The 52,817-nt window shown below is 67.8% G+C and carries 51 protein-coding genes (1 of these 51 only partly in view); 24 read left to right on the top strand and 27 right to left on the bottom strand.

The window, feature by feature from the left end; translation table 11 throughout:
• From G3N98_RS04650 to G3N98_RS04635, 4 genes are all read right to left on the bottom strand, one after another.
• The coding region (locus G3N98_RS04650; RefSeq protein ID WP_206147397.1) for a transglycosylase domain-containing protein at positions 1–2,453 on the bottom strand (2,453 nt) is incomplete at its 3' end.
• A 175-nt stretch (positions 2,454–2,628) separates the two neighbouring features.
• On the bottom strand, positions 2,629–3,636 hold the full coding sequence (gene lhpH, locus G3N98_RS04645; protein WP_089474827.1) for a trans-3-hydroxy-L-proline dehydratase: 1,008 nt from the start codon (positions 3,634–3,636) through the stop codon (positions 2,629–2,631).
• Positions 3,637–3,701: 65 nt separating this feature from the next.
• Positions 3,702–4,823: a branched-chain amino acid ABC transporter substrate-binding protein gene (locus G3N98_RS04640; RefSeq protein ID WP_089427529.1), complete on the bottom strand. Its 1,122-nt coding sequence runs from the start codon at positions 4,821–4,823 to the stop codon at positions 3,702–3,704.
• 121 nt (positions 4,824–4,944) lie between these two features.
• On the bottom strand, positions 4,945–5,682 hold the full coding sequence (locus tag G3N98_RS04635; RefSeq protein ID WP_175238701.1) for a GntR family transcriptional regulator: 738 nt from the start codon (positions 5,680–5,682) through the stop codon (positions 4,945–4,947).
• Between the two features lie 262 nt (positions 5,683–5,944).
• Between G3N98_RS04635 and lhpI the strand changes: the two genes are divergently transcribed.
• The 3 genes from lhpI (at position 5,945) to G3N98_RS04620 (ending at position 8,249) form a co-directional block, all read left to right on the top strand.
• A complete protein-coding gene (gene lhpI / locus G3N98_RS04630) occupies positions 5,945–6,880 on the top strand; it encodes a bifunctional Delta(1)-pyrroline-2-carboxylate/Delta(1)-piperideine-2-carboxylate reductase (protein WP_089474825.1) in 936 nt (311 codons plus the stop codon).
• A 168-nt stretch (positions 6,881–7,048) separates the two neighbouring features.
• Positions 7,049–7,453, top strand: a complete 405-nt coding sequence (locus G3N98_RS04625; protein WP_089474824.1) for a response regulator transcription factor — start codon at positions 7,049–7,051, stop codon at positions 7,451–7,453.
• A 16-nt stretch (positions 7,454–7,469) separates the two neighbouring features.
• On the top strand, positions 7,470–8,249 hold the full coding sequence (locus G3N98_RS04620; protein ID WP_089427533.1) for a helix-turn-helix domain-containing protein: 780 nt from the start codon (positions 7,470–7,472) through the stop codon (positions 8,247–8,249).
• A 45-nt stretch (positions 8,250–8,294) separates the two neighbouring features.
• Here the strand turns inward: G3N98_RS04620 and G3N98_RS04615 are convergent, their stop codons facing one another.
• The 6 genes from G3N98_RS04615 to G3N98_RS04590 form a co-directional block, all read right to left on the bottom strand.
• Positions 8,295–8,645, bottom strand: a complete 351-nt coding sequence (locus G3N98_RS04615) for a metal ABC transporter ATPase (protein ID WP_206147389.1) — start codon at positions 8,643–8,645, stop codon at positions 8,295–8,297.
• Between the two features lie 155 nt (positions 8,646–8,800).
• Entirely contained in the window at positions 8,801–9,040 is a 240-nt protein-coding gene (locus tag G3N98_RS04610; protein ID WP_039367346.1) for a hypothetical protein, read from the bottom strand.
• Between the two features lie 16 nt (positions 9,041–9,056).
• Entirely contained in the window at positions 9,057–9,347 is a 291-nt protein-coding gene (locus G3N98_RS04605) for a DUF1488 domain-containing protein (RefSeq protein WP_089427535.1), read from the bottom strand.
• Between the two features lie 138 nt (positions 9,348–9,485).
• Positions 9,486–9,884 carry a DUF488 family protein gene (locus G3N98_RS04600; RefSeq protein WP_011355271.1) on the bottom strand — a complete coding sequence of 133 codons (399 nt, stop codon included), beginning with the start codon at positions 9,882–9,884 and terminating at the stop codon, positions 9,486–9,488.
• Positions 9,885–10,046: 162 nt separating this feature from the next.
• Positions 10,047–11,249, bottom strand: a complete 1,203-nt coding sequence (locus G3N98_RS04595) for an amino acid aminotransferase (RefSeq protein ID WP_089474821.1) — start codon at positions 11,247–11,249, stop codon at positions 10,047–10,049.
• 46 nt (positions 11,250–11,295) lie between these two features.
• On the bottom strand, positions 11,296–12,681 hold the full coding sequence (locus G3N98_RS04590; protein ID WP_069251526.1) for an amino acid permease: 1,386 nt from the start codon (positions 12,679–12,681) through the stop codon (positions 11,296–11,298).
• A 319-nt stretch (positions 12,682–13,000) separates the two neighbouring features.
• Here G3N98_RS04590 and G3N98_RS04585 point away from each other — a divergent pair, with 319 nt between their 5' ends.
• Entirely contained in the window at positions 13,001–13,474 is a 474-nt protein-coding gene (locus G3N98_RS04585) for an Lrp/AsnC family transcriptional regulator (protein WP_039367332.1), read from the top strand.
• Between the two features lie 30 nt (positions 13,475–13,504).
• On the opposite strand, the gene G3N98_RS04580 is transcribed toward G3N98_RS04585, so the two are convergent.
• Positions 13,505–14,416 carry an EamA family transporter gene (locus G3N98_RS04580; protein WP_206147388.1) on the bottom strand — a complete coding sequence of 304 codons (912 nt, stop codon included), beginning with the start codon at positions 14,414–14,416 and terminating at the stop codon, positions 13,505–13,507.
• A gap of 349 nt (positions 14,417–14,765) precedes the next feature.
• On the opposite strand from G3N98_RS04580, the gene G3N98_RS04575 reads away from it, so the two are divergent.
• Together G3N98_RS04575 and G3N98_RS04570 are read left to right on the top strand one after the other, a co-directional pair.
• Positions 14,766–16,439, top strand: a complete 1,674-nt coding sequence (locus tag G3N98_RS04575) for an alkaline phosphatase family protein (RefSeq protein ID WP_206147387.1) — start codon at positions 14,766–14,768, stop codon at positions 16,437–16,439.
• A 94-nt stretch (positions 16,440–16,533) separates the two neighbouring features.
• Complete coding sequence (locus tag G3N98_RS04570) at positions 16,534–17,955, top strand: cytochrome c peroxidase (protein ID WP_206147386.1); 1,422 nt, start codon at positions 16,534–16,536, stop codon at positions 17,953–17,955.
• Positions 17,956–17,984: 29 nt separating this feature from the next.
• Here G3N98_RS04570 and G3N98_RS04565 read toward each other — a convergent pair whose 3' ends face one another.
• The 5 genes from G3N98_RS04565 to G3N98_RS04545 all read right to left on the bottom strand — a co-directional run bounded on the left by G3N98_RS04565 (position 17,985) and on the right by G3N98_RS04545 (position 22,376).
• Positions 17,985–18,716 carry a class I SAM-dependent methyltransferase gene (locus G3N98_RS04565; protein ID WP_206147385.1) on the bottom strand — a complete coding sequence of 244 codons (732 nt, stop codon included), beginning with the start codon at positions 18,714–18,716 and terminating at the stop codon, positions 17,985–17,987.
• 79 nt (positions 18,717–18,795) lie between these two features.
• The gene (locus G3N98_RS04560; protein WP_206147384.1) at positions 18,796–20,106 is read right to left on the bottom strand and encodes an FAD-binding oxidoreductase; all 1,311 of its coding nucleotides are present in this window, start codon (positions 20,104–20,106) and stop codon (positions 18,796–18,798) included.
• Entirely contained in the window at positions 20,103–20,858 is a 756-nt protein-coding gene (locus tag G3N98_RS04555) for an amino acid ABC transporter ATP-binding protein (protein ID WP_206147383.1), read from the bottom strand. The genes G3N98_RS04560 and G3N98_RS04555 overlap by 4 nt, the downstream gene beginning before the upstream one ends.
• Positions 20,855–21,511, bottom strand: a complete 657-nt coding sequence (locus G3N98_RS04550; protein ID WP_046547751.1) for an amino acid ABC transporter permease — start codon at positions 21,509–21,511, stop codon at positions 20,855–20,857. The genes G3N98_RS04555 and G3N98_RS04550 overlap by 4 nt, the downstream gene beginning before the upstream one ends.
• An 88-nt stretch (positions 21,512–21,599) precedes the next feature.
• Entirely contained in the window at positions 21,600–22,376 is a 777-nt protein-coding gene (locus G3N98_RS04545; RefSeq protein ID WP_089432648.1) for an ABC transporter substrate-binding protein, read from the bottom strand.
• Between the two features lie 161 nt (positions 22,377–22,537).
• Between G3N98_RS04545 and G3N98_RS04540 the strand changes: the two genes are divergently transcribed.
• The gene (locus G3N98_RS04540) at positions 22,538–23,329 is read left to right on the top strand and encodes an IclR family transcriptional regulator (protein ID WP_089474814.1); all 792 of its coding nucleotides are present in this window, start codon (positions 22,538–22,540) and stop codon (positions 23,327–23,329) included.
• Positions 23,330–23,383: 54 nt separating this feature from the next.
• Here the strand turns inward: G3N98_RS04540 and G3N98_RS04535 are convergent, their stop codons facing one another.
• Both G3N98_RS04535 and G3N98_RS04530 read right to left on the bottom strand, forming a co-directional pair.
• Positions 23,384–23,836, bottom strand: coding sequence for a type VI secretion system amidase immunity protein Tai4 (locus G3N98_RS04535; protein ID WP_206147382.1), 453 nt, complete (start codon positions 23,834–23,836; stop codon positions 23,384–23,386).
• Entirely contained in the window at positions 23,833–24,162 is a 330-nt protein-coding gene (locus tag G3N98_RS04530; protein ID WP_346779062.1) for a T6SS effector amidase Tae4 family protein, read from the bottom strand. Before G3N98_RS04530 ends, G3N98_RS04535 begins: the two co-directional genes overlap by 4 nt.
• Before the next feature lie 119 nt (positions 24,163–24,281).
• Here G3N98_RS04530 and G3N98_RS04525 point away from each other — a divergent pair, with 119 nt between their 5' ends.
• The 5 genes from G3N98_RS04525 to G3N98_RS04505 all read left to right on the top strand — a co-directional run bounded on the left by G3N98_RS04525 (position 24,282) and on the right by G3N98_RS04505 (position 29,563).
• Entirely contained in the window at positions 24,282–24,992 is a 711-nt protein-coding gene (locus tag G3N98_RS04525) for a GntR family transcriptional regulator (protein WP_089474813.1), read from the top strand.
• 72 nt (positions 24,993–25,064) lie between these two features.
• The gene (locus G3N98_RS04520) at positions 25,065–25,871 is read left to right on the top strand and encodes an SDR family oxidoreductase (RefSeq protein WP_206147381.1); all 807 of its coding nucleotides are present in this window, start codon (positions 25,065–25,067) and stop codon (positions 25,869–25,871) included.
• Positions 25,872–25,906: 35 nt separating this feature from the next.
• The gene (locus tag G3N98_RS04515; RefSeq protein WP_206147380.1) at positions 25,907–26,839 is read left to right on the top strand and encodes a 3-keto-5-aminohexanoate cleavage protein; all 933 of its coding nucleotides are present in this window, start codon (positions 25,907–25,909) and stop codon (positions 26,837–26,839) included.
• Positions 26,840–27,061: 222 nt separating this feature from the next.
• Positions 27,062–28,390 carry an MFS transporter gene (locus G3N98_RS04510; RefSeq protein WP_206147379.1) on the top strand — a complete coding sequence of 443 codons (1,329 nt, stop codon included), beginning with the start codon at positions 27,062–27,064 and terminating at the stop codon, positions 28,388–28,390.
• 120 nt (positions 28,391–28,510) lie between these two features.
• Complete coding sequence (locus G3N98_RS04505; RefSeq protein ID WP_206147378.1) at positions 28,511–29,563, top strand: RNA-guided endonuclease TnpB family protein; 1,053 nt, start codon at positions 28,511–28,513, stop codon at positions 29,561–29,563.
• Between the two features lie 144 nt (positions 29,564–29,707).
• On the opposite strand, the gene G3N98_RS04500 is transcribed toward G3N98_RS04505, so the two are convergent.
• Entirely contained in the window at positions 29,708–31,045 is a 1,338-nt protein-coding gene (locus G3N98_RS04500; protein WP_206147376.1) for a chloride channel protein, read from the bottom strand.
• Between the two features lie 507 nt (positions 31,046–31,552).
• Here G3N98_RS04500 and G3N98_RS04495 point away from each other — a divergent pair.
• Positions 31,553–32,695, top strand: coding sequence for a porin (locus G3N98_RS04495; RefSeq protein ID WP_089474809.1), 1,143 nt, complete (start codon positions 31,553–31,555; stop codon positions 32,693–32,695).
• Positions 32,696–32,911: 216 nt separating this feature from the next.
• The gene (locus tag G3N98_RS04490; RefSeq protein WP_206147375.1) at positions 32,912–33,214 is read left to right on the top strand and encodes a DUF4148 domain-containing protein; all 303 of its coding nucleotides are present in this window, start codon (positions 32,912–32,914) and stop codon (positions 33,212–33,214) included.
• Between the two features lie 124 nt (positions 33,215–33,338).
• Here the strand turns inward: G3N98_RS04490 and G3N98_RS04485 are convergent, their stop codons facing one another.
• Complete coding sequence (locus tag G3N98_RS04485; protein ID WP_089427555.1) at positions 33,339–34,286, bottom strand: LysR family transcriptional regulator; 948 nt, start codon at positions 34,284–34,286, stop codon at positions 33,339–33,341.
• Positions 34,287–34,486: 200 nt separating this feature from the next.
• Between G3N98_RS04485 and G3N98_RS04480 the strand changes: the two genes are divergently transcribed.
• Both G3N98_RS04480 and G3N98_RS04475 read left to right on the top strand, forming a co-directional pair.
• On the top strand, positions 34,487–36,670 hold the full coding sequence (locus G3N98_RS04480; RefSeq protein ID WP_206147373.1) for an FUSC family protein: 2,184 nt from the start codon (positions 34,487–34,489) through the stop codon (positions 36,668–36,670).
• A gap of 143 nt (positions 36,671–36,813) precedes the next feature.
• Positions 36,814–37,026, top strand: a complete 213-nt coding sequence (locus G3N98_RS04475; protein WP_166952807.1) for a hypothetical protein — start codon at positions 36,814–36,816, stop codon at positions 37,024–37,026.
• Between the two features lie 129 nt (positions 37,027–37,155).
• Here G3N98_RS04475 and G3N98_RS04470 read toward each other — a convergent pair whose 3' ends face one another.
• A complete protein-coding gene (locus G3N98_RS04470; RefSeq protein ID WP_206147371.1) occupies positions 37,156–38,265 on the bottom strand; it encodes a P1 family peptidase in 1,110 nt (369 codons plus the stop codon).
• Positions 38,266–38,337: 72 nt separating this feature from the next.
• Positions 38,338–39,744: an APC family permease gene (locus G3N98_RS04465; RefSeq protein ID WP_206147369.1), complete on the bottom strand. Its 1,407-nt coding sequence runs from the start codon at positions 39,742–39,744 to the stop codon at positions 38,338–38,340.
• A gap of 141 nt (positions 39,745–39,885) precedes the next feature.
• On the opposite strand from G3N98_RS04465, the gene G3N98_RS04460 reads away from it, so the two are divergent.
• Both G3N98_RS04460 and G3N98_RS04455 read left to right on the top strand, forming a co-directional pair.
• Positions 39,886–40,686: a helix-turn-helix transcriptional regulator gene (locus G3N98_RS04460; protein WP_206147367.1), complete on the top strand. Its 801-nt coding sequence runs from the start codon at positions 39,886–39,888 to the stop codon at positions 40,684–40,686.
• A gap of 138 nt (positions 40,687–40,824) precedes the next feature.
• Positions 40,825–41,208 carry a hypothetical protein gene (locus G3N98_RS04455; RefSeq protein WP_089474806.1) on the top strand — a complete coding sequence of 128 codons (384 nt, stop codon included), beginning with the start codon at positions 40,825–40,827 and terminating at the stop codon, positions 41,206–41,208.
• A gap of 87 nt (positions 41,209–41,295) precedes the next feature.
• Here G3N98_RS04455 and G3N98_RS04450 read toward each other — a convergent pair whose 3' ends face one another.
• Positions 41,296–41,607: a panthothenate synthetase gene (locus G3N98_RS04450; protein WP_089474805.1), complete on the bottom strand. Its 312-nt coding sequence runs from the start codon at positions 41,605–41,607 to the stop codon at positions 41,296–41,298.
• Positions 41,608–41,815: 208 nt separating this feature from the next.
• Positions 41,816–43,246: a cytochrome P450 gene (locus G3N98_RS04445; protein ID WP_206147365.1), complete on the bottom strand. Its 1,431-nt coding sequence runs from the start codon at positions 43,244–43,246 to the stop codon at positions 41,816–41,818.
• A gap of 87 nt (positions 43,247–43,333) precedes the next feature.
• Between G3N98_RS04445 and G3N98_RS04440 the strand changes: the two genes are divergently transcribed.
• The gene (locus G3N98_RS04440) at positions 43,334–44,269 is read left to right on the top strand and encodes a helix-turn-helix domain-containing protein (RefSeq protein WP_206147358.1); all 936 of its coding nucleotides are present in this window, start codon (positions 43,334–43,336) and stop codon (positions 44,267–44,269) included.
• Positions 44,270–44,406: 137 nt separating this feature from the next.
• On the top strand, positions 44,407–45,240 hold the full coding sequence (locus G3N98_RS04435) for a GntR family transcriptional regulator (protein WP_089474803.1): 834 nt from the start codon (positions 44,407–44,409) through the stop codon (positions 45,238–45,240).
• 13 nt (positions 45,241–45,253) lie between these two features.
• Here G3N98_RS04435 and G3N98_RS04430 read toward each other — a convergent pair whose 3' ends face one another.
• The gene (locus tag G3N98_RS04430) at positions 45,254–46,498 is read right to left on the bottom strand and encodes a serine hydrolase domain-containing protein (RefSeq protein WP_089474802.1); all 1,245 of its coding nucleotides are present in this window, start codon (positions 46,496–46,498) and stop codon (positions 45,254–45,256) included.
• A gap of 295 nt (positions 46,499–46,793) precedes the next feature.
• On the opposite strand from G3N98_RS04430, the gene G3N98_RS04425 reads away from it, so the two are divergent.
• The 4 genes from G3N98_RS04425 to G3N98_RS04410 all read left to right on the top strand — a co-directional run bounded on the left by G3N98_RS04425 (position 46,794) and on the right by G3N98_RS04410 (position 50,526).
• Positions 46,794–47,678, top strand: coding sequence for a LysR substrate-binding domain-containing protein (locus G3N98_RS04425; RefSeq protein ID WP_206147356.1), 885 nt, complete (start codon positions 46,794–46,796; stop codon positions 47,676–47,678).
• 191 nt (positions 47,679–47,869) lie between these two features.
• Positions 47,870–48,802 carry an AEC family transporter gene (locus G3N98_RS04420; protein WP_206147401.1) on the top strand — a complete coding sequence of 311 codons (933 nt, stop codon included), beginning with the start codon at positions 47,870–47,872 and terminating at the stop codon, positions 48,800–48,802.
• 126 nt (positions 48,803–48,928) lie between these two features.
• Positions 48,929–49,864 carry a DMT family transporter gene (locus tag G3N98_RS04415; protein WP_206147354.1) on the top strand — a complete coding sequence of 312 codons (936 nt, stop codon included), beginning with the start codon at positions 48,929–48,931 and terminating at the stop codon, positions 49,862–49,864.
• Between the two features lie 287 nt (positions 49,865–50,151).
• Complete coding sequence (locus G3N98_RS04410; RefSeq protein WP_089427567.1) at positions 50,152–50,526, top strand: hypothetical protein; 375 nt, start codon at positions 50,152–50,154, stop codon at positions 50,524–50,526.
• A gap of 155 nt (positions 50,527–50,681) precedes the next feature.
• On the opposite strand, the gene G3N98_RS04405 is transcribed toward G3N98_RS04410, so the two are convergent.
• Both G3N98_RS04405 and G3N98_RS04400 read right to left on the bottom strand, forming a co-directional pair.
• Positions 50,682–52,199, bottom strand: a complete 1,518-nt coding sequence (locus G3N98_RS04405) for a CoA-acylating methylmalonate-semialdehyde dehydrogenase (RefSeq protein WP_089474798.1) — start codon at positions 52,197–52,199, stop codon at positions 50,682–50,684.
• Between the two features lie 49 nt (positions 52,200–52,248).
• Positions 52,249–52,817: the end of an aspartate aminotransferase family protein gene (locus G3N98_RS04400; protein WP_089427569.1), read on the bottom strand. 787 nt of this gene lie beyond the right edge of the window; 569 of the gene's 1,356 nt are visible here — the last part of the coding sequence; its start codon lies beyond the right edge, outside the window; the stop codon is at positions 52,249–52,251.

Here is a 52,817-nt window from a genome sequence, read left to right as displayed (position 1 = left end):
GGCGGCTGCGCGGGTGGCGGCTGCGACGCGCCCGCCGACAGCGCGGCGGCCGACGCGGCCACTTCGGACGCCGGCACCCATTCCTCGACGATGCCCCCGGATGCCGCTTCGGGCGCCGAGGCAGCCGACGCCTCGTCGGTATCCGCCTCGGGCGCCGGCTCCACCCGCTGCGTCCTGACCGGTGCGGGCGCCTTCTTCGCGTCGGGCGGGAACCACGTGTCGAACAGGTCCGTCGCGCGTTCGCGCAGCGACGCGAACCAGCCCGGCGACGGCTCGGTATCGAATTTCGCCTTCGTATCGACGAGCCGGGCGCGCTGCGCACGCTGGAAGAAATCGCCGACGATCGGCAGCGCACTGTGCGCGCCCTGCCCCCAGTAGTCGCTGCGCAGCGTCACGCGGCCGTCGTCGAAACCGACCCACGCGCCGGCGACGAGGCCCGGCTGCATCAGGATGAACCAGCCGTCCGCGTTGTCCTGCGTCGTGCCCGTCTTGCCGGCCACGTCGCCACGGATCCCGAAGCGCGTGCGGATGCTGCCGCCCGTGCCGCGCGTCACGACGTCGCGCATCACGCTGAGCAGCGTCTTGTCGGTTTCGGCGTCGAGCGCGCGCTCGGGCGGCGCCGGCGCGTATTCGGCGAGCACGTCGCCCTGGCGGTTCTCGATCCGCGTCACCATCTGCGGCTCGACGTACAGCCCGCCGTTCGCGATCGTCGCGTACGACGCGACCATCTCCTTCAGCGTGACCGGGCTCGTGCCGAGCGCCAGCGACGGCACGCGTTCGAGCGGGCTTTCGCGCACGCCCATGTCGCGTGCGAGTCGGGCCACGGACGCCGGCCCGACCTTCTCCATCACCTGCGCGGTGATCCGGTTGCGCGACAGCGCGACCGCGTCGCGCAGCGTCATCGGCTTGCCGGTGGGCGGCACGTCGTCGTTCGGGCGCCAGATCTCGCCACCCTTCAACGGAATCTCGACCGGCTGGTCGATGAAGGTATCGTCGGGCTTCATCCCGTTCGCGAACGCGACGCCATAGACGAACGGCTTGAACGTCGAGCCCGGCTGGCGCCGCGCCTGCGCGACGTGGTCGAACGGCTCGCGGGTGAAGTCGCGGCTGCCGACCCACGCGCGGATCTGCCCGTCGCGCGGATCGATCGCGAGGAAGCCGGCCTGCACGTCGGTCTTCGTCTTGCACAGCGCGCGCAGGAAGCCGCGGTCGGCCGCGAGCAGCTTCATCGCGGCGGCGTCGTCCTTGCCGGCGTCCTGCGCGGCCTTGTACTCGGGCGACTCGCGCATGAAGGTGCGGAACACCTCGTTGTCGGTGCCGCAGCCGTCGCGGCCGCTCCACGCGTTGTTCGCGATCCCCTGCAGCTGGTTGCCCTGCAGCGTGAGCGCCTGCGTCGCCATCTGCTGCAGCCGCGCGTCGATCGTCGTGCGCACGATCAGCCCGTCCGAGTAGATGTTGTAGTCGTTGCGGTCGGCCCACGCGATCAGCCATTTGCGCAGCTGCTGCGCGAAGTGCGGTGCCGGCCCCGGCGGCTCCTTCTGGCGCTCGAAGTCGATCCGCAGCGGCCGGCGCTGCAGCTGCGCGAACTGTGCGGGCGACAGCTTGCCGTACTTCACCATCTGGCCGAGCACCGTGTTGCGCCGCTGCAGCGCGCGCTCGGGGTTCAGCACCGGGTTGTAGTAACTGTTGCCCTTCAGCATCCCGACCAGCGTTGCGCTGTCGAGCACGTCGAGCTCGTTGGCCGACTTGTCGAAATAGGTGCGCGCGGCCATCTCGACGCCGTACGCGTTGTACAGGAACGGCACCGTGTTCAGGTAGGTCTCGAGGATCTGGTCCTTGCTGTAGACCGCCTCGATCTTCAGCGCGGTGATCGCCTCCTTCACCTTGCGCGTGAGCGTCGGCGCACGCCCGATCTCGTCCGGATACAGGTTGCGCGCGAGCTGCTGCGTGATCGTCGAGCCGCCCTGGCGGCTGCCCGAGAACGTGTGGAGCGCGGCCGACGCCGTGCGCTTCCAGTCGAGGCCGTGATGCTCGTAGAAGCGGTGATCCTCGGTCGCGATCAGCGCATCGACCATGTGCGGCGAGATCTGCTTGAGCGGCACCCACTCGCGGTTCGACGGCTTGAATTCGGCCAGCAGCTTGCCGTCGGCGGACAGCACCTGCGCGGGCTGGTCGACGCGGGCCTTGCGGATGTCGCCGATGCCCGGCGTGAACGGGATGAGCACGACCACGTACACGACGAACAGCGCCGGCACGGCGGCGCCGGCGAGCAACGCGCCGCGGCGCGTCGGGTGACGGACATGGTGCCACGCGGTGGCGGCGAGAGGCTTGACCCGCGCGACGGCGGCAGCCGCGACGGGTTGGGCGCGCGCGACCCATCTGGCACAGAAGGCACGCACTGACGACACGTTTCGGCGATTCACTCGGGTGGAGCTCGGCTGAAAAGGGTGCATCGTACCAAACTCGCGCGGGCCGCCGGACGGCGATGGCCTGGCGGCGACCTACCCGGCGCGCCTGCGCGGGCGGTCCCCACGCAAAAAAGGCGCGCGCCCCGCAACGGGAACGACGCGCCAAGCCTGGTACGACAAACGGGTGGCCGCGCCGGGCGCGGCCGATCGGCGCGGCGATTCAGCGCACGAGAAAACCGTAGGTCAGCGGATCGCGCTCGTCGACGATCCAGTTCGCGAATCCGCAGACATGCGCGCTGCCTTCGACTTCCGGAATCACGGCCGGGATGTCGCCGACCGTCGTTTCGCGCAGCACGCGCCCCTTGAAGACCGTGCCGACGATCGATTCGTTGACGAGTGTGTCGCCGGCCGCGAGCAGCCCGCGCTGGTAGAGCTGCGCGACCCGGCCGCCGGTGCCGGAACCCGTCGGCGAACGGTCGACCTCGCGATCCGCGAACACGCAGCAGTTCGCCTGCGTCGAGCCCGGGTGGCGCGGCGCATTCGCGATGATCGTGCCGTAGATGTGGTTGATTTCCGGGATCTCCGGATGCACGACCGGGTACTTCGCGTTCGCGGCGGCCTTCACTTCCGCGCCGAAGCGGATCAGCCGTTCCACCGCCGCTTCGCGCACCGGCAGGTCGAACGGCGCACCGTCGACGTAGAAATAGAACGCGCCGCCGTACGCGATGTCGCCGGTCACGGTGCCGAACGACGGCGTCTCGACCGACACGTCGCGCTGCCAGATGAACGACGGCACGTTGACGAAGCGCACCGGCCCCGCGTGCTCGCCGTCCCATTTGACGAATGCCTCGATGAAGCCGCACGGCGCGTCGATGCCGACCCGCGTTTCCGGCACCGTGCGCTGCACCCAGCCGAGCTCGACCGCCGCGGTCGACAGCGCGATCACGCCGTGCCCGCAATGATCGCTGTAGCCCTCGTTGTGCACGAAGATCACGCCGAAATCCGCGTTCGGCGACACAGGCTCGGTCAGGTAGCCGCCGTACATGTCGGCGTGGCCGCGCGGTTCGAACATCAGCGCGCGACGGATCTCGTCGGCGTTGTCCTTGAGCCACGCGCGGCGCTGGACGATCGTGTCGCCGGGCGCGCGCGGCAGCCCGCTCGTGACGATGCGGAACGCTTCGCCGCCGGTATGGACTTCGACGGTGGAAAGGGATCGGGAAATTTTCATGGGGGAATCGAAAGCGTTGAAACGAAGAACGGCGGCCGCGCCGCCGTCCGATGGCAGGCTGGCCGTTACTTCGCGTACGGTTCCGGCAGGCCGTTGCGGATCACGTAGACGGTGGTCGGCGCGCCCTTCAGGTCGCCGTTCGCGTCGAACGAATAGGTGCCCGCGACGCCCGTGTAGTTCGACTTCGCGAGCTGCGCGATCAGCTTCGCCTTGTCGGTGGTCGTGCCGGCCTTGACCATCGCGTCGGCGAGCAGCTTCATCCCGTCGTAGTAGTTCACGCCGTAGACCTGCGTATCGGTGTGATACGTGTCGTGGTACTTCTTCAGGAATTCGCGCCCGGCCGCCGTCTTCTCGAGCGCGACGCCACCCTGCGCGCAGTAGACGATCGACGCCGCCTCGCCCGCGACCTTGCCCATGTCGGCCGAGCAGATGCCGTCGCCGCCGAGCAGCTTCGCGCGCAGGCCTCGCTGCTTCATCTGCTTGGCCATCGGCGCGCCCTGTGCCGCATAGCCGCCGAGGAAGATCACGTCGGGGTTGCTGGCCTTGATCTTGGTGAGAATGCCGAGGAAATCGGTGGCCGACGAACTCGTGAATTCCTGGTCGACGATCTTGATGCCGTTCGCCTTCGCGACATTCATGAACTGCTCGGCCACGCCCTGCCCGTACGCGGTGCGATCGTCGATCACGGCGGCGGTCTTCGCATTCAGCGTCTTCGCGGCGAAGGTCGCCATCGTGCCGCCGAGCTGCTCGTCGCTCGCGCCGATCCGGAAGATGTTCTTGAAGCCCTGCTTCGTCAGTGCCGGGTTCGACGCGACCGGCAGCATCGGCACGCCGGCGCTCGAGTACACGCGCGAGGCGGGAATCGCGACGCCCGAGTTGTACGGCCCGAGCACCGCGACGACGCCCTTGTCGACGAGGTTCTGCGCGACCTGCACGCCGGCCTTCGGGTCGGCCTGGTCGTCGTCGGAGACCAGTTTGAAGGTGACGGTCTTGCCGGCGACCTTGATGCCGGCCTTGTTGAGTTCGTCGACGGCCAGGCGCGCGCCGTTTTCATTGTCCTTGCCGTTCGCGGCCTGCGGGCCGGTCAGCGGCGCCGAGTGGCCGATCGTGACGACTTCCTGCGCCTGCGCGGAAGTCAGCGCGCCGGCGGCGATGGCCACCGAGAGCGCGGTAACGAGGTGTCGCATGATGTCTCCTGATTGGTTTTGTGTGAAACCAATGTAGGATACGCGTGGTCACCGCGCAAGCAATTTCAAAATAAGAACTGCGATTCTGGTCATTTTTCAGACCAGAACGAACCCGGCGCGGTCACTTCGGTGCGATGTCGCGCCGCACGCGGCGGATGTGCTGCTCGACATAGAACGCCGCCGCATCCGCGTCGCCGGACACGATCGCCTCGTAGATCAGCCGGTGTTCGGACACGTAGAGCCGGATCCGGCCCGCATCGTAGATGCCGTCGTCCTTCAGCCGCTTCCACAGCGGCTGGTCCATCGTCTTCGCGACTTCGTCCGCGATCTTCACCATCAGCGCGTCGCCGGTCATCAGCGCGAGTTGCCGGTGGAACAGCCGGTCGCTCTCGTTCCACAGCGCGCGCTGATGCGGATCGTCGACGTCGGTAATGGTTTCCATCTGGGCCAGATAGCGTTCGGCGCCCGGGTCGGCTCGGCCGTGCGCAGCCGCGAGGCGCGCGATCGCGGGCTCCAGGATCAGCCGCACGTCGAGCGTCGACGTCGGGCTGAAATCGGGCTCGGCCGCCCGGTGGCTGTCGCCGCGCTGCGCGAGCACGTCGAGCGGCGACGCGACGACGTAGGTGCCCGAATTGCGCTTCGTGAACACGAGCCCTTCGTTCTGCAGCGCGCCGAGCGCCTCGCGCACGGCCGGCCGGCCGACCTGGAACAGCCCCGCGAGCTCGCGCTCGGACGGCAGCCGCGACTCGGCGGCATAGCGCCCCGCGCGGATTTCGTCGCGGATCTTCTCGGCCACCTGCTCGTAAATCTGCAGCGGCCTGAAACCGCCTTCGAGTGTGTCGGGACGCGCGGACATCATCGTATGGCTCCTGCCCGCTCGCGGGCGTGAATCGGGAATGGGTTCGCACTATACCGGAGCGCGCCGGCATCGAGGCCATGGCGCCCCTTCTGGACAGATATTAGAACCAAAAACGGCGAGGCGCTTTATTTTCTGGGTTGCAGGTGGGCCAGCAAGTGGTATAGATTCGATCCACACTGCCCTGTGTCACGGTATCCGGCAGCTCTTGGCGGGCGCGGCATGCGCCCGTCGTCCACGCTCACCGACGCATGCGACGTACACGATGACCGCTCTTTCCCCGATTCCCGTTTTCGACGCGGCCGACACGGCCGCGCTGCTCGACTACCCGGCGCTGCTCGCCACGCTCAGGCAGGCCGTCGCCGACTATGCGGCGGGCGAGATCGTCAGCCCCGAACGCCTGGTCGTGCCGCTGCAGGCGGGCGGCGTGATGCTGTCGATGCCGTCGAGCGCGCGCGACCTCGCGACCCACAAGCTCGTGAACGTATGCCCGGGCAACGGCGCGCGCGGGCTGCCGACGATCCTCGGCCAGGTCACCGCCTACGACGCGACCACCGGCGAGATGCGCTTCGCGCTCGACGGCCCGACGGTCACCGGGCGCCGCACGGCGGCCATCACCGCGCTCGGCATCCAGGCGCTGCAGGGCGCCGCGCCGCGCGACATCCTGCTGATCGGCACCGGGAAACAGGCGGCCAATCACGCGGAAGCGCTCGCCGCGATCTTTCCCGAAGCGCGCCTTCACGTGCGCGGCACAAGCGCCGACAGCACAGCGGCATTCTGTGCCGCGCACCGCGCGCAGGCGCCGCGCCTCGTGCCGCTCGACGGCGACGCGATCCCCGATGCAATCGACGTGGTCGTCACGCTGACGACGAGCCGCACGCCCGTCTATCGCGAAGCCGCGCGCGAAGGCCGGCTCGTGGTCGGCGTCGGCGCGTTCACCGCGGACGCGGCCGAGATCGACGCGAACACGGTGCGCGCCAGCCGGCTGGTCGTCGACGATCCGGCCGGCGCGCGCCACGAAGCCGGCGACCTGATCGTCGCGCAGGTCGACTGGCAGCACGTCGCATCGCTCGCCGACGTGCTGGGCGGCGCATTCGACCGCAGCGGGCCGCTGCTGTTCAAGAGCGTCGGCTGTGCGGCGTGGGATCTCGCCGCGTGCCGCACGGCGCGCGATGCGCTGGCCGCGCGCCAGGCCGGCTGACCCGCCAACCTCCCCCTTCAGCCGCGCTCGCGGCATCGCCACCGCGGGGCCGCTCCGGCGATTTCCCGTACGCGTTGTAGGAATCGCCCTACAACGCGTCGCAGCGGCCTACATCAACTTCCAATTCGGCCGATTTCATTTTCGGCGGCGCAACACGATACTGCCGGCATGAATGCCAGCCAGTTACCCGCCGCGCTCCGGGTGTTTCTCGTCGATCACGCCGTCGCCGTCCGGCAGCGGATCGCGCTGCTCGTCGGCGCGATCCGCGGTGTCGCCGTCGTCGGCGAAGCGGAAGACGGCCAGGACGCGTGGACGCATATCCGCAGCAGCCAGGCGGACGTGGTGATCGTCGACCTGCGGCTGGCGGACGGCAGCGGCCTCGAGCTGATCGGGACGCTGTCGAAGGCCGCGCCGCGCGTCGTCACGATCGTGCTGACGAATCACTCGGCACCGGCATTCAGAGAGGCATGCGCGTTGGCCGGAGCCGACTACTTCTTCGACAAGACCGTCGAATTCGACGCCGCATGCCAGGTCATCGAATCCCTGGCGCACGCTCGCGTGCACCACCCCTGACGAGCCGGAGTGACTCATGTCCACAGCCACCCCCTGCGCCGCCGACGTATCCATCGCGCCTCGGCCGACGATTCCGCTTCGCGCGGTCACGCGCGCCGACGCCGCCAAGCATCCCGCCGCGCGCTGCTCGGTGTGCGCAATGCGCACGATGTGCCTGCCGCCGCACCTGACCGCAGCCGAATACGGCCGCCTCGACTCGATCATCTGCACGACCCGGCAGGTGCGCCAGGGCGACGCGCTGTTCCGCACCGACGATCCGTTCCAGAGCATCTATGCGGTGCGCGCGGGTTCGTTCAAGACGGTGATGATGCATCGCGACGGCCGCGAACACGTGACGGGCTTCCAGATTGCCGGTGAAACGCTCGGGATGGACGGCATCGGCGGCGGCCAGCATTGCTGCGACGCGATCGCGCTCGAGGACAGCGTCGTGTGCATCATCCCGTTCGGTGCGCTCGAAGCGGCGTGCCGCGAGATCAAGCCGATGCAGCACTTCCTCTACCAGATGCTGAGCAGCGAGATCGTCCGCGAATCGAGCCAGATGCTGCTGCTCGGCACGATGTCGGCCGAGCAACGCGTCGCGCATTTCCTGCTGAACCTGTCGTCGCGCTTCGAGGCGCGCGGCTATTCGGCGACGGAATTCAACCTGCGGATGACGCGCGAGGAAATCGGCTGCTATCTCGGGATGAAGCTCGAAACCGTGAGCCGGATGTTCTCGCGGTTCCATCGCGAAGCGCTGGTCGAAACGCGCGGCAAGCGCGTGCGCATCATCGACTCGCAAGCGCTCGCACGGGTCTGACAACCCGGAACCCAGGCTGCGCCTGACGGCACCGCGCGCGATGCATCATTGCACCGCGCCATCGGCCGCCGCGTTGCGCAGCCCCACCCTTGCACCGGCCGCCTGGCACGCGATCAGCGCCTGTTCGGCCTGCATGAACGCGCGGCGCAGCGCGTCGTCCAGGTTGCCGCCGACGCACGGCGGCAGCGGCCAGCGCGCCGTGTCGTGCATCACGAGGTCGAGTCGTACGTCGTACACGCGTGCGCCATCGGCGTCGGCGCTCGCTTCAATGGCGAGGTGACAGCCGCCGATCAGCGTGCGAAACCGTTCGAGCCGCACCAGCTGCGCGCCGGCTTCGGCTTCGACCGCGGCGCTCCCCGTGAATCCCAGGCAGGCGATCTGCATGCCCACGCCCATGTCGTGTCTCCTGACGGGGCCGCCCGCTCGTCGACCGCCTTGCATGTGCCGCCCGCACCGAAAGGCGGCGGCACGTGTTGCCCGTGGCACGGCGCGATTTCTGCGATCGCTGCCCGGCCGATAGTCTGCCCGCGCCGTCGCCGGCGCGGGTCCGTTCATACGTTGAAGGTCTGCGACGTCTTCATCTCGATCCACGTCATGCCGGCCCGCAGCCCTTCGATCATCGCCTCGCGCTCGGTCGGATACGCATGGCTGTGCTCGAACGTATGATGAAAACGCGCGGCGCCGGTGCCGTGCTCGACCGACACGCGGCAGCGGAATTCGCCCGATTCGCACGGGCGCGTCTCGACTTCGACGGACCAGTCGCGTTCGTGAATGTTGCCCTGCAGTGTCATGCGCCCTCCTGCGGTATCAGTCTCCGAGCCGGAAGTGGCCGCTGTGCAGCAGCACCGGCCGGCCGCCGATTTCCTCGAGCATGCGTCGTGCCATCGCCTCGATCGCCGACCGGTGCGCGTCGAATGCGGCCAGCAGGTCGCGTTCGAGCAGCGACGGCGCGCCGAAATGATCCTCCAGCGCCTCGGCCGTGACCGCGCACTGCACGCACCGTCCGTCGACCAGCGCCGAAAACGCCACGACCAGGTCGCGTGCGCAATATTCGGGGGGTTCCGGCGGGAAAACAATCTGCATCTGTCGGCCTGTCATCGTCGTGATGGCTCCATGACAAGAGCATAGTGGCGCGCGCGCCCGCACGCTTGACCCACGTCAACCGGTTCGCTGCACCGCACGATGACGGCGCGGCGGCGTGCCGGCGCGGCTGCGCGATGCCGCTACAAACGGCTGTCAGCCCGCGTCGGGCTCGATCGCCGCGCCGCGCTCCGCGAGCAGCTCGCGCAGCACGCTGCGGTGGCAATGGCGCTCGTCGTCGCAATAGCAGCCGATCGAAAACGCGGTGGTCGCCGACAGCGCCGCCAGCAGGTCGAGCACCTTCGGCGCATCGCCATGCGCCATCTCCGCACGGAAGTGACGCCGGAACGCGTTCCATTCGGCATCGGTTTCGGCGGCCTGCGCCTGCGCGACGAGTTCCGGGCTCGGCGACAGCGTCGGCAACCATACATCATAGTAGTTGCGCGACGCGAATTCCGCCTTCGGCACGCCGCGCGGCGGCCGCCGCACCGTGCCGATCCGCAGGCCCTCGCCGGCCGCGCGCGGCGTGCCGAGCTGGATGATCCGGATGCCCATGTGCTTCCTTCCGAGTTGCGTGGGATGCCGTGATCGTACCGCCGTGCCTGCCCCCGCGTCAGCCGGGTGGCGCACATTGCGGCCGCACAACGAAAAACCGGCTGCCCCCTTGCGGAGACAGCCGGTTCGGCCAGCCGCGTGGCGCGCCGGAGCGCGCCGCGCTCAGACGCCGCTCTTCAGTACCTTGCCGATGGCATCCGCGACGATGGCGACGTTCGAGTCGTTCAGGCCCGCGACGCACATCCGGCCGGAACGCAGGACGTACACGCCGTGCACTTCGCGCAGCGCGTCGACCTGCGATTCGGTCAGGCCCGTGTACGTGAACATCCCGCGCTGCTTCACGTAGCGCGTCAGTGCCTCGCCGCTGACGTGGTCGCGCAGGCCGTCATGGATCGACTGGCGCATCCGCGCGATGCGGCGGCACATCGCCGCCAGTTCCTCTTCCCACTGCTTGCGCAGCGCGGGCGTGCCGAGCACGGTTGCCACGACCTTCGCGCCGTAGGTTTGCGGGTTGCTGTAGTTCGAGCGCACCGCGCCGGCCAGCTGGCCGAGCACGCGGTCGGCCGCGGCGGCATCCTCGCAGACGACGCTCAGGCCGCCCACGCGCTCGCCGTACAGCGAGAAGTTCTTCGAGAACGAGTTCGCGACCAGCGCCGGCACGCCGCGGCGGGCCAGCTCGCGCACCGCGAACGCGTCCGCGTCGAGACCCGCGCCGAAGCCCTGGTACGCCATGTCGACGAACGGCAGCAGCCCGCGCGCCTCGATCACGTCGATCAGCTTCTCCCACTGGCCTTCGTCGAGGTCGACACCGGTCGGGTTGTGGCAGCACGCGTGCAGCAGCACGATGCTGCGCGCCGGCAGCGCGTCGATCGCCGCGAGCATCGCGTCGAACTTCAGGCCGCCCGTCGCCTCGTCGTAGTACGGATACGTGTTCACCGTGAAGCCGGCGCGCTCGAAGATGAAACGGTGGTTTTCCCAGCTCGGATCGCTGAGCCACACCTGCGATTCCGGGAAGTAGCGCTTCAGGAAATCGGCGCCGACCTTCAGTGCGCCGGAGCCGCCGAGCGTCTGCAGCGTCGCGATGCGGCCAGCCGCGCGGGCCGGGTGATCGGCGCCGAACACGAGCGCCTGCACGGCGTCGCGATACGCGGCCAGGCCGACCATCGGCAGGTACGGCTTCGCGCCGCTGTCGCGCTGCAGCGCGGTTTCGGCTTCGCGCACGGCGCCCATCACCGGAATCCGGCCTTCGGCGTCGAAGTAGATGCCGATGCTCAGGTTGACCTTTTGGTCGCGCGGATCTTTCTGGAAGTTCTCGTTGAGCGTGAGGATCGGGTCGCCCGGGTACGCGTCGATGTGTTCGAACATGGCTTGAGTCGGTCTCGTTTGGAAGAATGATCGGTCGTGGCCTGCGTCAGCGTGCGGATGCGCCGTCGTGCACCGCATAGCCTGCATTCTTCTGACGGAAGCGATACCCGACCGCGAGCACCGCGAGCCATACCGGGATCAGGTACACCGACAGGCGGAGATCCGGCGTCAGGTACATCACGACGAGAATGCCGGCCATGAAAGCCAGGCACAGGTAATTCGTGAAAGGATAGCCCAGACTGCGGAAGGAAGTCTCCTCCCCGGCTGCCCGCTTGGCCTGGCGGAACTTCAGGTGGATCAGCGTGATCATCGCCCAGTTGATGATCAGCGCCGACACGACGAGGCCCATCAGCACCTCGAACGCCTTGCCCGGCATGAAGTAGTTGACCAGCACGCACACGCCGGTCGCGAGCGCCGACGCGCCGAGCGCGGCGAGCGGAATGCCGCGCTTGTTCACCGAGCACAGCACCTTCGGCGCATTGCCCTGCTTCGCGAGGCCGAACAGCATCCGGCTGTTGCTATACACGCCGCTGTTGTAGACCGACAGCGCGGCCGTCAGCACGACCACGTTCAGCACGTTGGCCACCAGATTGCTGCTCAGCGCGTGGAAGATCAGCACGAACGGGCTGCCGCCGGTGACGACCTTTTCCCACGGGTACAGCGACAGCAGCACGGCGAGCGCGCCGATGTAGAAAATCAGGATGCGATAGATCACCTGGTTCGTCGCGCGCGGAATGCTGCGCTTCGGATCGTCGGCCTCGGCCGCGGTGATGCCGATCAGCTCCAGCCCGCCGAACGAGAACATGATCGCGGCCATCGACATCACGAGCCCCGACACGCCGTTCGGGAAGAAGCCGCCGTGCTGCCACAGGTTCCGGACACTCGCCTCCGGCCCCGCATGGCCGCTCGCGAGCAGCCAGCCGCCGAAGCCGATCATGCCGACGATCGCGGCCACCTTGATGATCGAGAACCAGAATTCCGTCTCGCCGTACGACTTCACGCTGGCCAGGTTGAGCAGGTTGATCGCGACGAAGAAGACCAGCGCCGACACCCAGGTCGGCACGCCCGGCCACCAGTACTGCACGTAGATCCCGACGGCCGACAGCTCGGCCATGCTGACGAGGATGTACAGCACCCAGTAGTTCCAGCCCGACAGGAAGCCGGTGAAGTGGCCGACGTACTTGTTGGCGAAGTAGCTGAACGAGCCGGCGACGGGCTCGTCGACGACCATCTCGCCGAGCTGGCGCATGATGAAGAACGCGACGATGCCGGCCACCGCATAGCCGAGCAGCACCGACGGGCCCGCCATCTTGATCGTCTGCGCGATGCCGAGGAACAGCCCCGTGCCGAGCGCGCCGCCGAGCGCAATCAGCTGGATGTGCCGGTTCTTCAGCCCGCGCTTCAGGCCGTCGCTCTCGTTTCCAGAAACCATGTCTTCTCCACTCTGTCCGCCCCCGCCTGCAGCGGGGTGCGGCGCGCCTCGGTGTGCCGGGCGCTGTTTTGCTGTGCCGGGGCCGTTCGTGGAGCCGCCGGGTTGGGGACTGCAATCTTCGCGTGGCGGCGCCCGATTCGCGTCGGCGTGCCCGCCAGACCGGCCGCCGACCGTCGCCGCGCCCGCCTTGCTGCGTTCGCACACGAAAATCCGGCGTCAGTTTAGCGTCGCGACGGCGAAATCGGGTTTCGTAACCCGTTCATGCAAACCCTACATTATGAGATAAGATTGCATGCGGGAGACAGATGAGGAAACAAAAATGCATGAACCGGTTCTGGATCGCCTCGATCGCCACTTGCTCGCGATCCTGCAGGAGAACGGCCGCGCGTCGAACCTCGACCTGGCGAAGGCCGTCGGCCTGTCGCCCGCGCAGACGTTGCGCCGCCACCGGCGGCTGGAGGAAATCGGTGCGATCCGTCGCTATGAAACCCGGCTGTGCCCCGACACGCTCGGTTTCGGCGTGACCGCCTTCGTGCACGTGACGATGGAGCGCGGGCATATCCGCGACCTGTCGAAGTTCCAGAAACTGGTGTCCGATCTCGCGCAGATCCAGGAATGCTTCTCGGTGACGGGCGACATCGACTACGTGTTGAAGGTCGTCGCGCACGATCTGAAAGGCTTGTCGCGGTTTCTGCTCGAGACGCTGATGCGCATTCCCGGCGTGAGCGGCGTGCATTCGAGCGTGTGCCTCGACGAGATCAAGTGCACGAGTGCGATGCCGGTCGAGGCTTGATGGGGCGAGCCGCGCGCCAGGCCAGCCCCGTTATCTCACCGCTTCAAACGCACTGATCAGCAACGCCCCCGCCGCGATTACCGCGCAACCGGCCGCCCGGCGCGGCGTCAGCCGCTCGCCGAGATACGCGCGCGCAATCAGCGCCGCGAACACCACGCTCGTTTCGCGCAGCGCCGACACCGGCCCCATCGGCGCGCGATCCATCGCCCAGATCACGATGCCGTATGCGAGCGCCGCGAACACGCCGCCGCACGCGGCCTTCGCCGTTTCGCCGACCTCCTGCGTCAGCCGCAGCGGCCCCGCCCGCAGCCGGTAGTACGCGGCCATCATCGCGCCCGTCAGCACGAACATCCACGCGGTATAGCCGACCGTGTTGCCGCTTTCCCGCACGCCGATCCCGTCGACCACGCTATAGGCCGCGATCGACACGCCGGTCGCGAACGCGGTCGGCAGCACCTGCATCATCCGGTGCTTGGCGCCTCGCCCGCGCTCCAGCCCGATCGCGAGGATGCCGGCGCAGATCAGCACGAGCCCTGCCTGCGCACCCAGGTTCAGCCGCTCGCCCGCGAATGCCGCCGCGCCGAGCGTGACGAGCAGCGGCGCGGTGCCGCGCGCGACCGGATACGCGACGCTCAGGTCGCCGTGCTCGTACGCGCGCACCAGCAGCAGCGTATAGACGACGTGCAGCACGGCCGACGCGACGACGCACGCCCAGCTCGCCGCCGCGATCGGCGCCGCGGCCGGCAGGAACAGCAGCGCGAACAGCCCGATCGCGATCTGCAGCACCGTGGCCGACCGGAGCCGGTCGCCGCTGCTGCGGACGAGCGCATTCCACGACGCGTGCAGGAACGCCGCACACAGGACCGCAAACAGAACGGGGATCGGCACGATGAATACTCGCTGACGGTCGGCCACGCGAAATCGTCGCCGCAGGGCGTTCATCGTAGGAATACGTCATCCGATTGTCAAAAAACGGGCGCCGCACCGCACCGTGCGCCGAGCCGTCGATGACGCCCTTTCGCCCGCCCCGCGCGGCATCCGCGGCAACCGGCCCACGCGCCGCGGGATGTGACACGAAGGTGGCATGCGGTCCGCCCCTTTCCGTTCACTTTCGCATCGCATTCCGCCGTAATGAAATCGATACCGCAGCGCAATCGCGACGAAACCACTCCGTCCCCATATCTTCATACGGGACTGTTCCAATGCGCGTGCTCGCTCAAGAGCTCCGCGCCGGACCGACACGGCGACGGGGCCGCTCTCCACCATCGAAGACCTTACCTGGAGTTTCCCGATGTTCCGTCAAGCCTTGCTCGTCACCGCCTGCGCAGCCGCGGCGCTGGCGCTGTTCGCCTGCGGCGGCAGCGACGATCCCACGTCGACGCCCGCCGTGTCGTCGCAGGATGCGCTGCAGACCGCCACGCCGATCAAGCACGTCGTCGTGATCTACGGTGAAAACATCTCGTTCGACCACTACTTCGGCACCTACCCGAACGCGACGAACCCGTCGGGCGAACCGGCGTTCACCGCCAAGTCCGGCACGCCGACGCCCAACGGCCTGACGGGCACGCTGCTCACCGCGAACCCGAACTTCACGAACACGGCCAACGGCACCGACGCGGCGAACCCGTTCCGCCTCGACCGCACGCAGGCCGCGACCGCCGACCAGAACCACGCGTACACGGCCGAGCAGCAGGCCGAGGACAACGGCCTCGCCGACCTGTTCCCGAAATACACCGGCAAGGGCTCGTCCGGCGGCGCCGGCGCGTTCGGCACGAAGGGCCAGGTGATGGGCTACTTCGACGGCAACACCGTGACCGCGCTGTGGAACTACGCGCAACGCTTCGCGATGAGCGACAACACGTTCACGACGGTCTACGGCCCGTCGACGCCGGGCGCGCTGAACGTCGTGTCGGGCCAGACCAACGGGATGCAGATCGTCAAGACGTCGAAGCAGCCGTCGACGCTCGCCGCCAGCTCGTACTACATCAATGACGGCCAGGGCGGCTTCACGATGATCAACGACGTCGACCCGGGCTTCGACGTGTGTTCGAGCACGACCGACCAGGCGATGATGACGGGCAAGAACATCGGCGACCTGCTGAACAGCGCGAAGATCACGTGGGGCGGCTTCATGGGCGGCTTCAACCTGTCGACGACGAACGGCAACGGCACCACGGGCTGCGCGCGCAGCACGGTCGCCACCGCCGTGAACGCCGCGACGGCCGACTACATCCCGCACCACAACTGGTTCCAGTACTACGCGTCGACCGCGAACCCGCAGCACACGCGCCCGAGCTCGGTCGCCGCGATCGGTTCGAGCCTCCAGGCCGACGGCAAGACCGCCGAACCCGCGAACCACCAGTACGACACGGACGATTTCTTCGCTGCCGTGAAGGCCGGCAACTTCCCGTCGGTCAGCTACCTGAAGGCCCCCGCCGCGCAGGACGGGCACGCCGGCTATTCGGATCCGCTCGACGAGCAGGCGTTCGTGACGAAGGTGGTCAACTTCCTGCAACAGCAGCCGGACTGGCAGAACACGGCCGTGATCGTCACCTATGACGACTCGGACGGCTGGTACGACCACGTGTACACGGCGCCGACGCACGCGTCGTCGGACGCGGTCGACCAGGTCAACGGCAACGGCAAGTGCGGCACGGGCGGCACCACCGGCGTGAACGGCGCGACCGTGAACGGCCGTTGCGGCCCGGGCGTGCGCATTCCGCTCGTCGTGATCTCGCCGTACGCGAAGCAGAACTACGTCGACCACACGATGCTCGACCAGGCGTCCGTCGTGCGCTTCATCGAGGACAACTGGCTCGGCGGCCAGCGCATCGGCGGCGGCTCGTTCGATGCGACGGCGGGCGACCTGCGCGCGTTGTTCGACTTCACGTCGAAGCCGAACGCGACGCCGCTGTACCTCGACCCGACGCTCGGCACCGTATTGAGCTCGGCACCCGCGATCTGACCGGTACGTCGTGACCGCATGGCCGGCGCAGCACGCGCCGGCCGTTTCCGTTTAACGCGCCGCTTCGTGCGGCGCCCGATTTCCGACCGACAGCATGACAGCCCGCCCCGCGTTCCCGTCTCCCGACACCACCGGCCCCCGCGCGTCGCGCACGCCGTCCCGCCTCCTGCGCCGCACGGCGTTCGTGATCGGCGCCGCCGTGCTCGGCTACGGCGCGTTCGCGATCGCGTTCCCCGCGCAGGTGCCCGCGGCGATCGGCACCGTCGTCGCCGACTGGACGGGCGCGAACCCGCATCCGGTCGTGCTGCAGCGGCCCGCCGCGCAACCGCTGTCGGCGGTCGCGCAGCTCGGCCGCGCGCTGTTCGCCGATCCGTCGCTGTCCGCGTCGGGCAAGCAGTCGTGCGCGTCGTGCCACAGCCCGGATCATGCGTATGGCCCGCCGAATGCGCTCGACGTGCAGCCGGGCGGCCTCGCGATGACGCAGCAGGGCTATCGCCCGCCGCCGTCGCTGATGTACCTGTACCGTCAGCCGAACTTCAGCATCGGTCCCGATGCCGGTGAAAACGACGCCGCGCCGAGCGTCGCGCAGCAGGCCGCGTCGGCGGCCGGCGTCGTCAAGGCGCAGAAGGTGGCCGGCACGTCGGCCGCGCCGCAACTCGTGCCGCAGGGCGGGATGTTCTGGGATGGCCGCGCCGATACGCTGCAGCAACAGGCGTTCGGCCCGCTGCTGAATCCGGTCGAGATGGCGAACGCGAGCGTCGACGACGTCGCGCGCAAGCTCAAGCAGTCGTCGCACCGCGCGCAGCTCGAGCAACTGTTCGGCCCGCGCGTGTTCGACAGCCCGCAGCTCGCGGTGTCGGAGGCGATGTTCGCGATCGCGCGCTACCAGGTGGAAGATCCGTCGTTCCATCCGTACAACAGCAAGTACGACCGCTGGCTCGAAGGCCGCGCGCGCCTCACGCAGGCCGAACTGCGCGGGCTGCGCCTGTTCAACGATCCGGACAAGGCGAATTGCGCGGGCTGCCACCTGTCGAAACCCGGCAAGGACGGGCTGCCGCCGATGTTCACCGATTACCAGTACGAGGCGCTCGGCGCGCCGCGCAACAAGGAACTGGCGCAGAACCGCAACCCGGCGTTCTACGATCTCGGCGTGTGCGGGCCGTTCCGCGACGACCTGAAGGACCAGACGCAGTATTGCGCGATGTTCCTGACGCCGACGCTGCGCAACGCGGCGACGCGCCACGTGTTCTTCCACAACGGCGTGTTCCACACGCTCGACCAGGTGATGGCGTTCTACAACGAGCGCAGCATCTCGCCGCAGAAGTTCTATTCGCGCGGCGCGGACGGCAAGGTCGACGAGTACGACGACATCCCGCCGAAGTATCGCGCGAACGTCGACGTGACCGATGCGCCGTTCGATCGCAAGCCGGGCGACAAGCCCGCGATGACGGCGCAGGACATCAAGGATATCGAAGCATTCCTCGGCACGCTGAACGACGAGCCGGTGCGGCATTGAGTGCGGGATGACCGCCGCGCCGCGTCGTGTCAGCAGCGCGCGCGGATGCAGAGGAAGGCCGGGGCCAGCGACAGCTCCGCATGAAGCCGCTCCGACGCGGCCCTCATCTCGGGCAGCGGCTTCGGCTCGACGAACCGGTCGAGCCGCCAGCCGCTGTCGGCCACGGCGTTCAGGATGTCGGCAAGCGGCCGCCGCCACGCTTCGACATAGGGTTTCGGCTCACCGAAACCCGACCAGTGGAAGCCGAAGCGGGACGTATCGAAATAGGTGCCCTCGCCGCGCGTGCGTTCGTCCATCCAGTCGCGCATCGGATGCGCCATCGAAAACACGAGCGTGGCGCCCGGCCGCGCGACCCGCCTGAATTCGCGCAGCGTCGGCGCAAGGTCGCGCACGTAGTCGAACGCGAGCGAACAGACGATCTTGTCAAACGCCGCGTCGGGCAACCAGGCGAGCGGCCCCTCCAGATCGCCCTCCACGAGGTCGACCGCGAGGCCCGCGCAGCGTGTTCTCGCCAGCGCGACCATCTCCGACGTGACGTCGAACGCATGCACCCTCGCGCCCTGGCGTGCGAGGTGTTCGCTGCCGATGCCGGGCCCGCAGCCGGCATCGAGCACCGTCAGGCCGTCGACGTCGCCCAGCAGCGCCATCGTCGCCGGACGTTCGTAGAGCGCGTTGTGCGCCTTCGTCGGCGCGATGTTGGCGTAGCGTTGCGCGAAGCTCGCGTATGCCTGGCGGCCGGGACGTTCGTTCGGATCGGTCATGCGGACTCCGTCGATGGAAACTGGGGGAGCCGATTCTGCCTGATCCGCCGGCGCGTGGCGACTCGGCGTCTCGCCTGCGTCACGACAGGCTGTCGAGCAGCCGATACCAGGCCACGCCGGCCGCGATATAGAAGCGCTGCAGCCCGTGAAACGGAATGGGCCGGATCGGCGTGCGCCGGAACGGCAGCGGCAATTGCGCATCGCCCGACAGGTGCGCGGCCAGATGCTTGCCGAGCGTCGTCGCCATCGCGATGCCGCGCCCGTTGTAGCCGAGCGCGATCGTCACCCCTGGCGCGGGCTCGTGCACGTGCGGCATGAAATCCGCGGTGATCGCGACGCGCCCGGCCCAGCGGTACTCGAACCGGACTCCCTTCAGTTGCGGATACAGCAGCGTCGTCGCACGCTCGAGATGGCGCCAGTCGCTCGTCGCACGCGGTTCCGCGAACGGGCCGCGGCCGCCCATCAGCAGGCGTCCCGCGGCATCGCGCCGGAAGTACAGCAGCAGGCGCCGTGCATCCGATGCGACCTCGCCGCCGGCGAGGATGTCGCGACCGAGTTCCGGCGCGAGCGGTTGCGTCGCGACGATGAAGCTGTTCGCGGCGATCACCGACTGGCGCAAGCCGGGCCACAGCCCGTCCGTATACCCGTTGGTCGCAATCACGACGCGGTCCGCCGATAGCGTCGCGCCGCCGGCCGTCGCGACCTGCCAGCGGCCGTCGGCACGCGTCAGCCCGACGGCGCGCGTCAGCCCGTGCACGACTGCCCCGCTCGCCTGCGCGGCACGCACGAGGCCGCGCGTATAGCTGAGCGGCTGCACGCTGCCCGCGCGACGATCGATCCAGCCGCCCGCATACGCATGCGTGCCGAGCCGGCGCGCGACCTCGTCGCGACCGAGCAGTTCGACCGGTGCGCCGCGCGCGGCCCACTGCCGCGCACGCCGGGCGACCGTGTCGAGCATCGCGGCAGTCGGCGCCGGCTGGATCCAGCCGTGGCGTCGCGCATCGCAGTCGATCGCGTGCCGCGCGATCAGGTCGAATACCGTGTCGGCCGCACTGCCGACCACGGCGGCTAGCTGCTCGCCGGCTTCGTCGCCGAACCGGCGGATCAATTCGTCGGGGTCGTATTTCAGGCCGGGGATCACTTGCCCGCCGTTACGGCCGGACGCGCCCCAGCCCGGCTGCGCGCCGTCGATCACGCGCACGTTCACGCCGCGTTCGGCCAGGTGAAGCGCGGTCGACAGGCCCGTAAAGCCGGCGCCGACGATCGCCACGTCGCACGACGCGGAAGCGTCGAGCGCGGGTGTTTCGGGCGCCGGCGCGGCGGTCGCCGCCCACAGCGAATCCGGCCACTGGGCGTCGGGCCATCCGGGTGCCGCGTTCCTTGCACTCATGTTCGATCCGGGTTGGCGGCGTCGTCCGACGCCAGCAGTCGACGCAGGAATTCCTGCGTGCGGGGATGCTTCGGCTGCGTGAGCACGTCGCGCGCGGATCCGCTTTCGCAGATGGTGCCGTCGTGCAGGAAACACACGCGATCGGCCACCTCGCGCGCGAATGACATTTCGTGCGTGACGACCACCATGGTCATGCCGTCGCGCGCGAGGCCGCGCATCACGCCGAGCACTTCGCCGACGAGTTCGGGGTCGAGCGCCGACGTCGGTTCGTCGAACAGGATCGCCTGCGGCTCCATCGCGAGCGCGCGTGCGATCGCGACGCGCTGCTGCTGCCCGCCCGACAGCTCGGACGGATACGCGTTCATCCGGTGCGCGAGCCCGACCTTGTCGAGCAGCGCGCGGGCCTGCTCGCGCGCTTGCGCGGCCGGCGTGCGCCGCACGTGGACCGGCCCTTCCATCACGTTCTCGAGCGCCGTGCGATGCGAGAACAGGTTGAAGCGCTGGAACACCATGCCGACCCGCATCCGCAGCTCGTGGATCCGTTTCGAATGCGCGTCGACCGTCACGCCGTCGATCGTGATCGATCCTTCGTCGTACGTCTCGAAGCCGTTGATACAGCGCAGCACGGTCGACTTGCCCGAGCCGGACGGCCCGATCAGGCACACGACCTCACCTTGCTGCACGTCGAGGCTGACGCCCTTCAGCACCGCGTGTTGCTGAAAGCGCTTGTGTATCGCATCGATCCGGATCATGCGCTTCTCCTCAGCGAGAGTCGCTTGCCGAGCCGGTTCACGCCGAACATCAGCGGCAGGCCGAGCGCGAGATACAGCAACGCGACGAGCGTATAGACGCTCATGTTCTGGAACGTCGACGACGCGATCAGCTGGCCGGCGCGCGTGATCTCCGCTACCGTGATCGTCGACGCGACCGAGGAATCCTTCAGCAGCATCACCAGCGTGTTGCCGTAAGGCGGCAGCGCGATGCGGAACGCCTGCGGCAGCACCACGCGCCGCATGATCATCGGCCCGCGCATGCCGATCGCGTGCGCGGCTTCGATCTGGCCACGGTCGATCGCCTCGATGCCCGCGCGGAAGTTTTCCGCCTGGTAGGCCGAATACGCGATGCCGAGACCGAGCACCCCGGCCTGGAACGCCGACAGCTGGATGCCGAGATCGGGCAACACGAAGTACATGTAGAACAGCTGCACGATGATCGGCAGGCCGCGAATCACGTTGACGACCGTGCTCCCGACCGTCGACACGGCACGGTTGGGCGACACCTTCAGCAACGCGAGGATCAGCCCGAGCACCGAGCTGAGCACGAACGCGCATGCCGTGATCTCGATCGTGACCACCGCCCCCTTCAGCAGGATCGGCAGGAAATCGATCGCGTTCTGAAAAAACATGAGGTCTCCTATGCGATGGCCCTGCGGCACGTCGCAGTGGGTGCCCGCGATGCGCGGGCGATACCGCTCGGGAATCCCGGGCGCGCGCTCAGCTCATGTGCCACTTCTGCAGGATCTGCTGCAGCGTGCCGTCGCCCTTCATTTTCCGGATCGCGCCGTTGAGTTGCTCGAGCGTCGCCGTGTCGCCCTTGCGCACGATGAAGCAGACCTGCCCCTTCACGACGCTCTGGTATTCGGGCACGAGCCGGACCTGGCGGTTGACGCCGTGTTCGATCTGATACGCGACGATCGGCTGGTCGGCGAAGCCGGCCTTGATGCGGCCGAGCGCGACGTCGCGCATGATGTCGGCGATCGAATCGTAGGTGCGGACTTCCTTGAAGATGCCCTTCTTGTTGAGTGCGTCGACGAACGCCGTACCGACCTGCGCGCCGACCACCTGCCCCTTGAAGTCGTCCATCGACGTGTAGCGGCCCGGGTCGTCCGCCTTCACGATCAGGCCTTCGCCGAACGTATAGACCGTGTCCGAGAAGTCGACGACCTGCTGGCGCGCCGGCGTTTTCAGCATCGCGGCCGAGATGATGTCGATCTTCTGCGTGGTAAGCGACGGGATCAGCGCCGAGAACACGGTCTGCTGCACGTCGACGCGAAACCCGGCCGACTTCCCGGCCGCGGTGATCGCATCGACCATCATCCCCTGGATCGAATTGCTCTTGACGTCGAGAAACGTGAACGGCACGCCGGTGGCCGTCGCGCCGACCTTCAGCGTGGGCTCGGCCGCGACGGCGCCGGCCGATGCCGTGGAGAAAGCGATGCAGGTGGCGAAACCGGCGGCCAGTGCGCCGAACCGCTTGATGAACGAAACCATGATGTCTCCTTCTCGAATACTTCGGTGCGCCGGCCGGTCGCGGATCGACACTGCGACGATGACCCGATCTTAAAACGAATCAAAAATATCGCAAAAAGATTTTTGAGTATCGATATGCGATACGATATGATGCGATATCGAATCGATTCGGCCCCTTGCTCATGGAAACGTCGCCCGATCAGTCAAACGACCTGCTGTTCAACCAGTCGCTGGAGAAAGGGCTGAACGTGTTGCGCGCGTTCAGCGCGAAGCGGCGCACGATGACGCTGGCGGAAGTGGCCGATGCGGCCGGCATGACGAAAAGCTCGGCGCAGCGGATGGTCTATACGCTCGAGAAGCTCGGTTACATCCGCAAGCATCCGGTTACGCGGCGCTACCAGCTCACGCCGCACGTGATGCGGATCGGCTTCAACTATCTCGCGGCCGATACGCTGATCGACGTGGCCAATCCGTTCCTGTCCGAACTCACGAACCTGACCGGCGAAACCACCAACCTCACCGAGCCGGACGAGGACGAGATGGTGTACGTCGCGCGTTTCGTGTCGACGAAGTTCGTGCCGATCCACATGCCGATCGGCAGCCGCATCCCGATGTATTGCACCGGTTCCGGCCGTGCATTCCTGAGCGCGCTGCCGCCCGCCGACGCGCGCGCGCGTCTCGACGGCATGGCGCGTCCGCTGCACACGCCGCGCACGGTCACGGCGCTCGACGAACTCGTCGCGCTGCTCGACAGCGCGCGGCTCGAAGGCTATGCCACCAACCAGGAGGAGCTGTTCATCGGCGACATGTCGATTGCCGCGCCCGTGCTCGGCAGCCAGGGGCAGCCGGTGGCCGCCGTGCACGTGGTGGCGCCGACGAGCCGCTGGACCTTCGACGACGCGCGCCGCAAGCTCGCGCCGGCCGTGATCGACTGCGCACGCGGCATCAGCAATTCGATCCGGACGCTCGAGTAGCACGCGTGGAATGGCAGACGGTACGCCGTTGCATTGCGCGACGGCATCTGATTGCTACCGCAACTTCCGCGAAGTCTCGCTCCGATAAGTCCGGTTGGGGCGGAACACGAGCTGCTTCGCGACGATATCCAGTTCCTTGCCGTGGTACAGGTCGACGCACTTCAGGAAGTCGAATTTCACGTCCCGGACTTCCGGTTCGACAACCGGATTCCGGTAGTCGCGACCAAGATACTTCGCCACCAGCGCGTGAATGACATCCGGTGCACGCTCCAAGTCGTAGTAGGTCCAGTCGCGCAACGCGCTGGTGCTGCTGCCGATATCCTTGGCCACGCCTGGCTCCTGCTTGTACGCGGTAGCCAGGCACTCCGCGAGCACCATGTCCTTGAAGTTCCGGAGGTTGGTCCGTGAGCCGGATTCGGGTGATGCATGCGCTGCATCGTTCGCCGACACCATCGCAGGTTGAAGCGCGATGCACGTCAATACGGCGGCGATCCAGGCTCTCCTCATGACAGACTCCAGAAATTTGCGCGATCGGTACGATACCGCGCGCCCGGCTCGTTGAAATAGCAATGGTCGTAACACGTCCGTCCATTGAACAGCGTGGCGTGGCCCTGCGCGTCGCTCCATCCCGACACCTCGAACAGGATGACACCTTGTCGCCCCGCCAGAGGCCCGCCGTTTGACGGCGGATACTTGACACCGTCTGCCTTCCCCCACCGTTGCTCGAGAAAGCGAATCAAGTCCCGGACACGAAAGAAGTATTGCCGATTGTCTCCCCCCGATACCTTTTGCTCGGGGATCCGCGGCATCACCCGTCCCGCCAGCCACTTCACACCTCCTCCTCCGCGTTTTCCCCGATCCCGTTCGACTTGACTCGATGCCTTCGATCGTCAACACTTCGCACATTGCAAGTGTGATCACACATCACAGATAAAACCTCGGAGAACTCGTCTTGGCGCCCCGTATCGTCACGCCCGCACTGAAAGCCGTTGAACAGGAAACGATGGCCGACAAGGTCTACCAGCAACTGCGCGAAGCGCTGATGAGCGGCCGTTTCGCGCCCGGCCAGGCATTGAGCCTGCGCAGCGTCGCCGAGGCGGTCGGCTCGTCGACGATGCCCGTGCGCGCCGCACTCACCCGGCTGCACGCCGAGCGCGCGCTGGTCGACGGCCCGAATCGCGCGCTCGTCGTGCCGCCGATGACGCTCGACATGCTCGACGAGTTGCGCGACGTGCGTATCGCACTCGAAGGCTGCATCGCCGAACGCGCGTGCGGACGCATGAGCGACGCGCAGGTCGCGGCCGTGCGCAAGACCTGCGAGACGATGCAGGCGCACGCCGAGGCAGGCCGCTCACGCGCTTACCTGCAAAGCAATTTCGCGTTCCACAGCGCGATCTACGCGCACGGCGCCAGCGAAAGCACGCTCGCGATCGTCGAGAACCTGTGGATGCGCGTCGGCCCCTTCCTCAACATGGTCGCGCTCGACATCCCGCACATGCGGCGCTCGATGGATGCGCACCGCGCCATCGTCGATGCGCTCGAACGGCGCGACGGCGCAGGCGTGCGCGCAGGCATCGCGCTCGACATCGGTGGCGCGGCACACGATCTCGCCGAGACGCTGCGGGCGGAACAGACCCCGCGGACCGTGAACGCGAAGCCGTAGCGGCCACCTGCCGCGGGCGCCCGGTCGCGAGCGTCCGCGATCCGACTACATCAACGATGGAGACAACCCGGCATGACAGCTTCCGACCTGCTGAAACCCTATGACGGCCTGCGCGTCCTCGTGACGGGCGGCGCATCGGGCATCGGTCTTGAAATCGCGGACGCGTTCGCCGAATGCGGCGCGCACGTGCATGTATGCGACGCGTCGCAAGCCGCGATTGCACCGCTCGCCGACCGGCCGCCGCGCGCCGGAGCCGGCGCGATCAGTGCGACGCTGGCCGACGTCTCCGATCCGGCCGCCGTCGAACGCGTGTTCGCCGACGTATCGGCCACGCTCGGCGGCCTCGACGTGCTCGTCAACAATGCCGGCATCGCCGGTCCGACCGGCGGCATCGAAGAAATCGACCCGGTGCAGTGGGAACAAACCGTCGCGATCAACCTGACCGCGCAATTCCAGTTCGCGCGCCACGCGGTGCCGCTGCTGCGCAACGCGAAGCACGGCGGCGCGATCATCGCGCTGTCGTCGGTCGCAGGCCGGCTCGGTTACGCGTTCCGCACGCCGTATGCGGCAACCAAATGGGCCGTGGTCGGCCTCGTGAAGAGCCTCGCGATCGAACTCGGCCCGCTCGGCATTCGCGTGAACGCCATTCAACCCGGCATCGTGCGCGGCCCGCGGATGCGCCGCGTGATCCAGGCACGGGCGCAGCAGCTCGGCATCGGTTACGACGAAATGGAGACGCGCTATCTCGAGAAGATCTCGCTGCGGCGCATGACCGATCCGGCCGAGATCGCCGCGACCGCGCTGTTCCTGTGCTCGCCGGGCGGGCACGGGATCACGGGCCAAGCGATCTCCGTCTGCGGCAACGTCGAAGTGCTCTGACGCACCCTGCATCGTTCACCGAAAGGAATCCATCCATGGCCAACGCTCGCAAAGTCATCATCACCTGTGCGCCGACCGGCGCGATCCATACGCCGTCGATGTCGCCGCACCTGCCCGTCACGCCGCACGAGATCGAAACCGCCGCCGTCGCGGCCGCCGAGGCCGGCGCAGCGATCCTGCATCTCCATGCACGCAATCCGTCCGACGGCAAGCCGACCCAGGATCCGGCCGTGTTCGCCGAATTCCTGCCGCGCATCAAGGCGCAAACCGACGCGGTGATCAACCTCACGTCGGGCGGCAGCCCGCACATGACGGTCGACGAACGCCTCCAGCCCGCCCTGCATTTCCAGCCCGAAGTCGCATCGCTGAACATGGGCTCGATGAACTTCGGGCTGTACCCGATGCTCGAGCGCTTTCGCGAGCTGAAGCATCCGTGGGAACGCGAACATCTCGAGAAGAGCCGCGACCTCGTGTTCAAGAACACGTTCGCCGATATCGAAACGATCCTCACGCGCTGCGGGGCGAACGGCACGCGCTTCGAATTCGAGTGCTACGACATCTCGCACCTGTACAACCTTGCGCATTTTGTCGACCGCGGGCTCGCGAAGCCGCCGTTCTTCGTGCAAAGCGTGTTCGGCCTGCTCGGCGGGATCGGCGCACACCCGGAAGACCTGATGCACATGCGCCGCACGGCCGACCGCCTGTTCGGCGGCGATTACGTGTGGTCGATCCTCGGCGCCGGCCGCAACCAGATTCCGCTCGCGACGATCGGCGCGGCCCAGGGCGCGAACGTGCGCGTCGGGCTCGAGGATTCGCTGTGGATCGCGCCGGGCACGCTCGCGGAATCGAGCGCCGCGCAGGTCCTGAAAATGCGGCAGGTGCTCGAGGGCCTGTCGCTCGAGATCGCGACACCGGCCGAGGCGCGCGCGATGCTCGCGCTCAAGGGCGGCGACGCGGTGAATTTCTGATCGCCGGGTAGCGCCCCAACACCAGAATCCGCAAGCGCAGTGACAAGGCGCCGGCCCGAGCCGGCCGGCGCCAGGACGCCCATCATCGCCCCGCTCCGTTCGAGCGCTGCCGGCGCGGCTCCGTCGTCTGCCCATCCGCTGCATGCATCGCAGCGGCATCTGCCGAACGCGGCGCACCGTGCTTGCCGTGCGCGCCGGTTCGCCCTTACCGGAGTCGTCCGCATGTCCACTCATCACGCCCAGGCCCTGTCTTCCGCCGCCGGCGACGCGAGCGCGTCGCTGAACCGGCTGCTGTTCCGCAAACTCCTGCCGCTGCTGATCGCCGCGTATGTGATCAGCTTCCTCGACCGCACCAACATCGCGTTCGCCAAACATTCGATGGGGGTCGATCTCGGCATTTCGTCGGCCGCGTACGGACTCGGCGCGGGGCTGTTCTTCCTGACCTATGCGCTCTTCGAAATTCCGAGCAACCTGATCATGCATCGCGTCGGCGCGCGCTTCTGGATCACGCGGATCATGATCACGTGGGGCGCACTGTCAGTCGCCATGGCATTCGTCAGCGGCGAGACGTCGTTCTACGTGATGCGCCTGTTGCTCGGGGCCGCCGAAGCCGGCCTGTTTCCCGGCGTGATGCTGTACCTGACGTACTGGTTCGGCCGCGAGGAGCGTGCGCGCGCAACCGGCTATTTCCTGCTGGGCGTGTGCATCGCAAACATCGTCGGCGGGCCGCTGGCCGGCGCGCTCATCGAGCTCGACGGCACGCTCGGCTTCCACGGCTGGCAATGGCTGTTCGTCGTCGAAGGCATTCCGGCGATCCTGCTCGCATTCGTCGTGTGGACACGGCTGCCGGACCGTCCGAGCACCGCGCCGTGGCTCTCCCCGGAAACCGGGCGTGCACTCGAACGCACGCTGGCCGCCGAACAGGATGCGGGCGTCGGCGCGCACGGCGGCCATGCGTTCGGCGCCGCGCTGCGCGATCCGCAGATCTGGCTCGCGATCTTCGTGTACTTCTGCCACCAGTTGACCATCTACACGGTGATTTTCTTCCTGCCGGGCATCATCGGCGCATCGGGACGCTTCTCGCCGTTCGCGGTCGGGTTGTTGACCGCGCTGCCCTGGCTCGCCGCCGCCTGTGGCGCCGCCACGCTGCCGCGCTTTGCGCGCGAGTCGCGGCATTCGCGCCGGATGCTGTGTGCGGGGCTGGTCGTGATGGCGGCCGGGATGGTCGGCGCCGCGCATGCGTCGCCTGCCGCGGGGCTCCTGTGCGTGTGCGTGGCCGCCTTCATGTTCTTCGTCGTTCAGTCGATCGTCTTCACGTTTCCCGCGTCGCGGCTCGCCGGTAACGCACTGGCCGGCGGACTCGGACTGGTGAATACGTGCGGGTTGCTCGGCGGCTTCGTCGGACCGACCGTCGTCGGTGCGATCGAACAGGCCACCGGCAATGCGAAGAACGGGTTGACGCTGCTGGCGGCCGCGCTCGTCATCGCGGCGTTCGCCAGCCTCGCGTTGCGGCACGGGCACGAGCGGGATGCCATGCTGTCACGCAATTGAGTCCAGACTCGCACACTCGTTCGTTGTACGTGACTTCAATCACCCAAGAAAAACTCACCGGTTATGATGAGGAAAAAATGCACCGTTGACAGAAAGCACTCGAACGCTAGAGTGATCAGCATGATTGTTGTCTATCGCTACCGGGTGAAGTCGCTCAATGGCCTGCTTAACAAGCAGAGCCGTGCGGTGAACTACGTCTGGAACTTCTGCAACGACACGCAAAAGCACGCGCTCAAGTGGCGCAAGAAGTGGCCGACGGGTTTCGACCTGAACGTGTTGACGACCGGTGCCAGCAAGGAACTCGGCATCCACTCGGGCACCGTCAACGCAACCTGCGAGCAATACGCGAAGTCGCGCAGCCAACACCGTCGGCCTTACCTGCGTTATCGCGGCAAGAAATCGCTGGGCTGGGTGCCTCTGAAGGGGCGTGACCTGAAGCGCGAGGGTGACGCGTTTCGCTTTGCCGGCAATACCTTTCGCGTGTTTAACAGCCGGCCGCTCCCCGAAGGCAAGATCAAGGATGGAACCAACTTTGCGCAGGACGCGCGCGGCAACTGGTTCCTGAATATCGTGATCGAGATTCCGGATGTTCAGGCCCGCCCGATCCGTTCCGGTGTTGGCATCGATCTTGGCCTGAAAGACTTCGCCACACTTTCGACCGGCGAGAAGCTGCCTAACGATCAGTTCGGCCGCCGCGCGGCCGAGAAGCTCGCGAAAGCACAACGGGCGCGAAAGCACAAACGGCATATCGCGAAGCTGCACGCCAAGGTGGCGAATGCCCGCGCGGATTTCCAGCACAAGCTCGCGCTCGATCTGGTGCGACGCTTCGATTACATCGCGATCGGCAACGTGTCGGCCACCAAACTCGCCAAGACCAGGATGGCGAAAAGCGTCTATGACGTGTCCTGGTCGTCCTTCCGAAATAAGCTCCGCTACAAAGCGATCGCGCACGGAGCCACGTTCGAGGAAGTCGACGAAAGCGGTTCTACCCAGTCCTGTTCGGCGTGCGGGTCGAAAGGCAGCACGACGCGGCCGAAAGGTATCGCGGGACTGCGAATAAGAGCATGGGCCTGCAGTGAATGTGGTGTCGTGCATGATCGAGATACCAACGCTGCGCTGAACATTCTCCGATGCGGACGTGCATCGCCAGCTGTGGGAATTCCTCGCTTTTAAAGGAGGAGGAACGTCAACACCATTTGCATCGAGACCGTAAGTTGGATTGGTAAGCGCAGCGATGCAACCGGGAAACGAGGGAGCAAGAAGTAGCATGCGGAGCCCCAGGCACCGCATGCGAAGGATTCGAACGAGCTCGCCGCGCTAACGCGCCGTCACCGATGCGCGCACACGCACCGTCGCGACCGCGTATTCGCGCCGCTCCACCAGCCGCTGCGCGAACCGGTACGCAACGAGCGAGCCGGCCACGGCCAGCAGCATCGGCACGAGGCTGTCGTGATCCGCGCGCGTGAATTCGAGCAGCAGCACGACCGCCGTGATCGGCATCTGCATCGACGCGGCGAGAAACGCGGTCGCGCCGATCAGTGCGCAGCCGCCGATCGACGCGCCCGGCCATACAAGGCTCCACAGCCCGCCGAGCACGACGCCGAACAGTGCGCCGTTCGCGAGGCCCGGTGTCAGCAGGCCCCCTTCCGCACCCGCCCGCAAGCTGCCGGCCTCGATCAGCACCTTCAGCACGAGCAGCGCCGCGGCAAACCCGATCGTCAACGTGCCGTCGAAGCCCAGCGACGCCGGGCCCTTGCCGTTGCCGAGCAATGACGGAAACCCCATCGCGAGCACGCCGATCATCGCGAAGTTGATCAGTGCGAGCACAGGCAACCGCCCGTCTTTCGGCGCGCTCGCCCGGGCACGTGTGGTGAGCCGCACGAAGCCGTACGCGGCGAAGCCGAACAGCGGACCGCAGACGATCGACCACGCCACCAGCGGCGTGCTCAGCACGAACGGCGGCACCGTGTACTGGTGTTCGTTGCCGAGGCCGATCCACGCAACGGCCGCGGCGATCGCCGACGTCGCGACCGCCACGACCAGCGCACGCAGTTCGAACGTGCCGAGCAGCACTTCGAGCACGAAGATCGCGCCGCCGAGCGGCACGTTATAGACGGCAGCGAGCCCCGCACCGGCACCGCACGCGACCATCAGCCGGCAGTCGTCGGGCGTGAGCCCCGCCGCATGCGCAAGCCGCCCGGCGAGCAGCGAACCGATCTCGCGCGGCGCGACTTCGCGGCCGAGCGGCGAGCCAAGCGCGACGGTGACGATCTGCAGCAGCGCGTGAACCGTCGTGCTGACGACCGGCATCCGCGGATCGGCTGCACGCACTGCGCGGCGAATGCTGACGAGCGGCCGGCCATACCGGTACAACGCCCACCAGCCGCCGCCGGCGACGATCCCGCAGACGACCAGCACCGCGAGGCGGCGCAGCGGATCGGCACCGGTCACGCCGGTGAGGAAGCTCTCGGTGCCGATTACGTGCGCGACGCTGTAGCCGTACGCGACGTGCTGGATCGCATGCAGCAGCAGCGCGAGCAGCATGCCGCCGAGGCCCGCGCCGACGCCGGTCAGGATCGTGACGACGGCCACGCGCGCGAACGGGCTGGCGGCCGGCGAGGAGGATGCGGGGGCGGACGAGAGATCGGGGCGCATGGGGTCGGCGAATGGAATCGAAAAGACGGCGCGCAACATGCACGCCGCCGTCAGGACCGCATCGTAGGCCGGCGTCCATCATGAGACAAACGTATTTTTCGAATCGACTGATGCATTTTGTGAATGCATGACGTCGGACGGGCCAGGATCGCCCGCCGCCTGCGACAAGTCCGCGTCAACGCGGATACGCGTATGACGCCCTTCGTCGACGTGAACGCCCCATACTCCGCGCGGCGGTCACGCCGATCGCGCCGATCAACCGCCGTCCCGCGCCCCGCCCATGTTGCAACCACGCGACAGCCGGCCACGGAGGAGCGGATGCCACCCGCACACGATCACGCAAAAACCGCCGGCGTCACGCGCGCGCGGCACATCGTGTCAGTTTTGTGAAGGACTCTTGCGGGATCCGGAAAGGTGCGCTCGCCGCCCCGGCGGCCTTGCGCGCGCGATGCGCCCCTACACTTGCGCCGAACTTTCGTTCCCAGTCCCACACGCAGGAGCCCTGACTTGAAAAAAACCCTCATCGCCGGCGCATGCACCGCCGCCCTGTTCGCCCCGCTCGCTCACGCACAGAGCTCGGTCACGCTGTACGGCCTGATCGACGCCGGCATCGTCTACACCAACAACGCGAACGGCGCGTCGCTGTGGCGCCTGAACAGCGGCACCGTCAACGGCAGCCGCGTCGGGTTTCGCGGCACCGAGGATCTCGGCGGCGGCCTGAAGGCGCTGTTCGTGCTCGAGAACGGCTTCAACGTGAACAACGGCGGGCTCGGGCAGGACGGCAAGCTGTTCGGCCGCCACGCGTACGTCGGCCTGAGCCAGAACGGCTTTGGCACACTGACGCTCGGCCGCCAGTACGACACGATGGTCGACTTCGTCGCGCCGCTGTCGGCCACGGCCGGCGACCTCGGCGACGCGAGCTTCGCGCATCCGTTCGACAACGACAACCTGAACCACTCGCTGCGCATCAACAACGCGGTCAAGTACACGAGCGAGACCTATGCGGGCTTCAAGGTCGGCGCAATGTATGCGTTCTCCAACGCGACGAACTTCGGCGCGAACCGCGCGTACAGCGTCGCGGCGAGCTACACGAACGGCCCGTTGAAGCTGGCCGGCGCGTACCTGCAGATGAACGGCACGAAGGGCTCGACGAGCGCGAGCCCCGGCGCGACCGATGCGGCCGAAGCGAAGAGCCTGAACCAGGGCGGCTGGTCGATCGGCTCGGACCGCATGCGTTCGTACGGCGGCGGCATCAGCTACGGGTTCGGCCCGGCCACCGTCGGCTTCGTCTATACGCGTTCGCAGTACGACAACACGGGCTCGTTCGGCTCGACCGGCCAGGTCGCGTTCAACAACTACGACGTGAACGTGCGCTATGCGGTGACGCCGGCCGTCAGCCTCGGCGCGGCCTACGTGTACACGGACGCGAGCGTGTCGAACCCCGACAGCAAGCACGGCACCGATCCGAAATGGCACCAGGTCGACCTGCAGGCCGTCTACAAGCTGTCGCGCCGCACGGACGTCTACGCGGAAGCGATGTACCAGCACGCAGCGGGCCGCGGCTACCAGGCGTTCATCAACGGCTCGGGCGGCGCATCGAGCACGGCGAACCAGATCGTCGGCACGATCGGCATGCGCACGCGCTTCTGACCGGTGCGATGCGTCGTCGCCCGCCGGCCACGAACCTGCGTTCGCACGCGGGTTCGCCGGCCGCGGGCGGCCTCCATCAATGTTGTGCCATCTGGAAGGCAGCCTGCCTGGAATCGGGGTTTTTGCGCGCGCGGGCGCTGCGTAGACTGCCTGCAAAGGTCGCGGTCACGCATCGCGCGTCGAACCGGCCGCCCACCCCGTACCCAGGAGAACCTCGTGAAATCGCTCGTCGTTACCGCCGCCACTGCCGTCCTGCTCGTTGCACCGGCCCTGTCTTTCGCCCAGTCGGCCCAGTCGCCCGTCACGCGCGCGCAAGTGCTGCAGGAGCTGATCGATCTCGAGTCGGTCGGCTACAACCCGGCGCGCGGCGAAGTCAACAACTATCCGGACGACATCATGGCGGCGCAGGAACGACTTCACGAAAAGCGTCTCGCGGAACAGAAGGCCGCGCAGGCCGCCTACGGCCACGCCGGCGCACCGACGACGGAATCGGGCGCGGCGGCCAAGCCCGCGCGGTAACGGCATGACGAAGCGCCGCGCCCGCATGAACGATGTCATGCAGGCGCGGCGCGGTTGCGTTCGCTTGATTGGCTTGAAGAGAAGACGCCGGCAGTGCGGCAATGCGCTGGTACGCGCCCGCCGCTCAGGCGGCCTGCGGTTCGCGATCGATCGCGTTCAGCATCTCGACGTCGCGCGCGATCATCCCCGGCACCTGGGCCCGCAGCATCTCGACCCAGGTCCGCACCTTCGCATCGACGAAGCGGCGCGACGGATACAGCGCGTACACGTTCATCTTCTGCAGGATATGCGCGGGCAACACGCGGACGAGCGTGCCGTCGCGCAGCGCGTCGATCGCCGAGTACAGCGGCAGCATGCCGATCCCGATGCCGTCGCGGATCGCGAGGGCAAGCGATTCGGCCGTATTGGTCTGCACCGGCCCCGCGACGTGGATCTGCTCGACGCCTTCCGGCCCTTCGAGCACCCATTCGTGCGTCGGGAACGCCGGCGTGCATAACGTCAGGCATGCGTGCGCAGCGAGATCCTGCGGGCGTACCGGCGCGCCGTGGCGTTTCACATAGTCGGGCGACGCGCACAGGATGCTGAAGGTCGAGCCGAGCAGGTGCGACACGAGTTCCGAATCGGGCAGCGATGACGCGGTCACGACGGCCATATCGCTCGTGCCGTCGAACAGGTCGGGCATGCGCTGCGACAGCGACAGTTCGATCGACACGTCCGGGAACTGCGCGTGATAGCGCGTCAGCGCGGGCAACACATAGTGATGGCCGACGCTCGCGAAGCTGTGCATGCGCAGCACGCCGGCCGGCCGTTCGTGCGCGCAGCTCGCCTCTTCTTCCGCGCGGTCGACGTCGGCGAGGATCTGGCGGCAGCGCCGCAGATAGCTTTCGCCGGCCGACGTGAGCGCGAGACGGCGCGTCGAACGATTCATCAGACGGGTGCGCAGGCGCGCCTCGAGCTCCGACACCGCGCGCGACATCGCGCCCGTCGTCGAATTCAGCGATTGCGCGGCGGCGGTGAAACTGCCCGTCTCGACGACGCGCGAAAACACCCGCATGTTTTGTAGGGTATCCATTCCTGTGAGCAACCTGTAGCGGAGCCGCTATTTTCCTCCACGGGATGCGACAGATTGTTACTCCGGCTGCAACTATCGTTTCCCCGAAGCTGCGTTAATGCGCGGGCGCCGCCCTCCTACAATCGGCGCCTCAACAGTCGAACGGACCCGTTCGGACGTGCCAGGCACCTCGCTCGGCCCCGTACCGGCCCCCTCTTTTCATGAAGCCACAACCTGCGATCGAGCGTCCTTCCATCGAACCGGCACGATGGAGGACCTGGCTCGATCCACTCGGCGACGCGGCGCGCGACTGGGCCGCGAGCGACGGGCTGATCTGGCTGCACCTCGCGAAAACCGTGTTCGCGGCGCTTCTCGCGATGGGCATCGCGATGCGCCTGGAGATGTCGCAGCCGCGCACGGCGATGACGACCGTGTTCGTGCTGATGCAGCCGCTGTCGGGGATGGTGTTCGCGAAGAGCTTCTACCGCGTGCTCGGCACGGCGGCCGGCCTCGTCGCCGCGCTCGCGCTCGGCGGGCTGTTCGCGCAGCAGCCCGAGCTGTACATGGCCGGCATCACGCTGTGGATCGGCACCTGCATCGCGCTCGCGGTGCGCAACCGCCACTTCCGCTGGTACGGCTTCGTGCTCGCCGGCTACACGGCCGCGCTGATCGGCCTGCCGTCCGTGATGACCCCGCAGACGCTGTTCCAGTCCGCGCTCACGCGCGCCGCGGAAGTCGCGCTCGGCATCGCGTGCTCGGGCGCGGTCAGCGCGCTGATCCTGCCGCTCAGCTCCGCGAAGGCATTGATGCGTTCACTGGGCACCCGTCATGCGACGTTCGCGGCATTCACGGCCGGCGCGCTCGCGGGCGACGTCGCGCGCGGCGATTTCGAGCGGCGCTTCGCCGATTTCGTCGACGACATCGTCGGCTTCGAGGCCAACCGCGCGTTCGCATCGTTCGAGGATCCGCACATTCGCGCGCGCAGCCGCCGCCTCGCGCGGCTGAACAGCGAGTTCATGAATGCGTGCACGCGGCTGCATGCCCTGCACCAGCTCGTCAAGCGATTGCGCGCCAATGGCTCCGACGCGGTGCTCGATGCGCTGGCGCCGCACGTCGATGCGCTTGCGCAACGCTTCGCCGCGCTGCGCGACGAGCGGCAGCGCGGCATCGCGCCGGCCGCCGGCGCACTGCTCGAACTGCGCCGCTTCCACAGCGCGTTGCCGAAAGCCGCGCGCGCGTCGCGGCGAACCATCGAGGAGCATGCGGCCGGCGGCCTGCTCGACTTCGATACCGCGATCGAGCTGCTGTATCGCTTCATCGGCGAATATCTCGGCTACGCCGACACCTATGCATCGCTCGACCAGGACGATCACTCGTTCGAGCGCTCGGTCACGCACTACGCGGTGAAGACCAATTCGTTCTTCGTCGGGTTCGCGTTCCTGCGCACGATCGTCGCCGTCGGTGCGATGAGTGCGTTCTGGCTCGCCTCTGAATGGCCGAGCGGCCCGCTCGCCGTGATCGCCACCGCGATCGCGTGCGCGCTCAGCTCGACGTCACCGCGCGCGCCGAAGTTCGTCGCGCAGATGAGCGTCGGCGCGGCGTTCGCGACCGCCGTCGGCTACGTGTTCCTGTGCTACGTGTATCCGAACATCGAAGGGTTCCCGCTGCTGTGCGCCGCGCTCGCGCCGGTGCTCGGCCTCGGCGCGTTTCTCGCGATGCGGCCGGGCTTGTCCGGCTACGGGATCGGCTTCGCGGTGTTCTTCTGCCTGCTCGCGGGGCCCGACAACGTGATCGCGTATACACCCGAGCTGCTGATCAACAACGGGCTGGCGATCGTCGTCGCGATGCTCGCGTGCTCGCTCGTGTTCGCGGTTGTCTTTCCTACCCACATGCCGTGGCTCACGGGCCGCATCGCGCACGACCTGCGCCGCCAGGTCACGCTGGCGTGCGAAGGGCCGACGGAGCGCCTCGCGCAGCGCTTCCAGTCGAGCACGCACGACCTGATGGCGCAACTGCGCACGCTGCTCGTGCGGCGCACGCGACAGCATCGCGACGCGCTGCGCTGGATGCTGTCGACGCTCGAGGTCGGCCACGCGGTGATCGACCTGCGCGACGAACTGAACGCGTTCTGTGAATCGAAACCGCCGCAAACACTGCGCTGGACCGGCTCGATCGACGCGGTGCTGCATGAGCTGCCGCGCTTCTTCGACGACCCGACGCCCCGTCACCACGCGCGCACGCTGAAATCGGTGAACCTGGCGATCCGCGCGGCGCAGCACACGCTGCAGGCGTGGTATGCGGTGCCCAACGAGCGGCACCGGATGCAGCGCATCGTCGGCTGCCTGCACTTCATGCGCAGCGCGCTGCTGGACAAGGATGCGCCGTTCAACCGGCACCGCCATTGACGATCGGTGCGCGCGCGCGCGCAACGGGATCCTTGTTCCGGATGGAAATAAGCTCTACAGCCGCGGTGATTAATCTTTAAGCAGTGCGAGCCTATAGTTTCCTCACTGCCAGCGAGACTGGCACCCACCCAGGAGAAACCAAAATGAAGCCGCTGCACCTCGCCCTCGTTGCCCTGTCGCTCACCGCTGCTGTTGCTCACGCACAGCCGGCACCGGCAGACGTCGCACCGCAACAGGCGAACCGCGCCGAAGCCGTGAAGGCCGCCGGCCGCGTCGATCGTTCGCAATCGAAGCAGGAAGACCCGAACGCGTGTGTCGGCCCCGTCAGCTTCTGCAACATCTACTTCGGCAGCTGAGCATGACGCCGCGTCGTCACGGCCAGGCCCGCACCGCCCGCGTTGCATCCATGGGCGAGCGGCGGCCCGGCCGATCGCCGCATCGCCGCTCCCCTGCGCGCCGCTTCGATTGAAGCGGCGCATGCCGTTTCAGGCGCCGCGCCCCGGCCGCCAGCCCACCTCGCGCAACGCATCCAGCAAGCGCGCCTGCCCCAGCCCTTCGACCCGCGCCCCGCGCGACTCGACGTCGCCGCCCGCGACGAGCGCATTCACGATCGCTTCCTCCACCGCTTCCGCCGCCGCCACGAACAACGCGGAAATATGGTCGTTGTTGACCATCTTCACGCCGGTGGTCGGCGCGCCCTTGCTGCCGTAGTTCGCCGCCGGCAGGCCGTCGTTGCCCGTGGCGAACGCCAGGAAGATGTCGCCGCTCGAATCCTCGGTGCCGCCGCCGACGCGCGCCAGCCCGACGCTCGCGCGCTGGGCGAGACGCGTGCACTGGTGCGGCAGCAGCGGCGCGTCGGTCGCGATCGTCACGACGATCGAGCCCATCCCGGCCTCACCCTGCGCGTCCGGCGCGCGGAACGGAGAAGGCACGTGCCGCAGCACTTCGCCGACCGGATAACCGGCCACGCGCAGCATCTCGCGCACGCCGTAGTTCGCCTGCACGAGCGCGCCGACGGTCCAGCCGCCCAACTCGGCCGCGAGCACGCGCGACGCGGTGCCGATGCCGCCCTTGAACTCGTGGCAGATCATCCCCGTGCCGCCGCCCACGCCGCCTTCGGCAACCGGCCCCGACTGCGCGGCGGCCAGCGCGCGCTGCACATGCGCGGCGTTCACGTGCTGGCCCCAGATGTCGTTCAGTAGCCCGTCGTAGGTTTCCATCACGACCGGCATGCACCAGTACACGCGGCCCGCCGCCGCTTCGCGCTCGTTCGCGACGAGCGCATCGCGCACTGCGCCAACGCTGTGCGTGTTCGTATAGGCGATCGGCGTGGTCAGCAGGCCGGCCTCGCGGATCCATTCGAGCCCCGTCGCGTCGCCGTTGCCGTTCAGCACGTGCACGCCCGCGAAGCACGGCGAATCGTGCGCGGCGCCCGCGCGCGGCTCGATGACGGTGACGCCGGTGCGGATCGACGCGTCGCCGTTCTCGACGTTCAGCGTGCAATGTCCGACCCGCACGCCCGGAACGTCCGTGATCGCGTTGAAGCGGCCCGGCGTGCCGAGCCCGATGCGGATGCCGAGATCCCTCGTGCGCATGATGCAATTCCTCCCGTCTTTCAATGGTTCGGTGTTTCGATGTTTCGGTACGGCAAGCTTTCGATCCCGCGCTCAGAGCATGCGGAAGGCTTCGCTGTGGCGCGCCCAGACCACATACATCACGAGCGCGGCGACCAGCAGCCCCGCGATGATGATCAGGTCGGTCGGTTTCGTGGCCGTTGCGAGCGTGGTGTAGAGCGTATACGCGGCGCCGGCTACCGCGACGAGCGGCGTCACGGGCCACAATGGCATCCGGTAATGATGCTCGACGTCACGGCGCACGAAGCGGCTCGCGAGCGCGGCCAGCCCGACGACCAGATAGATCAGCAGCAGCAGGTCGACCGTGAACGCGGTCAGCTCGTCGAGGCTCGACACGAACACGAGCCCCGCCGACGGCACCGCGAGCGCGATGGTGGCGAGCCAAGGCGATTCGAAGCGCGGATGGATCGTCGAGAAGGCGCGGTTGCAGGTGCGCGACCAGAGCGCGTGCCGGCCGCTGCTGTACAGCAGCCGGCCCATCGTGATCACGATCGCGATGATCGCGTTGAACACCGACAGGAAGATCCCGCCGCTGACCACGCGCGACACGGCCGGGTTGCTCAGCGAACGCACGACATAGCCGATCGGGTCGGCGCTCTTCGTCAGCTCGGTCAGCGAAGGCGCACCGAGCACGATCGCGGTGAGCGGAATGAGTTCGACGACGAGGATCACGAGCAGCGAGTAGATCACCGCCTTCGCGACATTGCGGTTGCCTCCGCGCAGGTCTTCCGCGAGATAGGCTGCCGAGCCGAAGCCGTTGTAGCAGAAGATCGCCGTGCCGATCGCCGGGACGATCGCGGCCAGTGTCGCCGGCACGAGCGCATTGCCGCTCGCGACGACCGGCGCGATCAGCGCGTCGGCGCCGCGATGCGGCGAACCGAAGCCGAGGCCCGCGATCAGCATCAGCACGCCGATCTCGACGACGAGAAACGCGCCCGTGATCCACGCGTTCGTCTTGATGTTCAGCATGCCGAGCAGGTAGCTGAGCAGCACGATCGTCAGCGCGACCGACTGGTTGCTGAAATGCGTGCCGAGCGCGTTGTTCAGGTAAGGCGCGGCGCCGCTCGCGAGCACCGCCGGGATGAACACGCTGACGGACAGCACCGTGATGAAGGTCAGATAGCCGGGCAGCGTGCCGAACACGCGCTTGGCCATCACGTACTCGCCGCCCGCGCTGCGGTGCGCGGCACTCAGCTCCGCATAGCAGAGCGCGAACGCCAGCGCGAGCACGCCGCCGAGCAGGAACGACAGCACGGCGCCGCTGCCGGCCTGCTGGATCGCGAACGGCGCGATCACGAAGATCGAACTCGCGGGCGTCACGCCCGATACGGTGATCATCACCGCATCGCGCACGCTGAGCGTCTGCGACAGCGCGCGCGGCGCGTCTTCCGTTGCAGGCGCCGCTTGCAGCGTGCCCGTCGATTCCGACATCATCGCCATTTCGTTCTCCTGTGCTTGGGCCAATCCTTTGCCACTTTTTTTTGAACGCCCATACTCGGGCCCGATTGATTGCGTGGCAGTCTAGGAAGCCAATTTCAGGACCGCTATTCCCCCTTCGTGTTACGCCCTTCCGGTGGTGGTATGGATCGTCTCTTTTCCGAAATCGCGATGCACCAGGCGCTCGGCCGCGCAATCGATCATCTCGGCCAGCCGCGCTTCTGGCGGTTCCTGGTGCTGCTGCTCAATGAAATGGTGCCGTTCGACAATGCGCTCGCGACCGCGATCGGCCGCGACGGCGTGCCGCTCGTGCTCGACGAATACGACACGGGCGGCACCGACGCCACATCGCCCGTGCCGCTCTACCTGAACGGCGTGTATCTGCTCGACCCGTTCCTGCAGGCCGCGCACGACGGGCTCGCCGACGGCTGCTACCGGCTCGAGGAAGTCGCGCCCGACCTGTTCCGGCAGAGCGAATATTTCCTGAGCTACTTCCGCGACGCGGTCGGCGACGACGAAATCCAGATCCTCGTGCGGCCGAACGCCGACATGCTGCTCTCGCTGTCGCTCGGTGCGGGCACGCGGTTCGACGTCGAGCCGCTCGGCAAGCTGACGGCCGCGATGCCGTGGGTGCTCGCGGCGATCCGGCAGCACTGGCGCCTGGTGGGCGACGCGGCGCGCGCGACGCCCGATGCCGATCTCGGCGCGCGGGTCGAGCAGGCGCTCGCCCGCTTCGGCGCGGGCGTGCTGACCGATCGCGAGATGTCGATCGCGAGAATGGTGCTGCGCGGCAATTCGTCGAAGGCGATCGCCGAGCGGCTCGCGATATCCCCCGAAACGGTGAAGGTGCACCGGCGGCATTTGTACGCGAAGCTCGGGATTTCGTCGCAGCCCGAGCTGTTTTCGCGCTTCATCCAGGCGCTGGGGGAAGACGCGGCCGGATGACTGCATCGCTGCCGACGGATGGCAACCGGCGTGGAATCGGGCACACTCCGTGAAGCGCCGCATGCCGCGGTCATCCGGTAACGCCGATGCGGATGCGCCGTCGACAACAGGATTGCCCGACAACAGGAGTCCCGATTCATGTCGCTCATTCCGATCATCGGACTTGGCTGGCTGCTGCTGTGTGCGATCAGTGCCGTATCGATCGTGCTTATCCCGCCGGTGGTGCTGGTCGCTTGCCTGATGGGCAAGAACGTCTGGTCGCTCCTGACCCGCGGCCGGCTGCAGTTCGCGTTCCTCGCCTACCTGGGCTCCGCGCCGGTGCCGGCCGTCTTCACGTTCCTGCTGGAAGCCGGCGCCTCGGCCGGGAGTCACGGCGGCGTGGCGTCCGACAGCCTGCGCCAATGGAACGAACAGTTCTTTTTCGTGTTCGTCGCGGCGGCGGCACTGAGCGGCCTGCTGTTGCTGGTGCGGCCGAAAGACAGGCAAACAGCGAACGCCGAACCGTCGCAGCCTGCGCGATAGCCGGCACGCGAACGACGGCGCGCCAAGCCGCCTGCACGGGTCTCGAGCAGGGGCATCGTCATGCGCTGATTCTCGCTACGTCTACGTCTACGTCGACTTCCACTTCGCGCCGATCTGCGCGAGCCCGGCGTGCTTGAGGTCGTCCGGCAACATCACCACGCGGAACTCGCAGTCCGCATTCAGCATCAGGAACCACGGCTCCGCGAGCGCCGGGATCTGCGACGGATCGTTCAGGTCGACGATCACGACCGCTCCGCGCCCGCCGTTCTGCTCCGTGAAATACACAGCCTCGGGCTTGACCGCTTCGAGTATTCGCCCGATCACGTCGCCGACGCTGCCGTCGCGCACCAGCGTGTTGAACGGCTCATGAGGGATTCGTATGTTGAGAAGCATGCGCATGACCATCCTCCTTGGGCTGCGCCCGGACTGGGCCCTTCAAGCATAGGTGCTGCGCGATGCCGCGCCAGTGGCGCCGAACGCAGGGGCCGGCACGCGTTTACGTTCCGACGATTCCATTTCGTTGCGTGTCGCGTATCAGCCAGCCTGCCGTCGCGTTCGATATCTGTCGTCGACTCAGCGGCACGCTCGCCCGGCCGCGCTGTCCGCATCACGCGGAACGCCCATCCGCCGCCGGCGCGATCGCGAGATGCAGCGGCCGGTCCGGCCGCAGCGTCACGTTCAGCACCGGCCGCGGCGGCTTCATGCCGGGCGGTGCCGACAATGCGTAGCGCTGCAGGATCATCGCCGCGACGACCGTCATTTCCGTCATTGCCAGATGCTGCCCGAGACACACGCGCGGGCCCGTGCCGAACGGCATGTAGGTGCCGCGCGGTGCGGCCGGCGCGTCGTCGGCAAAACGCTCGGGGCGAAACACGTCGGGCGCGTCGAACCATCTCGCATCGCGCTGCATGAGCTGCAGCGGCAGCATGAACAGCGTCCGCGCGGGAAACTGCCACGGCCCCAGCACGATCGGTCGCGACGCGCGGCGGCTGATCAGGATCGGCGCGGACGGATACAGGCGCAGCGTTTCCTCGAGCGTGTGCGTCAGGTAGCGTAACGACGCTCGCGTCTCGGCGGACGGTGCGCAACCGCCCAGCACGCGTGACACTTCATCGCGCGCGGCGGCCTGCGCCGCCGGATTCGTCGCCATGCACCACGCCCACCAGGTCAGCGCCCCGGCCGTCGTTTCGTGGCCGGCGAGGAACGCGGTCATGCATTCGTCGTGCACGGCCTGCAGCGGCCAGCGCCGCGCGTCGTCCCGATGCAGCCGCAACAAGCGCGACAGCAGATCGTCGGGCCACGCTCGCGCCGGCAGGTCGAGACGCGCATGCAGTTGCCGGTCGATCAGCCCGTTCAGCACGGCCATCGCCCGGGCCTTGCCGCGCTTCCACGGTACCCAGTCCGGCGTGCTCGCGGGCCAGTAGAAATCGGCGTTGGCCGCCGCGCTCACCGCCCGCACGGCTTCCTCGGCCGCGCGTGCGTCGTCGCCGATCGCGTCGGAGAACATCGTGCGCATGATCACGTCCATCGCCAGCGACGTCAGCGCGCTTTCGATCGGCCAGTCCGGATCGCGCGCGGGCCACTGCGCAAGCGCATGTCCGGCCGTCGCCGCGATCGACGGCACGAACGTCTGCACCGCCTTCGGCATGAAATTCGGTTGCAACGCCTGCCGCTTGTCGCGCCACGCGTCGCCTTCTGCGATCAGCACGCTATGGCCGTGGACCTGCGCAAACACGCGGACGGCACGCTCCCAGCGCCTGAGCGCATCGTGATGCGTGACCAGCAGTTCGCGCACGAGCGCGGGATCGGTCACGACCACCGCATGCTCTGGCCACATTCGCAAGTGCATGACATCACCGTATTCGCGCCGCCAGCCGGCCAGCGTGCCGAGCAGGTCGCCCGACATCGCGCGCAGCAGCCCCCAACCCGTCAGGCCGGCACGCGGCCCCGGCGGCCATACGCCGGGCGGGTGAAGCACGGGCGCCGCAGCAGCAGCGCCCGTATGGAATGGACATGAGGATGTGGATCGCGTGTTCATGGGCCGGATTGTCCGCACCGACATGGCGGCGGTCTTGAACGCAAACGACATCGACACGCGTCGGGCCGCTCCCTATACTCCAGCGTCATGTTCTCCGACCCGTCATCGATCCCGCTGTCGTGCCCCGATCCGCTGGCCCGCGCCCCTCGCGTGCCGGGCGACGGGCGGGCGCCGCATGGACGGCTGTACCCGGCGCCGGCTGCCCTGCAGGGCGCGGTGGTCGCGATCGTGTTGCACGATACGCGCGGGATCGCATTGAGCGACGCGCAGCGGCTCTCGCATTTTCCGGCCACGCCGCTCGTGTGCGTGTCGTGGTATCGGGATCTCGACGCGGGCTTCGTCGAACACACGGCCGACGGGCCCCGGTGGCGCCCCTTCGGTGCCGCCGTGACGCTGTCGGGCAGCCATTCGGCCCCTACCGTAGCCTGGGCGCCGACGGGCGGACGGATCGGCATGATCTGCTTCACCGCCGATGCGGCGCGGGCGCTGTTCGGCATCGCGCTGGCGGACATCCACGATCGCGTGCTCGACGCCCATGCGTGCCTCGGCCACGACTGGCATCCGCTGCTCGACGCGCTGGCCGGCGCGGACCGCGATGCCGATGCGCTGGCGGCGATCGAACGTCATCTTGCACCGCGCTGGCAGGCGTTACGGCCTGCGACGCCGCTTTCGTCGTTACGCAATGCGGGACGCAGTTGGGTCGAGCGCCTTGCGCTGCAGGCGCGCGAATGGCGGGATACCCACAGCCCGCGGCAGGTCGAGCGGCGGATCAAGACCTACAGCGGCCGGTCGCTGCGCGAATGGCAAACGCTCGTCAGGACGGAAAGCGCGTTCTTTGCGGCGCGCGACCGGTACGAAGCCGGCGCCGCATTCAACTGGGCCACGCTGGCGCTGGACGAAGGGTTCGCCGACCAGGCGCACCTGAGCCGCGAGGTCAAGCGCATCACGGGGTTCTCGCCGAGCGAATTCACGCAACGCTTCATCGACGACGAATCGTTCTGGATGTACCGGCTGTGGGTGTGACGATCGGCGGCGCACCGGCATGGACGCCTGCCCGAGCACAGACATTCCAAGAGTAGAATGTTAGGCGTTTATCTGAGCCACGCCCGTCGCGCCACGCTCTGCCATCCCGCCGCCCGCATCATTCCAGGAGCCCGTGATTGAACCCGTCGTCGTCGCCCCCCGAGCGCAAAGGGGTCGCCCTTTATGCGCGGATTGCCAGCCTGCTGCGTGGACGCATCCATCAGGGCGAATGGAAGCGCGGCGACCAGTTGCCGCCGATTCCCGAGCTGTGCGCGTTCTATCAAGCGGGCACGATCACCGTGCGCCAGGCGCTGGCCGAGCTGAGCGCCGAAGGGCTCGTGAGCAGCGCCCGCGGCCGTGGCACGTTCGTCACAGCCGATGTCGTCTCGCCGGCGGATAACCCGGCGCTGCGCGCCGCGATCAACGATCCGCTGCAGCTTGCGCCCGGCCAGACGCTGCGCGTGCTGCTGCGCGAAGCTGTGACCGCACTGCCCGCCGCATTGCAGACGGGCCAGCCGATGCGCGCCGCCTACATGCGGATCCGCACGCTTCAACTGCACGACGGCACGCCTTACGGCATGATGGACAGCTTCGTCGCACGCGAAACCTACGACCGGTTTCCGAAAGGCAGCGACGCGCGGCACAAGGTCGGCTATCTCGTTCGTCAATACAACCGCCTTCCGCTCGCGAAGGCCCGCCAGGAAATCACGGCCGCGTATGCGGACCAGGAGACGGCCGACCTGCTCGCGTCGGACGGCGCCGACTGCAGCATGGCCGACATGCTGATCCGCATGCGCCGCTGGTGGACCGACGGCGGCGGCTGCATCGTCCACGCGGGGCTCTATCTCTACCGCGCCGACCGCTTCGTGCTCGATATCACGCACGATCTCGACGGCGACGATCGCAGTGCCGACCTGATCCCGTCGCCCCGCTCAGGCGCCCGGAAAAGCGCGCGCAAGCCGGCGGCCTGACGCGCTCACCGCGTCACGCCGGCGCACCGCCATCGTCGTCGCCCATCGCACCGTAGACCCAATGCCGCAGATCGCGGCGGATCCGGTACGTCGTCGACGGCAGCAGTTGCGTCATGAACACGACGATCAGGTCCTCGGCCGGATCGATCCAGAAGGCGGTGCTGGCGCCGCCGCCCCAGAAGTAATCGCCGACGCTGCCCGGCTGCATCGTCGCGGCCACGTCCTGTGTCACCGCGAAGCCGAGCCCAAAACCGAGCCCCGGGTAGACAGCCTCGCTGAACGTGGAACGCGACATCCGGTCGAGCGTCTGGCCGCCCGGCAGATGGTTGATCGTCATCAGCTCGACGGTTTTCGGGCTCAGGATCCGGTGCCCGTCGATCGACCCGCGGTTCAGCAGCATCCGGCAGAAGCGCAGGTAATCGCCGGCCGTCGACACGAGCCCGCTGCCGCCCGATGCCAGCGCAGGCGGCCGGAGAAACGCGCTGGCCGCCGGGTCGTCCTGCAACACGAGGCCGCCATCGGCGCCCGGGCGATAGCACGCGCACAGACGCTCAGCCTGCTCGTCCGGCACGAAGAAGCCGGTGTCGGGCATGCCGATCGGGTCGAACAGCACTTGTTTCAGGTAGTCGGCAAACGGCTGCCCGGAAATCGTCTCGACGAGATAGCCGACCACGTGCGTCGCGACCGAATAATTCCATTCGTTGCCCGGCGAGTAGTCGAGCGGCAGCCTGGCCAGGTCCGCGATCATGCCGTCGAGTCCGCCCGGGTTGCCCGGTTCGCCGAGCGCGAGTTCCCGGTACGCGGCATCGACGTTCGTGCGGGCCTGGAAGAAATACGACAACCCGGCCGTATGGCGCAGCAGATCCACCATCAGCATCTCGCGTGCGACGGGCCGGGTCTGGAACCCGCCGAGGCTTCGTGCGCCGGCCACGGCAACGCCCAGATCCTTCCAGGCCGGAATCACGCTCGATACGGGATCGTCCAGCGCGACCAGCCCCTGTTCGACCAGCGTCATGAACGCAACGCTCGTGATCGGCTTGGTCATCGAATAGATGCGGAAAATCGCGTCCTCGCGCATCGGCTTCGCCCGCTCGATATCCATCGATCCAACGACGTTCACGTGCGCCAGCTCGCCACAACGATGAATCATCGTCACTGCCCCCGGCAAGCGCCCGGATGCCACGTACCGTTCGTTCAGCCGCGTGTCGAGCGCCATCAGCCGCTGCGACGACAAACCCGGATGTGCCACCTTCGTCATGCCCCTGCTCCTCTTTCCACTTCGGTCTCGACACGCCGGCGCCCGCGCCACCACGCTTCTGACAGGACGCTCATCCGGCTAAAACATTCTAAAGATAGAACTATATCATTTTAAAGAATGCTCGAACCACCGCGACTCATCGGCGACACCCCGCGCGCCCCATGCAGGCCGGTTGCCCGATTCGAGACGCCCGGGCATGATGTCGCGAACCCCGGCGGCGGCCCTGCAAACCGTTACCCGCAACGCGCCGCCAATCGCGCCGGCCGGGGCCGCCTCTGCCCACCTCCGTCCGCTCATGTCATTACGCGCATTCAGAACGCTGGTCGCCATCGCCCGATACCGTACATTCGCGCGCGCCGGCGAAGCCATCGGCCTCACGCAATCGGCGGTGAGCCTGCAGATCAAGACGCTCGAAAGCGAATACAACGTGCAGTTGTTCGATCGCTCGCGCCGGCAGCCGGTGCTCACCGAGGCCGGCAACATCCTGCTGGCCCAGGCCGAGCAGGTGCTCGCGATGGTCGACCGGATTCCCGACGCGCTCAGCGACGAGAAGAAGCTGGTCGGCCGCCTGCGGATCGGCGCGATCCAGACCGCGCTGTCCGGCCCGCTGCCCGACGCGCTGCTCGCGCTGCGCGCGGCGCACCCGCGGCTGCGCGTGCACGTGTCGGCCGGGATGTCGGCCGAACTCGCGAACCGCGTCGCGGCCGGCGAACTCGATGCGGCGATCACGACGCGCCCCGTGCGCCCGCATCCGGCGGAACTGACGTGGACCACGCTGTACGAGGATCGCTTCTGGCTGCTCGCGCCGCCGGACCAGGCGGAACGCGATGCGGTCACGCTGCTCGATGCGCTGCCGTTCATCCGCTTCGATGCACAGGCTTGGGCCGGCCGCATGATCGCCGCCGAGCTGCGCCGCATCGGTGTGCGCGTACGCGAGGAGATGGTGCTGGACAGCGCGGAAACGATCGTGCGCATGGTCGCGAGAGGGCTCGGCGCGGCGATCGTCGCGCTCCCCGATGCGACGCTCGCGCGGCTGCCGCCCGTCACGCGCTTGCCGTTCGGACAGCCGCAAATGGGGCGCGCGGTCGTCCTGCTCGAACACCAGTCGCGTCCGGCCGAGCGTTTCGCACGTGCACTGGCCGCGGAAGTCACCGCGTCATCGATGAGAATTTCTCATTGAACACCTGATAATTAACCATTATTCCTGTTGCTTGCGCGTGTTAACTTGGCGGCATCGTCACTCTTTCGATTGCGTGTCGCCATGTTGCCCGCCGGATGGATTCCCGCCTCGTTCCCCCGTTTTACGTGCCCGCCGCTCGCGACGGCCCGCACCGCCTGCACGGCCAGCACGGCTCGCGTGAACGCGTGTCGATGATCGGCCCGATCCTGCTCGCGCTGGCACCGGTTGCGCTGCTGGTCGCGTTCGGCCACGGCCTGCGGCGCACGGGCTTCATCGGCGATGCGTTCTGGCCGCAGGCCGAGCGGCTGTGCTACTACGTGCTGCTGCCCGCGCTGTTCGCGGACGGCCTCGCGAACGCACGGCTGCAATCACTGCCCGTTTTACCGCTCGCGGCGGCGCTGGTCGGTTCGACCGCACTCGCCGCGGCGCTTCTCCTGCTGGTCCGCCGGTTCGTGCGGGTCGACGGCGCCGGCTTCACGTCGGTGTTCCAGGGCGCCGTGCGCTTCAACAACTATGTCGGCACCGCGCTCGCGGCCGGCCTGTTCGGCGCAAAAGGCATCGCGCTCGCGGCTGTATGCGTCGCGGCGATCGTCCCGACCGTCAACCTGATGTGCGTGCTCGTGTTCGCGCGCTACGGCGACACGCGGCTCGGTGCGGCGGCGCTCGCGCGCCAGATCCTGTCGAATCCGCTCGTCGTCGCGTGCGCGCTCGGGATCGCGATGCAGGCCGGCGGCGTCACGTTCCCGGCGGCCGTCGAGCCGGCCGTGCGCGCGCTCGGCGTCGCGTCGATGCCGCTCGGCCTGCTGTGCGTGGGCGCGGCACTGAGATTCGGTGCGGCGCGTGCGTGGCTGCAGCCGGTGTGCGTCGCGTCGGCATTCAAGTTCATGGCGATGCCGCTCATCACGCTCGCCGCCGGCCGCCTGTTCGGACTCGGCGATGCGGCGCTGACCGTCGCACTGCTGTTCCAGGCGCTGCCGACGTCGTCGGCGTCCTACATCATGGCGCGCCAGCTCGGCGGCGACGCGCCGCTGATGGCCGGCATCACCGCGTTCCAGACAGTCGCCGCGGCGCTCGCGATGCCGGTCGTGCTGACCGCGCTCGCGTCGGCGCCCGTGTTTCGCTGACGACGCAACATCCACCCGCATTCCCCGGAATCCAGACTGCCAGCCGGCCACCGCGCGATTCCGCATCGTCGGCCGCGCGCGGTCGCTCACGCGTTGCCGCAGGCGCAAACCAAGAAACCCCGTCACATGAACGCCCCCGCCCCACCCGCCGCCCTCGTCGCCACCCGGCCGCACGCGGCCATCTACGTGAAGCTCACGCTCGTCGCGCTGTTCTGGGGCGGCACGTTCATCGCGGGCCGGATCCTGGCCGCGTCGATGTCCGCGACCGCCGCGGCCACCGGCCGCTTCGCGATCGCCGCGGTGCTGCTGGTCATACTGACGTGGAAGATCGAAGGCGGGCTGCCGAGGCTGAACGGCCGCCAGATCCTGACGACGTTCGGGCTCGGCGCGACCGGCATCTTCCTGTACAACGTGTGCTTTTTCGCGGCGCTCGCGCGGATGCCGGCGGGCCGCACCGCGCTGTTCGTCGCGCTGAACCCGGTCGCCACCGCCGTGCTGCTGTCGATCGTCGTGCGCGGGGAACGCCTGTCGCTGTCGCGCTGGGCCGGCATCGCCGTCGCGCTGTTCGGCGCGCTGGTCGTGATCAGCCGCGGCGACTTGCTGCGGGTGCTGACCGATCTCGGCAACACGTTCGGCTCGGGGGAACGCTTCATGCTGTGCGCGGTGCTGAGCTGGGCCGCCTATACGGTGATCGGCCGACGCGCGCTCGACGGGCTGTCGCCGCTCGCGGCCACGACGTATGCGGCGCTGTGGGGCCTCGCGCTGCTGATCGGCGCGCACCTGTTCGGCTCGCCCGCCGGCAGCGGCACGCCGCTGACGTGGCAGGCCGTCGCGTCGATGCTTTACCTCGGCGCGATCGGCACGGTGGTCGCGTTCGTCTGGTATTCGCAGGGCATCCGCGAACTCGGGCCGGCCCGCGCGGCCGTGTTCACCAACCTGGTCCCCGTGTTCGGCGTGCTGCTGTCGGTCGCGCTGCTCGGCGAGCCGTTGTCGCCGTCGATGCTGGCCGGCGGTGCGCTCGTGATCGCGGGCGTCGCGCTGACCAATCGCGCGCGGCGCTGACGCATCGGCATGCGCCCGTCGCGCCCAAGGGGACGGATGTCGAATCCCGGCGCCGGAGCATGACGACCGTCGTGTCACGCCCACGCGCGGCCGATACGCCCCCCGATCTCCTCGCAGCCCCGCCAAAAACCGCCTATCGTGAATGGAGCGCCCCGTTCACCGCCACTCGACCCTGCGTCGCTCGCACCGGCGGTAACGGCACCGCGTTCCGGCACCATTCATCGCGATCCTGGCGCACGCTCGCCCGTGCACGATCGCGGCCGCCCACCGGATTACAGGAGGCCCTCATGAAAGCCGCGCTGCTCGTCAGTTCCGCCCTGCTCGCCATTGCATCCGCTTCGGCGTCGGCCCAAGGCTCGATCACGAAAGTCGAAAACGGCGCGCTCGTCGCCGCAAACGGGATGACCGTCTACGCATTCGACCAGGACAAGCCCAACGCCGGCACCAGCGCCTGCACGGGCCAATGCGAATCCTTCTGGCCGCCCTACAAGGCCAGCGCGACCGATGTCCCGGTCGGCCCCTACACGATCATCAAGCGCGATGACGGCAGCCCGCAATGGGCGTACAAGGGCAAGCCGCTGTACTTCTTCTCGAAGGACATGAAACAGGGCGACCGCAACGGCGACAACTTCAAGAACATGTGGCACGTGGTGGCGCCGTAACCGCTCTCCCGCCGTCTTCCGCGCGCGTCGAGCGGACGTAAAAGAGCCCGCGCGGATCGTCGATCCGGGCGGGCCTTGTCGCGGTCACGCCGGCCGCATTGCATGGTGTTGCCCGCCGTCAGGCAGGCGGACGACGCATGCAGCCGGGTGGCGCGTCAGCGGTTCGACGGGAAGCTGAACACGGTGCCTTCGCGCACGCCGGCCGACGGCCAGCGCTGCGTGATCGTCTTGCGCTTCGTGTAGAAGCGCACGGCGTCCGGGCCGTACGCGTGCAGGTCGCCGAACAGCGAACGCTTCCAGCCGCCGAACGAGTGGTACGCGACCGGCACCGGCAGCGGCACGTTGATGCCGACCATGCCGATCTGGATGTTGTCGCCGAAGTAGCGCGCGGCCTCGCCGTCGCGCGTGAACAGGCACGTGCCATTGCCGTACTCGTGCGCGTCGATCAGCGCCATCGCCTCGTCGAGCGACTTCAGGCGGATCACGCCGAGCACGGGCCCGAAGATCTCATGCTGGTAGATCGGCATGCCGGGCTTCACGTTGTCGAACAGGCACGGGCCAAGGTAGTAACCGCCGTCGTGGCCGTCGACCTTCACGCTGCGGCCGTCGACGACGAGCGTCGCGCCCGCTGCCACACCGGCTTCGACGAAGCCCGTCACCTTCTCGAAATGCTGCCGCGTGACGAGCGGGCCCATGTCGACGCCCGCGCCGTTGCCCGGGCCGACCTTCATCTTCTCGATCTCGGCTTTCAGGCCCGCGACGACCTGGTCGCCCGTCTCGTCGCCGATCGCGACGACCAGCGGAATCGCCATGCAGCGCTCGCCGCACGAACCGTACGCGGCGCCCATCAGCGCGTTCACCGCGTTGCCGATGTCGGCGTCCGGCATCACGACCGCGAAGTTCTTCGCGCCGCCGAGCGCCTGCACGCGCTTGCCGTGCGCGCAGCCGGTCGAGTAGATGTACTCGGCGATCGGCGTCGAGCCGACGAAGCTCACCGCCTTCACGCGCGGGTCGGTCAGCAGCGTGTCGACCGCTTCCTTGTCGCCGTTCACGACGTTCAGCACGCCCGGCGGCAGGCCCGCCTCGAGCGCGAGCTCGGCCATGCGCAGCGTCGACGACGGCGTACGCTCCGACGGCTTCAGCACGAACGTGTTGCCGCACGCGACCGCCATCGGCCACATCCACAGCGGCACCATCACCGGGAAGTTGAACGGCGTGATGCCGGCCGCGACACCGAGCGCCTGGAACTCGCTCCACGAATCGATCGCGGGGCCGACGTTCTTGCTGTGCTCGCCCTTCAGCAGCTCGGGCACGTAGGTCGCGTATTCGACGTTCTCGATCCCGCGCTGCAGCTCGCCCATCGCATCGGCGAGCACCTTGCCGTGCTCGGCGGTGATCAGCGCGCACAGCTCGTCGGCGTGTTCCTCGAGCAGCGTCTTGAAGCGGCTCATCACGCGGGCGCGCTTCAGCGGCGGCGTATTGCGCCAGGCCGGGAACGCGGCCTGCGCGGACGCGATCGCGGCTTCGACGGTCAGCTTGTCGGCGAGCGCGACGCTCTTGTGCGATTCGCCGGTGGCCGGGTCGAACACCGGCTGGACGCGGCTGCCGCCGTCGACGCGCTTGCCGTCGATCAGGTGGCCGACGGTGGAGGTCACATTGCTGTCGTGTTTCATGTATCTGACTCTTTCGTGAATTCGGTTATCGCTCAGGGCAAGCCGCGGCTCAGTCCACTTCGTTCAGTGCGTCGGACAGCGCGTTGACCAGGTTGTCGATCTCGCGCTTCTCCGAGATGAACGGGGGCGCCAGCTGGATCGTGTCGCCGCCGTAGCGCACGTAGAAACCCTTCGCCCAGCAGCGCATCGCGATCTCGTACGGGCGCCGTGCCGGCTCGCCCGGCAGCGCCGCGATCGTCAGGCCGGCAGCCAGCCCGTAGTTGCGGATGTCGGTGATGTGGCGCTGGCCCTTCAGCCCGTGCACCGCCGCTTCGAAATGCGGCGCGAGATCGCGCACGCGGGCCACCGCGTCTTCTTTCACCAGCAGGTCGAGCGCCGCGACGCCGGCCGCGCATGCGACCGGGTGCGCCGAATACGTGTAGCCGTGCGGGAACTCGAGCATGTACTCGGGGCCGCCCGCGGCCATGAACGTGTCGTAGATTTCCTTCGTCGCGATCACGCCGCCGAGCGGCTGCACGCCGTTCGTCACCTGCTTTGCGAAGTTCATGATGTCCGGCACCACGCCGAACGCATCGGCGCCCGTCATCGCGCCGGCCCGGCCGAAGCCCGTGATGACTT

It is taken from the genome of Burkholderia sp. Tr-20390, assembly GCF_017104595.1.
Taxonomy (GTDB): Bacteria; Pseudomonadota; Gammaproteobacteria; order Burkholderiales; family Burkholderiaceae; genus Burkholderia.
This window is presented reverse-complemented; position numbering and strand designations above follow the sequence as displayed.

Bases quoted from the DNA above. Each gene is read 5' to 3' on its own strand.
- lhpH (WP_089474827.1), bottom strand. From the start codon at position 3,636: ATGAAAATTTCCCGATCCCTTTCCACCGTCGAAGTCCATACCGGCGGC.
- G3N98_RS04640 (WP_089427529.1), bottom strand. From the start codon at position 4,823: ATGCGACACCTCGTTACCGCGCTCTCGGTGGCCATCGCCGCCGGCGCG.
- G3N98_RS04635 (WP_175238701.1), bottom strand. From the start codon at position 5,682: ATGATGTCCGCGCGTCCCGACACACTCGAAGGCGGTTTCAGGCCGCTG.
- lhpI (WP_089474825.1), top strand. From the start codon at position 5,945: ATGACCGCTCTTTCCCCGATTCCCGTTTTCGACGCGGCCGACACGGCC.
- G3N98_RS04625 (WP_089474824.1), top strand. From the start codon at position 7,049: ATGAATGCCAGCCAGTTACCCGCCGCGCTCCGGGTGTTTCTCGTCGAT.
- G3N98_RS04620 (WP_089427533.1), top strand. From the start codon at position 7,470: ATGTCCACAGCCACCCCCTGCGCCGCCGACGTATCCATCGCGCCTCGG.
- G3N98_RS04615 (WP_206147389.1), bottom strand. From the start codon at position 8,645: ATGGGCGTGGGCATGCAGATCGCCTGCCTGGGATTCACGGGGAGCGCC.
- G3N98_RS04610 (WP_039367346.1), bottom strand. From the start codon at position 9,040: ATGACACTGCAGGGCAACATTCACGAACGCGACTGGTCCGTCGAAGTC.
- G3N98_RS04605 (WP_089427535.1), bottom strand. From the start codon at position 9,347: ATGACAGGCCGACAGATGCAGATTGTTTTCCCGCCGGAACCCCCCGAA.
- G3N98_RS04600 (WP_011355271.1), bottom strand. From the start codon at position 9,884: ATGGGCATCCGGATCATCCAGCTCGGCACGCCGCGCGCGGCCGGCGAG.
- G3N98_RS04595 (WP_089474821.1), bottom strand. From the start codon at position 11,249: ATGTTCGAACACATCGACGCGTACCCGGGCGACCCGATCCTCACGCTC.
- G3N98_RS04590 (WP_069251526.1), bottom strand. From the start codon at position 12,681: ATGGTTTCTGGAAACGAGAGCGACGGCCTGAAGCGCGGGCTGAAGAAC.
- G3N98_RS04585 (WP_039367332.1), top strand. From the start codon at position 13,001: ATGCATGAACCGGTTCTGGATCGCCTCGATCGCCACTTGCTCGCGATC.
- G3N98_RS04580 (WP_206147388.1), bottom strand. From the start codon at position 14,416: ATGAACGCCCTGCGGCGACGATTTCGCGTGGCCGACCGTCAGCGAGTA.
- G3N98_RS04575 (WP_206147387.1), top strand. From the start codon at position 14,766: ATGTTCCGTCAAGCCTTGCTCGTCACCGCCTGCGCAGCCGCGGCGCTG.
- G3N98_RS04570 (WP_206147386.1), top strand. From the start codon at position 16,534: ATGACAGCCCGCCCCGCGTTCCCGTCTCCCGACACCACCGGCCCCCGC.
- G3N98_RS04565 (WP_206147385.1), bottom strand. From the start codon at position 18,716: ATGACCGATCCGAACGAACGTCCCGGCCGCCAGGCATACGCGAGCTTC.
- G3N98_RS04560 (WP_206147384.1), bottom strand. From the start codon at position 20,106: ATGAGTGCAAGGAACGCGGCACCCGGATGGCCCGACGCCCAGTGGCCG.
- G3N98_RS04555 (WP_206147383.1), bottom strand. From the start codon at position 20,858: ATGATCCGGATCGATGCGATACACAAGCGCTTTCAGCAACACGCGGTG.
- G3N98_RS04550 (WP_046547751.1), bottom strand. From the start codon at position 21,511: ATGTTTTTTCAGAACGCGATCGATTTCCTGCCGATCCTGCTGAAGGGG.
- G3N98_RS04545 (WP_089432648.1), bottom strand. From the start codon at position 22,376: ATGGTTTCGTTCATCAAGCGGTTCGGCGCACTGGCCGCCGGTTTCGCC.
- G3N98_RS04540 (WP_089474814.1), top strand. From the start codon at position 22,538: ATGGAAACGTCGCCCGATCAGTCAAACGACCTGCTGTTCAACCAGTCG.
- G3N98_RS04535 (WP_206147382.1), bottom strand. From the start codon at position 23,836: ATGAGGAGAGCCTGGATCGCCGCCGTATTGACGTGCATCGCGCTTCAA.
- G3N98_RS04520 (WP_206147381.1), top strand. From the start codon at position 25,065: ATGACAGCTTCCGACCTGCTGAAACCCTATGACGGCCTGCGCGTCCTC.
- G3N98_RS04515 (WP_206147380.1), top strand. From the start codon at position 25,907: ATGGCCAACGCTCGCAAAGTCATCATCACCTGTGCGCCGACCGGCGCG.
- G3N98_RS04510 (WP_206147379.1), top strand. From the start codon at position 27,062: ATGTCCACTCATCACGCCCAGGCCCTGTCTTCCGCCGCCGGCGACGCG.
- G3N98_RS04505 (WP_206147378.1), top strand. From the start codon at position 28,511: ATGATTGTTGTCTATCGCTACCGGGTGAAGTCGCTCAATGGCCTGCTT.
- G3N98_RS04500 (WP_206147376.1), bottom strand. From the start codon at position 31,045: ATGCGCCCCGATCTCTCGTCCGCCCCCGCATCCTCCTCGCCGGCCGCC.
- G3N98_RS04485 (WP_089427555.1), bottom strand. From the start codon at position 34,286: ATGGATACCCTACAAAACATGCGGGTGTTTTCGCGCGTCGTCGAGACG.
- G3N98_RS04480 (WP_206147373.1), top strand. From the start codon at position 34,487: ATGAAGCCACAACCTGCGATCGAGCGTCCTTCCATCGAACCGGCACGA.
- G3N98_RS04475 (WP_166952807.1), top strand. From the start codon at position 36,814: ATGAAGCCGCTGCACCTCGCCCTCGTTGCCCTGTCGCTCACCGCTGCT.
- G3N98_RS04470 (WP_206147371.1), bottom strand. From the start codon at position 38,265: ATGCGCACGAGGGATCTCGGCATCCGCATCGGGCTCGGCACGCCGGGC.
- G3N98_RS04465 (WP_206147369.1), bottom strand. From the start codon at position 39,744: ATGGCGATGATGTCGGAATCGACGGGCACGCTGCAAGCGGCGCCTGCA.
- G3N98_RS04460 (WP_206147367.1), top strand. From the start codon at position 39,886: ATGGATCGTCTCTTTTCCGAAATCGCGATGCACCAGGCGCTCGGCCGC.
- G3N98_RS04455 (WP_089474806.1), top strand. From the start codon at position 40,825: ATGTCGCTCATTCCGATCATCGGACTTGGCTGGCTGCTGCTGTGTGCG.
- G3N98_RS04450 (WP_089474805.1), bottom strand. From the start codon at position 41,607: ATGCGCATGCTTCTCAACATACGAATCCCTCATGAGCCGTTCAACACG.
- G3N98_RS04445 (WP_206147365.1), bottom strand. From the start codon at position 43,246: ATGAACACGCGATCCACATCCTCATGTCCATTCCATACGGGCGCTGCT.
- G3N98_RS04440 (WP_206147358.1), top strand. From the start codon at position 43,334: ATGTTCTCCGACCCGTCATCGATCCCGCTGTCGTGCCCCGATCCGCTG.
- G3N98_RS04430 (WP_089474802.1), bottom strand. From the start codon at position 46,498: ATGACGAAGGTGGCACATCCGGGTTTGTCGTCGCAGCGGCTGATGGCG.
- G3N98_RS04425 (WP_206147356.1), top strand. From the start codon at position 46,794: ATGTCATTACGCGCATTCAGAACGCTGGTCGCCATCGCCCGATACCGT.
- G3N98_RS04420 (WP_206147401.1), top strand. From the start codon at position 47,870: ATGATCGGCCCGATCCTGCTCGCGCTGGCACCGGTTGCGCTGCTGGTC.
- G3N98_RS04415 (WP_206147354.1), top strand. From the start codon at position 48,929: ATGAACGCCCCCGCCCCACCCGCCGCCCTCGTCGCCACCCGGCCGCAC.
- G3N98_RS04410 (WP_089427567.1), top strand. From the start codon at position 50,152: ATGAAAGCCGCGCTGCTCGTCAGTTCCGCCCTGCTCGCCATTGCATCC.
- G3N98_RS04405 (WP_089474798.1), bottom strand. From the start codon at position 52,199: ATGAAACACGACAGCAATGTGACCTCCACCGTCGGCCACCTGATCGAC.